This window comes from Thalassospira sp. MCCC 1A01428, assembly GCF_002115825.1.
Lineage (GTDB): Bacteria > Pseudomonadota > Alphaproteobacteria > Rhodospirillales > Thalassospiraceae > Thalassospira.
Genome location: NZ_JFJZ01000001.1, coordinates 173,015 through 230,685, shown reverse-complemented (window position 1 = coordinate 230,685; position 57,671 = coordinate 173,015). Strand labels below are relative to the sequence as shown.

The 57,671-nt window shown below is 54.1% G+C and carries 51 protein-coding genes, 1 tRNA gene and 1 pseudogene (2 of these 53 running past the window's edge); 19 read left to right on the top strand and 34 right to left on the bottom strand.

Features of this window, described 5'->3' with window-relative positions; translation table 11 throughout:
* The 7 genes from THS27_RS01055 to THS27_RS01030 all read right to left on the bottom strand — a co-directional run.
* On the bottom strand, nucleotides 1-916 hold the 5' portion of the coding sequence (locus tag THS27_RS01055) for a hypothetical protein (RefSeq protein ID WP_085587147.1). Its footprint begins 518 nt before the window's first position; only the first 916 of its 1,434 coding nucleotides appear in the window; the start codon lies at nucleotides 914-916; its stop codon lies off the left edge, out of view.
* The gene (locus THS27_RS01050; RefSeq protein ID WP_085587146.1) at nucleotides 913-2,088 is read right to left on the bottom strand and encodes a hypothetical protein; all 1,176 of its coding nucleotides are present in this window, start codon (nucleotides 2,086-2,088) and stop codon (nucleotides 913-915) included. The genes THS27_RS01055 and THS27_RS01050 overlap by 4 nt, the downstream gene beginning before the upstream one ends.
* A 71-nt stretch (nucleotides 2,089-2,159) precedes the next feature.
* On the bottom strand, nucleotides 2,160-2,381 hold the full coding sequence (locus tag THS27_RS26570; protein ID WP_139835432.1) for a hypothetical protein: 222 nt from the start codon (nucleotides 2,379-2,381) through the stop codon (nucleotides 2,160-2,162).
* Between the two features lie 88 nt (nucleotides 2,382-2,469).
* A tRNA-Arg gene (locus THS27_RS01045) sits at nucleotides 2,470-2,546 on the bottom strand.
* 151 nt (nucleotides 2,547-2,697) lie between these two features.
* Nucleotides 2,698-3,222 carry an acyloxyacyl hydrolase gene (locus THS27_RS01040; protein WP_085587145.1) on the bottom strand — a complete coding sequence of 175 codons (525 nt, stop codon included), beginning with the start codon at nucleotides 3,220-3,222 and terminating at the stop codon, nucleotides 2,698-2,700.
* Between the two features lie 80 nt (nucleotides 3,223-3,302).
* A complete protein-coding gene (pip, locus tag THS27_RS01035) occupies nucleotides 3,303-4,262 on the bottom strand; it encodes a prolyl aminopeptidase (protein ID WP_085587144.1) in 960 nt (319 codons plus the stop codon).
* Nucleotides 4,263-4,326: 64 nt separating this feature from the next.
* The gene (locus tag THS27_RS01030) at nucleotides 4,327-5,496 is read right to left on the bottom strand and encodes a hypothetical protein (RefSeq protein ID WP_085587143.1); all 1,170 of its coding nucleotides are present in this window, start codon (nucleotides 5,494-5,496) and stop codon (nucleotides 4,327-4,329) included.
* Between the two features lie 176 nt (nucleotides 5,497-5,672).
* Between THS27_RS01030 and THS27_RS01025 the strand changes: the two genes are divergently transcribed.
* Nucleotides 5,673-7,154 (top strand): M48 family metalloprotease, encoded by a 1,482-nt coding sequence (locus tag THS27_RS01025; protein WP_246832787.1) that lies wholly within the window; start codon nucleotides 5,673-5,675, stop codon nucleotides 7,152-7,154.
* Between the two features lie 120 nt (nucleotides 7,155-7,274).
* On the opposite strand, the gene THS27_RS01020 is transcribed toward THS27_RS01025, so the two are convergent.
* From THS27_RS01020 to fdxA, 3 genes are all read right to left on the bottom strand, one after another.
* On the bottom strand, nucleotides 7,275-8,084 hold the full coding sequence (locus THS27_RS01020) for a hypothetical protein (protein ID WP_085587141.1): 810 nt from the start codon (nucleotides 8,082-8,084) through the stop codon (nucleotides 7,275-7,277).
* A 90-nt stretch (nucleotides 8,085-8,174) separates the two neighbouring features.
* A complete protein-coding gene (locus THS27_RS01015; RefSeq protein WP_085587140.1) occupies nucleotides 8,175-8,675 on the bottom strand; it encodes a CarD family transcriptional regulator in 501 nt (166 codons plus the stop codon).
* Between the two features lie 288 nt (nucleotides 8,676-8,963).
* Entirely contained in the window at nucleotides 8,964-9,299 is a 336-nt protein-coding gene (fdxA, locus tag THS27_RS01010) for a ferredoxin FdxA (RefSeq protein ID WP_085579562.1), read from the bottom strand.
* Between the two features lie 302 nt (nucleotides 9,300-9,601).
* Here fdxA and THS27_RS01005 point away from each other — a divergent pair, with 302 nt between their 5' ends.
* From THS27_RS01005 to THS27_RS00985, 5 genes are all read left to right on the top strand, one after another.
* Nucleotides 9,602-12,115, top strand: a complete 2,514-nt coding sequence (locus THS27_RS01005) for an EAL domain-containing protein (protein WP_246832786.1) — start codon at nucleotides 9,602-9,604, stop codon at nucleotides 12,113-12,115.
* Between the two features lie 95 nt (nucleotides 12,116-12,210).
* Nucleotides 12,211-12,588, top strand: coding sequence for a response regulator (locus THS27_RS01000; RefSeq protein ID WP_085587262.1), 378 nt, complete (start codon nucleotides 12,211-12,213; stop codon nucleotides 12,586-12,588).
* Nucleotides 12,581-13,213 (top strand): chemotaxis protein CheC, encoded by a 633-nt coding sequence (locus THS27_RS00995; protein ID WP_085587139.1) that lies wholly within the window; start codon nucleotides 12,581-12,583, stop codon nucleotides 13,211-13,213. Before THS27_RS01000 ends, THS27_RS00995 begins: the two co-directional genes overlap by 8 nt.
* A 53-nt stretch (nucleotides 13,214-13,266) precedes the next feature.
* A complete protein-coding gene (locus THS27_RS00990; protein WP_085587138.1) occupies nucleotides 13,267-14,868 on the top strand; it encodes a PAS domain-containing sensor histidine kinase in 1,602 nt (533 codons plus the stop codon).
* Between the two features lie 56 nt (nucleotides 14,869-14,924).
* The gene (locus THS27_RS00985) at nucleotides 14,925-15,308 is read left to right on the top strand and encodes a MerR family DNA-binding transcriptional regulator (RefSeq protein WP_085587137.1); all 384 of its coding nucleotides are present in this window, start codon (nucleotides 14,925-14,927) and stop codon (nucleotides 15,306-15,308) included.
* A gap of 41 nt (nucleotides 15,309-15,349) precedes the next feature.
* Here THS27_RS00985 and THS27_RS00980 read toward each other — a convergent pair whose 3' ends face one another.
* On the bottom strand, nucleotides 15,350-16,201 hold the full coding sequence (locus THS27_RS00980; protein ID WP_085587136.1) for a LysR family transcriptional regulator: 852 nt from the start codon (nucleotides 16,199-16,201) through the stop codon (nucleotides 15,350-15,352).
* 157 nt (nucleotides 16,202-16,358) lie between these two features.
* Here THS27_RS00980 and THS27_RS00975 point away from each other — a divergent pair, with 157 nt between their 5' ends.
* Nucleotides 16,359-17,552, top strand: coding sequence for an MFS transporter (locus THS27_RS00975; protein ID WP_246832785.1), 1,194 nt, complete (start codon nucleotides 16,359-16,361; stop codon nucleotides 17,550-17,552).
* A gap of 158 nt (nucleotides 17,553-17,710) precedes the next feature.
* Here the strand turns inward: THS27_RS00975 and THS27_RS00970 are convergent, their stop codons facing one another.
* Nucleotides 17,711-18,097: a YbaN family protein gene (locus tag THS27_RS00970; protein WP_139835431.1), complete on the bottom strand. Its 387-nt coding sequence runs from the start codon at nucleotides 18,095-18,097 to the stop codon at nucleotides 17,711-17,713.
* A gap of 141 nt (nucleotides 18,098-18,238) precedes the next feature.
* Here THS27_RS00970 and arfB point away from each other — a divergent pair, with 141 nt between their 5' ends.
* Both arfB and THS27_RS00960 read left to right on the top strand, forming a co-directional pair.
* Nucleotides 18,239-18,655 (top strand): alternative ribosome rescue aminoacyl-tRNA hydrolase ArfB, encoded by a 417-nt coding sequence (gene arfB, locus THS27_RS00965; protein WP_085587134.1) that lies wholly within the window; start codon nucleotides 18,239-18,241, stop codon nucleotides 18,653-18,655.
* Between the two features lie 283 nt (nucleotides 18,656-18,938).
* Complete coding sequence (locus tag THS27_RS00960) at nucleotides 18,939-19,736, top strand: acyl-[acyl-carrier-protein] thioesterase (protein WP_085587133.1); 798 nt, start codon at nucleotides 18,939-18,941, stop codon at nucleotides 19,734-19,736.
* Nucleotides 19,737-19,844: 108 nt separating this feature from the next.
* Here the strand turns inward: THS27_RS00960 and THS27_RS00955 are convergent, their stop codons facing one another.
* On the bottom strand, nucleotides 19,845-21,272 hold the full coding sequence (locus THS27_RS00955; RefSeq protein ID WP_085587132.1) for an aldehyde dehydrogenase family protein: 1,428 nt from the start codon (nucleotides 21,270-21,272) through the stop codon (nucleotides 19,845-19,847).
* A 112-nt stretch (nucleotides 21,273-21,384) separates the two neighbouring features.
* On the opposite strand from THS27_RS00955, the gene THS27_RS00950 reads away from it, so the two are divergent.
* Nucleotides 21,385-22,323: a LysR family transcriptional regulator gene (locus THS27_RS00950; RefSeq protein WP_085587131.1), complete on the top strand. Its 939-nt coding sequence runs from the start codon at nucleotides 21,385-21,387 to the stop codon at nucleotides 22,321-22,323.
* 50 nt (nucleotides 22,324-22,373) lie between these two features.
* On the opposite strand, the gene THS27_RS00945 is transcribed toward THS27_RS00950, so the two are convergent.
* The 20 genes and pseudogenes from THS27_RS00945 to THS27_RS00840 all read right to left on the bottom strand — a co-directional run bounded on the left by THS27_RS00945 (nucleotide 22,374) and on the right by THS27_RS00840 (nucleotide 45,447).
* Nucleotides 22,374-22,994 (bottom strand): ribonuclease HII, encoded by a 621-nt coding sequence (locus THS27_RS00945; protein ID WP_085587260.1) that lies wholly within the window; start codon nucleotides 22,992-22,994, stop codon nucleotides 22,374-22,376.
* Nucleotides 22,995-23,162: 168 nt separating this feature from the next.
* Nucleotides 23,163-23,573: a VOC family protein gene (locus THS27_RS00940; protein ID WP_210402792.1), complete on the bottom strand. Its 411-nt coding sequence runs from the start codon at nucleotides 23,571-23,573 to the stop codon at nucleotides 23,163-23,165.
* A gap of 187 nt (nucleotides 23,574-23,760) precedes the next feature.
* Nucleotides 23,761-24,180 (bottom strand): Na+/H+ antiporter subunit G, encoded by a 420-nt coding sequence (locus THS27_RS00935; protein WP_085587130.1) that lies wholly within the window; start codon nucleotides 24,178-24,180, stop codon nucleotides 23,761-23,763.
* Between the two features lie 11 nt (nucleotides 24,181-24,191).
* Nucleotides 24,192-24,461, bottom strand: a complete 270-nt coding sequence (locus THS27_RS00930; protein WP_085587129.1) for a K+/H+ antiporter subunit F — start codon at nucleotides 24,459-24,461, stop codon at nucleotides 24,192-24,194.
* Complete coding sequence (locus tag THS27_RS00925; RefSeq protein WP_246832784.1) at nucleotides 24,458-24,952, bottom strand: Na+/H+ antiporter subunit E; 495 nt, start codon at nucleotides 24,950-24,952, stop codon at nucleotides 24,458-24,460. The genes THS27_RS00930 and THS27_RS00925 overlap by 4 nt, the downstream gene beginning before the upstream one ends.
* A gap of 18 nt (nucleotides 24,953-24,970) precedes the next feature.
* A complete protein-coding gene (locus tag THS27_RS00920) occupies nucleotides 24,971-26,527 on the bottom strand; it encodes a monovalent cation/H+ antiporter subunit D (RefSeq protein WP_085587127.1) in 1,557 nt (518 codons plus the stop codon).
* The gene (locus THS27_RS00915; protein WP_085587126.1) at nucleotides 26,527-26,880 is read right to left on the bottom strand and encodes a Na+/H+ antiporter subunit C; all 354 of its coding nucleotides are present in this window, start codon (nucleotides 26,878-26,880) and stop codon (nucleotides 26,527-26,529) included. The genes THS27_RS00920 and THS27_RS00915 overlap by 1 nt, the downstream gene beginning before the upstream one ends.
* A gap of 4 nt (nucleotides 26,881-26,884) precedes the next feature.
* Nucleotides 26,885-29,752 (bottom strand): monovalent cation/H+ antiporter subunit A, encoded by a 2,868-nt coding sequence (locus THS27_RS00910; protein WP_085587125.1) that lies wholly within the window; start codon nucleotides 29,750-29,752, stop codon nucleotides 26,885-26,887.
* A 472-nt stretch (nucleotides 29,753-30,224) separates the two neighbouring features.
* A complete protein-coding gene (locus THS27_RS00905; RefSeq protein ID WP_085587124.1) occupies nucleotides 30,225-31,430 on the bottom strand; it encodes an MFS transporter in 1,206 nt (401 codons plus the stop codon).
* Between the two features lie 125 nt (nucleotides 31,431-31,555).
* Nucleotides 31,556-32,731, bottom strand: coding sequence for a PLP-dependent aspartate aminotransferase family protein (locus THS27_RS00900; RefSeq protein WP_085587123.1), 1,176 nt, complete (start codon nucleotides 32,729-32,731; stop codon nucleotides 31,556-31,558).
* Between the two features lie 277 nt (nucleotides 32,732-33,008).
* Entirely contained in the window at nucleotides 33,009-34,247 is a 1,239-nt protein-coding gene (locus THS27_RS00890; protein WP_085587121.1) for a phenylacetate--CoA ligase family protein, read from the bottom strand.
* Nucleotides 34,248-34,334: 87 nt separating this feature from the next.
* Nucleotides 34,335-35,156: an ABC transporter ATP-binding protein gene (locus tag THS27_RS00885; protein ID WP_085587120.1), complete on the bottom strand. Its 822-nt coding sequence runs from the start codon at nucleotides 35,154-35,156 to the stop codon at nucleotides 34,335-34,337.
* A gap of 168 nt (nucleotides 35,157-35,324) precedes the next feature.
* Nucleotides 35,325-36,566 (bottom strand): ABC transporter substrate-binding protein, encoded by a 1,242-nt coding sequence (locus tag THS27_RS00880; protein ID WP_085587119.1) that lies wholly within the window; start codon nucleotides 36,564-36,566, stop codon nucleotides 35,325-35,327.
* Between the two features lie 110 nt (nucleotides 36,567-36,676).
* The gene (locus THS27_RS00875; protein WP_085587118.1) at nucleotides 36,677-37,750 is read right to left on the bottom strand and encodes a branched-chain amino acid ABC transporter permease; all 1,074 of its coding nucleotides are present in this window, start codon (nucleotides 37,748-37,750) and stop codon (nucleotides 36,677-36,679) included.
* Nucleotides 37,751-37,768: 18 nt separating this feature from the next.
* Nucleotides 37,769-38,662 carry a branched-chain amino acid ABC transporter permease gene (locus THS27_RS00870; RefSeq protein ID WP_085587117.1) on the bottom strand — a complete coding sequence of 298 codons (894 nt, stop codon included), beginning with the start codon at nucleotides 38,660-38,662 and terminating at the stop codon, nucleotides 37,769-37,771.
* A gap of 72 nt (nucleotides 38,663-38,734) precedes the next feature.
* On the bottom strand, nucleotides 38,735-40,687 hold the full coding sequence (locus THS27_RS00865; RefSeq protein ID WP_085587116.1) for a long-chain fatty acid--CoA ligase: 1,953 nt from the start codon (nucleotides 40,685-40,687) through the stop codon (nucleotides 38,735-38,737).
* A gap of 2 nt (nucleotides 40,688-40,689) precedes the next feature.
* Nucleotides 40,690-41,133 (bottom strand): annotated as a pseudogene (locus THS27_RS00860) (ABC transporter ATP-binding protein); the annotation flags it as partial.
* A 654-nt stretch (nucleotides 41,134-41,787) separates the two neighbouring features.
* Complete coding sequence (locus tag THS27_RS00850) at nucleotides 41,788-43,215, bottom strand: triacylglycerol lipase (protein WP_085587114.1); 1,428 nt, start codon at nucleotides 43,213-43,215, stop codon at nucleotides 41,788-41,790.
* Nucleotides 43,216-43,219: 4 nt separating this feature from the next.
* Complete coding sequence (locus THS27_RS00845; RefSeq protein WP_085587113.1) at nucleotides 43,220-44,134, bottom strand: hypothetical protein; 915 nt, start codon at nucleotides 44,132-44,134, stop codon at nucleotides 43,220-43,222.
* The gene (locus tag THS27_RS00840; RefSeq protein ID WP_085587112.1) at nucleotides 44,131-45,447 is read right to left on the bottom strand and encodes a DUF4123 domain-containing protein; all 1,317 of its coding nucleotides are present in this window, start codon (nucleotides 45,445-45,447) and stop codon (nucleotides 44,131-44,133) included. Before THS27_RS00840 ends, THS27_RS00845 begins: the two co-directional genes overlap by 4 nt.
* 390 nt (nucleotides 45,448-45,837) lie before the next feature.
* Here THS27_RS00840 and acnA point away from each other — a divergent pair, with 390 nt between their 5' ends.
* Nucleotides 45,838-48,528 (top strand): aconitate hydratase AcnA, encoded by a 2,691-nt coding sequence (gene acnA / locus THS27_RS00835; RefSeq protein WP_085587111.1) that lies wholly within the window; start codon nucleotides 45,838-45,840, stop codon nucleotides 48,526-48,528.
* Between the two features lie 198 nt (nucleotides 48,529-48,726).
* Nucleotides 48,727-51,357 (top strand): EAL domain-containing protein, encoded by a 2,631-nt coding sequence (locus THS27_RS00830; protein WP_085587258.1) that lies wholly within the window; start codon nucleotides 48,727-48,729, stop codon nucleotides 51,355-51,357.
* 89 nt (nucleotides 51,358-51,446) lie between these two features.
* On the opposite strand, the gene THS27_RS00825 is transcribed toward THS27_RS00830, so the two are convergent.
* The gene (locus THS27_RS00825; protein WP_085587110.1) at nucleotides 51,447-52,781 is read right to left on the bottom strand and encodes a sodium-dependent transporter; all 1,335 of its coding nucleotides are present in this window, start codon (nucleotides 52,779-52,781) and stop codon (nucleotides 51,447-51,449) included.
* 270 nt (nucleotides 52,782-53,051) lie between these two features.
* Here THS27_RS00825 and THS27_RS00820 point away from each other — a divergent pair, with 270 nt between their 5' ends.
* From THS27_RS00820 to THS27_RS00790, 7 genes are all read left to right on the top strand, one after another.
* Nucleotides 53,052-53,822 carry a thioredoxin family protein gene (locus tag THS27_RS00820; protein ID WP_085587109.1) on the top strand — a complete coding sequence of 257 codons (771 nt, stop codon included), beginning with the start codon at nucleotides 53,052-53,054 and terminating at the stop codon, nucleotides 53,820-53,822.
* 240 nt (nucleotides 53,823-54,062) lie between these two features.
* Nucleotides 54,063-54,794 (top strand): heme ABC exporter ATP-binding protein CcmA, encoded by a 732-nt coding sequence (gene ccmA, locus THS27_RS00815; protein WP_246832783.1) that lies wholly within the window; start codon nucleotides 54,063-54,065, stop codon nucleotides 54,792-54,794.
* Nucleotides 54,791-55,456, top strand: coding sequence for a heme exporter protein CcmB (ccmB, locus tag THS27_RS00810; protein WP_085587108.1), 666 nt, complete (start codon nucleotides 54,791-54,793; stop codon nucleotides 55,454-55,456). The genes ccmA and ccmB overlap by 4 nt, the downstream gene beginning before the upstream one ends.
* Before the next feature lie 117 nt (nucleotides 55,457-55,573).
* Complete coding sequence (locus THS27_RS00805; protein WP_085587107.1) at nucleotides 55,574-56,350, top strand: heme ABC transporter permease; 777 nt, start codon at nucleotides 55,574-55,576, stop codon at nucleotides 56,348-56,350.
* Nucleotides 56,347-56,544, top strand: a complete 198-nt coding sequence (ccmD, locus tag THS27_RS00800) for a heme exporter protein CcmD (RefSeq protein ID WP_085587106.1) — start codon at nucleotides 56,347-56,349, stop codon at nucleotides 56,542-56,544. Before THS27_RS00805 ends, ccmD begins: the two co-directional genes overlap by 4 nt.
* A 15-nt stretch (nucleotides 56,545-56,559) precedes the next feature.
* Nucleotides 56,560-57,048 (top strand): cytochrome c maturation protein CcmE, encoded by a 489-nt coding sequence (ccmE, locus tag THS27_RS00795; protein ID WP_085587105.1) that lies wholly within the window; start codon nucleotides 56,560-56,562, stop codon nucleotides 57,046-57,048.
* 147 nt (nucleotides 57,049-57,195) lie between these two features.
* Nucleotides 57,196-57,671 carry the start of a heme lyase CcmF/NrfE family subunit gene (locus tag THS27_RS00790; RefSeq protein WP_085587104.1) on the top strand. The gene runs 1,618 nt beyond the window's last position, so the window shows 476 of its 2,094 coding nt (coding positions 1-476); it begins with the start codon at nucleotides 57,196-57,198; its stop codon lies off the right edge, out of view.

Genomic DNA, 57,671 nt, shown 5'->3' with positions numbered 1-57,671 from the left:
CGGACGCATACCACCGTGCAAGCTGCAAAATCTGGTGTTCGTCCTTGCCGCGTTGTACGCCCTGTTCCACTTCGGTCACGATCTCGGCCAGCATATCAATCACCATGTCCCCGGCACTGGCAAGGTTGGTACTGCCAAGGGATCGATCATCCGCCTTGCTTGACAGCACGCGGATCACCTTGAACAATTCGCTGGGCCGTAATAACCGCATCAGAATTGCCGACATGAACTGGGTTTCGTAGCCGGTTTTTTCCTTCGAAACCTCGATAAATTTTTCCCGCAACCATACCAGATCTGAATTGCTTAGACTTCGGATCGGGGCGGATGGAAAACGGATCCGCATATCGATAATAGGTTCCGCCACGCGCAGCATCCGGGCAATGGCGGCAAACGGCTTTAAATGCACACGTGACCCCAGGCGCGTTGCCAGGGCGCGTTCCTGCTTAACGCCCTGTTCCGAAATTGCAATTTGCTGCTCAATGCAGGTTGCGGCTTCTTTCCACAGCAGCCTTTCGCAATTATGAATACGCGCCTTGTCATTCGCCTCGGCGGCAATTTCCAGGTCCTTACAGGCTTTGTGAAATTCGGCCGATGCACTTTCACATACCACATTCCAGATCGGCATCAGGGATGGCCGCCCAATGCGAAGACTTGTTTCACCGGGAATATCGGATGTTAAAAGATCCTCGAACGGTGTGCAAAACTGCCGCATCGGCGTTGGGTAACGTTCCGGCTTTAACGATGCCAGCCGGGGTCGCAAAATTTGCAGGATCTGATCATGAGGCAACGGCAAACGCGGTGCGTTGCGGTCACTTTCAATCGCCCGGGTAAATTTGGTAATTTCAGCTGTGCTTAGTGAATCGAATAATTGTTCAAGCTGCGAAATGGATGGGCCTGCACCCCCGGCTGCCGTCATTCGGATGCCTCCCGAAAACGTTCCAGTCGATTGACCATATCCGCATCCATATCGCCAGACCCCAGCTTGCGCACCTCGGCGGCCCACATAACCTGATTAACGCGAATATCCGTCCAGAATTTATATTCTTCCGGTTCCAGTTCACCAATCGGAATAACCGGCAAAAAGCTTGCCAGTTCTTCCAGTGCGTCGCGTTGTTCGGTCCGGTTCACCAGGGTTGCCGCCCGCCAACGGGCAATCAGTTCTTCCCAACCGTCAAGCAACCACCACAGCCGGTCAATGCTGCGATCAATTTCGCGTTGTGCTTTGGGCCAATCCACCAGAACGGCCCCGATATCGTTGCTCCAGCGGTCAATCGCCCGCAACCATCGCACCGCATGGTCATAGGTGGCCCCGGCCCCGTTCACCACATGGGTGGCCATAAACCGGATATTCGACATTTCCGATAGTGACCATTCCTCAAGCTCGCTTGACAACCGGCGCAACCCGTTCACCAGATCACGCAGTGGTCCGGCGCATCCTTCGGTTGCCAGGCCAACCGGGCTGGTCAGGATGCTCCATTGTTCCAGACTATCAATCACAGACTGGTTGGCCGCGCCGGCGTTGCGGGCAAACTGGTCCAATGCGGCGCGTGCGCGTTTTTGCCCCTCCAGGGTTGCAAGATCGGTTATTTTCATATCCTGCACATCGTCGCCGCCCAGCTTGCACAACGCCTGATACACCAGGGTCAATTGGCCGGTGTCGCGCTTGATTTTTTCCTGCGCGTCAAGCTGGTCTGCCTCGCGCGCCAGGCGAATGCCCCCAACGCCGGTACGGGCAATATTGCGCGAAATACGGCGCAAAATTTCGGGGGTAGGTTTTGACACCGGGGCCAGGTCTTCAAACAGCATCCGGTCATGTACAGAAAGATCAAAAATCTGCCGCATGGTTTCAAGGGGCATTTCATAGGTACCCAAACCACCCGACAGCCCCGGCAGGTTGATAACCAGCTTGTTATACGGATCGCGAACAACGCGGGCAAATCGCAACGGGCGCGTTGTAAAAGGTGTTCTCACCCCGCGCGCTTCAAATGTTTTGGGCAAAGCCGACAATGGATCCGGTCTGCCAGAAACACTCCCGACCGTCTCCTCCTGGCCCTGATGGCCACGCTGCAGGTTTTGTTGTCTGGTCATTCTGCCTATCGTTCAGCCTTTCGTCGACCGGGGTCCCCCGTCCACAAGTATAACCTGTCCTATAAGTCAGATTACACTGTATCTCCCCAAAACCATATTTCATAAAAGCGCACAGGCCGACAACCCCATTGGCGCATAAAAACCGTATCGCAATGCATCTTTTGCAAAAATGACACTTTTGCCCCCAGCAAACGGCGAAAAATAGCGCCAGCTATCCTCAAACCCGCATATTTTCGCGAACTTTCCCCATCAACATCGCGGTAAAATAGCATGCCTTTACGATCGGCACCCAAGGGGCCGTTCGCGATACCAGTTCAAATATTTGGGAACACACACGGCATAAAAAAAGACCCGAACCTGACATTCGGGCCTTTTAAAAACTGGTGCGCCCGACAGGATTCGAACCTGTGGCCCCCAGATTAGGAATCTGGTGCTCTATCCTGCTGAGCTACGGGCGCGCACTTTGATAAAGGAGGATTTGACTTAGCAGGTTCATCCGCACGGATCAATTATTCGATGCCCCGGATAACCAATTTCAGTCGCCAAACCACTGACCGCAGGTACATTTGCCCCGGCAAAGCTTCTTTCCCGGGGCAAATACATCGTATTCTAGTTAAAAATTGCCGAAACCGGCACCGTATATGTCAGCGACAACACTTCGGCCCCGGGGTTTGTATCGCCAATATCGGCGTTCGATATATGGGCAAAACCCAGCCCGACACGTGATTTATTATCAAACCGGTAGGCAACTTCAACACCGGACCGAAACTCGATCCAATGTCCCAGATCTTCGCCGTCGCCATCGTGATAGGCCCCGACCGAACTGTAAAACGATGTGGCAAAATGGTCACCCCACAGCAAATCGGCCATCAACCCGCCATAGCCGTGAACGGCCTTGTCCGACGTTACCATAACACCGCCAATGGGGCGTAAAACGCCAAACAGCGCATGGTCATCGCGATAATCCAGCCGCATTTCTGCCGCCGTTTCATCTGAACCAATATTAAAAATACCCGTTGAAAATCCGATCTGTGCAACGTCATTGCTGCTATTTGAAAATTCCTGCGCCTGGCATGTACCAACCGCAAAAAATGCTGCCAATCCGGCCAGCATCCCCCCAAAAATCACGCGCATTCGCCAATCCTCGAACATTGCTTTGATATAATCTTAGCAAAGCAATCCATAGAGGCAATCTTCTAAATACAAAAAACGCCTTATGGCTCAGGATGTTTTTCTGCAAACCTGTCCGTTGCCCGAACCAGTTCGCGCACAATTCCCGGCTCACTGGCGGCATGTCCGGCATCATCGACAATCACCATGTCTGCTTCCGGCCATGCCTGCGCCAAATCAAACGCGCTGATTGGCGGGCAGACCAGGTCATAGCGCCCCTGAATGATGGTGGCCGGCAAATGACGGATTTTATCAATGTTTGCCAGTAACTGGTTTTCTGAAAAGAACCCCGAATGAACAAAATAATGATGTTCCAGCCGGGCCAGCGCCAGGGCAATTTCATCCCCTTCAAAACTGTCCACCAGTCCCTCATCGGGTAACAGGGTACAACAGCGCGCTTCATAGCCGCTCCAGGCGCGTGCGGCCTGGTTGGCTGCCTCGGCTCCGAATTTGCCCGCGAAATAATCGCCATATAAATCCAGCAATCGTTGCGCCCCGGGGTTTTTCGTTAATCCGACAGCCCCTAAAAACTGCTGTTGCGCGTCGGGCAAAAAATTGCCCATTCCGGTCATGAACCATTCAATTTCGGATCGACGGCACAAAAATATACCGCGTAACACAAACCCCAATGCCCGTTCCGGGTGGGCCTGCCCATAGGCCAGCGCCAGTGTCGAGCCCCACGACCCGCCAAAAATCAGCCATTTTTCAACCTTGCAGGCCACACGCAGGGCTTCGATATCGCCAATCAAATCGGCTGTTGTGTTATTTTCAAGCGATCCAAACGGGCGCGACTTGCCTGCACCGCGCTGATCAAACAAAATCACCCGGTATTTTGCCGGATCGAAATAACGCCGATGATTGGGCGATATCCCGGCACCGGGTCCCCCGTGCAAAAAAATCACGGCAATACCATCGGGGTTACCAACTTCTTCCCAATAAATTTCATGTCCGTCAGGGCGCGTCATCCAGCCGGAAACACGTGGGTCAATTTCTGGATACAACATGGCTCGCCCCTATAACATTAATACAGTCGTGGTTACTGGTAACACCACACACCCTTTCCCTGCATCAGTTATTATCAGGCCCTACCCCGCCCACACAAACCCACGCCAGATCATTTGGTGCAACATATGGTCCACCCCGGTTTTCAATCATCCCGCGCACAATAATCGTGCGTCCCACCCAGTCGGTCGGGGCCACACCGGCCCTGGCCAAATTACCAATCTGGGTGCGATCAAGCGCAATGGTGAAATCATGCCGCCAGTCGGCACCGAAATTCAGATAGGCGCGATATTTCTGCATCTCAACCGATTTTAGCCTGCCCTGTACAATGGCAAACTGCCCCTTCCCGTCGCTGGCAAAGGGCACCAGGGCGCCTTTTTCCCGCACCGGGTTTGCGCTAAAAAAATATCGCCGGTCTGTCATTGTGTTCTTTTGCAAACCAGGTGCCCACATGCCAATTCCGGCACGACGCGCCTTTTCCTCCCGCGCAACGAGGCGCGAAATTATAGCATGTCTGGATATAACATGGGCAGCACTCGCCGCCGGGCTGCCGCCCATTTCCCCGCCATCTGCCGTCACCGGCAATGATATCGCACCATTGGCATCAAGGCCTGCGATGGGCAAAACCATTGCCAAACCGGCACCAACCAGCTGCTCCTGCCACAAACCGCCATCTTGCATGACAAAATACACGGGGTGTCGCGGGTCCTGCCCCGGCGCGGCTGAACCAATATCAGCCAGATGTTTCTGGCCCAGGGGGACGACCGCAACAACATCACGATAATGTCGTTGCATAAAGGCCAATACCGCCCCCTGCATCGCCGGGATGACGGCGATATCGGCCAGGCGCATAGCCGCTATTTGGGGCTTTCCGGCCAGGCCATCGGCAAAAACAGCGTCGATATCAACCGGCGCCTTTAAACGCAAAGGTACGAACGAGGATAAAGACAAATCTGAAAGCGGGATATCGGGCGCAAGACCACATTGATATGGCGTCGGATCATGGGGATTGGCGATTGGCGATGCTGCAACATTTTTTACCCGCGCCGAACTTTTCACCTGATATTGCGTTAAGGTTTTAACGTCTGGCATCTTTGCTGTTGTTCTGACGATGTAAGGCACTTCTGACGCGGCCTGTAACGGCCCTGCCAATGCCGCACCGGTAAAAAAAGCAACGACACCGCATTGGCTTAACATCAGCAGAAATTTTCCGGCTTTTTTGCCAAACCGGGTCATATAATGCAGGGCCCTTTCATGGATGATTGATCCCGAACGCAACACACGCTACGAAACTAATGGTTGTCGGATCCCCCCGACAGGCACAGACACCGGCAAAGACAGAAACCACAACAGGGTCATCTCCCTGTTAATGCACCGGCCCCCATACCGGACATAAAGCGGAGGCAAAGATAGTGACAGGTTGGCAGCACAAGCGCAAAGCACGAACAGCATCCCTGTGGGTTGCTCTTGGATTTATGGGTGCACTTGCGGGTTGTTCGACCAACCCCGCCACCGGCGAAGACACCTTTACCGCCTTTATGCCCCCGGCACAGGAAGCCGAAGTTGGCGCCGAGGAACACCCGAAAATCCTTAAGGAATTTGGTGGCAGTTATGACGCCAAGGACCTGCCGTCCTATGTTACGGAAATTGGGAACAAACTGGCCGCCGTTACCGAAACCCCGAACCAGAAATTCACCTTTACCGTGCTCGATTCGCCTATCGTCAACGCCTTTGCCTTGCCCGGCGGCTATGTCTATGTCACCCGTGGCCTGTTGGCACTGGCATCAAACGAAGCCGAACTGGCCGGGGTTCTGGCCCACGAAATAGGCCATGTCGTTGCCCGCCATTCAGCCCAGCGTTATAGCCGGGGCGTCTTAACCCAGGTCCTGGCTGGTGGTTTATCCGCCGCCATTGGCAATGGCGCGGGCGATGTGATTGGCATGGGGGCAAATGCCTATATGCAGTCTTTCTCGCGCGAGCATGAATTTGAAGCCGACAAACTGGGTGTGCGCTATCTTTCACGCGCCGGCTATGACCCGGCGGCAATGGCAAGTTTCCTTAAAAAGCTGCGCGCCCATTCGCAATTGCAGGCCGAACTGGCCGGGCGTTCGCCCGAGGATGTTGACCAGTTCGACATCATGGCAACCCACCCGCGCACTGTTGACCGTATTGAACAGGCCCGTGCGGCCGCCAACACCCCGGTATCAGGCACCCCGCGCCTTGAAGCCGTTAAATACATGACTGAAATCGACGGCATCATGTATGGCGATGGCCCCGAAAACGGCTTTGTTCGCGGGCGTAAATTTGTTCATGTGCCGCTGGATTTCTATTTTGAAATTCCCGACGGCTTTTCGATGATCAACCAGCCCGACGCCGTAGTTGCCCAGGATAATCAGGGCGCGACGATCATTTTTGAAGGTGCCCCCGCTGCGGCACAAAGCAACCCCGGTGCCTATCTGCAACGCGGCTTTTCCAAATCGGTGCAGTTGCGTGATATTCAAACCATCGACGTCAACGGCCAAAAAGCCGCGACCGGCTCGGCCGACGTATCGCTTAAATCAGGGACAAAAGCACGCCTGCGCGTCGTTGCCATCGTACATGGTAAATCCGCGTTTCAGTTCCTGTTCCTGACCCCGCTTGACCGGGCTGACAGCTATAATCTTGCCCTGCGCCGCACGACCTATAGCTTCCGCTCCCTTACCGCTGCCGAGAAAAAACAGTATCACGCCCTTTCGATCAAGGTTCGCGCCGTTAACCCGGGCTATACCATTGATACATTTGTAAAATCGATGGCGGTTGATCGTCGGCCCGAAGAAACGTTTGACGTTTTGAACGGCATTGAAAACGGGCAACTCCCGCCCGAAGGGTCGCTGGTCAAGGTGATCAAGGAATAGCTTTTCGCCCAAAACAGACAAAACCCCGTCAGTTCCAGTTGAACTGACGGGGTTTTTTATATCCGGCTGGCGAAATGATATATCGGCCTGGGCATCCATCATTCCATCAACAATACGACCTTAACTTTCAATACGGTCAACAATCTGACCATTCGGCCCGATGGCGGCCGCAACCAGTTTACCGCCGCGCCCGGCCCCCCCATCAAGGGAAAGGGTATATTCGCGTTCGGAAATGCCCGGGGTTGTATTCGACGCCCCGCGAATAATGCGCGTGCAATCATAATACTGTTCAGTAATCGCTTCGAACATCGATCCACCCCACCAGAAGGTATCGGTTTGGGCCGTCAGGGCACGCGATGAATCCAGGCCCGCATGCACAAAAATAAGCGACCCGTCGCTGACATAGGCCGCATGTTTTAAATCTGCCATCAACGCCCCATGCCCGCCATGGCGGCGCAAGGCATCGCTAAGCTGGCTGGTCCATTGCGAAATAAGATGTGCCCCCTGGCGCATGGTGGCCTGCACCGTTGCCGGGTTAAAACCATAAGCCCGGACAATGCCTGCCGCCCCGCGCGACAACATCCATTCAAAGACTTCACCGGGGTTGGGCGCAAATTGCAATTGCTGCAATTTGGTCAGCATTTCTTCGGCAGCACCGCGTAAAAACACGATATCGCCCAGATCAACACCATCCTGGGCAATGAAAAACCGGCGAAACAGCAATACTTCGTTAATCGCGGCAAGCACGTTTTCGCCGGGGCCATCGCCCCAGTAATTGCCGGTATATACCAGCCGGTCACCCGCACGGATTTTGCGCGCCAGCTTGGCGTGCACCGCCTGCAATGCAGCAAAATCGCCATTAACAGCCCCGACAACCCAGATACGGTCGGCAGGTTTTAACGACGCCAGAACGACAGCTGCTTGCGCCATGACATGCTCCTGATGAAAAAACCGGCCCAAGAATAAACCCCGGACCGGTTTTAAGAAAGTATATGCTGATGGTACGCCCGCAAACGCGGATCAGGCAGCTTTTTGCAAAAGTTTTTCCAGCTTGCCCGATGCCTTGTCCTTGTCGATCTTTTCGATCGCGGCCAGTTCGTCTACCAGGCGCTCAAACGCAGCTTCGTAAATCTGACGTTCGGAAAAGGACTGCTCAGGCTGGGTCGCCGAACGGTGCAAATCGCGCACAACTTCGGCAATTGAAACCGGGTCACCCGAATTGATTTTGGCTTCATATTCCTGGGCGCGACGTGACCACATGGTCCGTTTAACGCGCGCACGGCCTTTAAGGGTGATCAGGGCAGAATCCATCTGCTTTTTCGAAGACAGCTTGCGCAGACCCGAGTTGCCCACCTTGTTCACCGGCACCCGAAGCGTCATACGGCTGGAGTCAAAAGTGATCACATAAAGGCGCAGTTCCTGACCTGCAATTGCCTGGGTTTCAAGGCCATCAACACAGCCAACACCATGCGCAGGGTAGACAACAAAATCGCCAACAGCAAAGGGCAACTTATCCGACATCAAAGCTTCCTTCCGGCCTGAAAAGGCCTGGTCATTTAAAACACCTTGGTCCCAACGACGCGAAGGCACAACACGACCATGCTTTTGGCTTAGTCGCGGTAACAGACAGGTAATAAAACGGAAATCCGACAGTGCGGAATGGAGCCTGCCGAGCCCTCAACGCGAAGAAGGACCATAACACAACTGACCGGCCGATCACAGAACTTTTCTGTGCGGCCGGGTCAATGCTGCCATGCGCAGAAATTCATCCTGCGCTGTTTTACAGGTCTTTCAGGCCAGTATGACCAATCAGTCACCCGTGCCCGGGGCCTCGGACAAAAGCTCGGCCTTGCCGGGTTTGCCATCCCATTCCGCCGCATCGGCCGGTGCATCGCCCTTGCGGGTAATATTCGGCCAGATTTCGGCAAATTTGCGGTTCACTTCCAGCCAGTTATCCAAATTCGGTTCCGTATCTGGAATAATGGCTTCGGCCGGACATTCGGGTTCGCAGACACCGCAATCAATGCATTCATCAGGATGAATAACCAGAAAGTTTTCACCTTCATAAAAGCAATCGACGGGGCAAACCTCGACGCAGTCCTGATACTTACACTTGATGCAGTTTTCTGTCACCACATAGGTCATGGTGTAACTCCGTACAGGTTGCGGGGCCTGTGGCGGCTGCGCCCACCGTCGGCCTTATTTCTCTCTCTCGGCCATTGGTTATCACGCAGGGATGCTGTGTGCAACTCTCATAAAACACTACTTTTTGCAGTAGTATTTGCCACATCCATTCACCGCCCGATAATGATCGAATCACGACATCATTTTGTAATTATTGTCAAAATCCAAATCCGGTTCATAAAATATATTTCCAAAACCCCTCCCGAACGAGCCTTGCAACAATTGCAATTCTGCTGCCCTTAACATACTGTTTGCATCCTCGAGTGGTCGCAGAACCATATTTTGGGGTGTGGATAGCGGAGGCTGGCCTGACGAATGCGAGGCTCCAGTGGCAGAATCGCCTGTCTTTCAAGCAGGCGCGGGCCGCTGTCATCATAACATTGTTGATTGGCGTTGGCTTCAGTGCGCTCCAGATTTTCTGGGACCTGCATGGAGAACGCAACCAGATTGACCGAACCGTTAACCAGGTTCTCTCGACAGTTCGGGAATCGGCAACCCAGGCGGCCTATGGTCTGGATGAAACCCTGGCTGAACGGGTGGTTTCGGGTCTTTTTGAATATGAACCCATTTACATTGCCCGCTTGCGCGATGATTTCGGCAATGTTCTGGCCAAACAGCAACGCCAGCAGACCTCGTCAAACCTGAACTGGCTCACCTCGTTAATGTTTGGTGATAACCAGCATTATGAAATCCCGCTAACCATTGGCGACTCCGCCGATCTGGTCGGCTATCTTGAAATTGATGTCGATACCGGCCTGATTGGTGCGGGCTTTATTAACCGTTCCGTCATGATCCTGGCATCCGGGCTGGTGCGCAATTTCCTGCTGGGCATAGCCTTGACGGTGTTTTTCTACATTGCCCTGACCAAACCGCTTTTGCGGCTGGTGCATTCCCTGCGCCAGGTCGACCCGGCAAGCCCCGCCACCACCAAAGTCGATATTCCCGCCAACCATATGACCGACGAACTGGGCCTGCTGGCACAGTCAACCAACGGCCTGTTGATGGAAATTGACGACAATTTATGGCGCCTGCGCGAAGCAGAACAAAGCCTGCGCGAACGCGAAAGCCGCCTGCGCGGCATTATGCAAAACGTCGCCGACGGCATTTTAAGTGTCGATTCGGATTGCCTTATCCTGCAATGCAATCCGGCCTGCCTGCAATTGTTGCACCTGCCCGAAAACACCGAACTGATCGGGCGCAGCCTGTATGACTTTATTGTGGATGCGTCCCAGCTCAACCTGTCGCAGGCGCTGGAACAAACCGAACGCAAGGACGCATCCTTTCGACCGGTTCTCGATCAATCGATTGAACTGGTGTTGCGGTGTGCTGATGGTGGCAAAATTCGTGTTGCCGCTGTTTTCCGGCCCATGCAATTTGAAGACAACCTTCTTTACACAGTTGTCTTTCACGATGTGACAGCACAGCGGCGCTATGAGGAACGTCTGGTCTATATGGCCAATCACGACCCGCTCACCGACCTTCCCAACCGCTCGATGCTGGAACTTAGCCTGCACAAGGCCCTGGGCGATTACCGCGAGCCCAACACCCTGCCCCCCGACGAAACCGCACAGCCCCTGACGGCCACGGCCTTGCTGTTCATCGATCTGGACCGCTTTAAACTGGTCAATGACAGTTTGGGTCACGATTTTGGCGACCTGCTACTCAAGGAGGTCGCCCATCGCCTGCGCAGTGTTATCCGCCGCAGCGACACGCTGGGGCGTTTGGGCGGCGATGAATTCCTTATCATCATTCCCCATCTGACCGAAACACAGGAAGCCGCAACGCTTGGGCAAACCGTGCTGGATGCATTTTCGCCCGCCTTTGAAATTCGCGGTCGCCAGTTATTTGTTTCGCCGTCAATTGGCATTGCGCTAAGCCCGGCCGATGGCGACGACTTTGCCACCCTGATGCGCAATGCCGATGCTGCAATGTACAGCGCCAAGGCCCGCGGTGGCGGCACCTATCATTTCTTTACCAAGATGATGAATGAAAGTGCCATGGCCCGCCTGGCGATGGAAAACGACCTGCGCGACGCCATCAAGCGCGAACAGTTCGAAGTTTATTATCAGCCCAAAATTCATCTTTCCACCGGCCGCCTTTCCGGGCTGGAGGCCCTGCTGCGCTGGAACCGGCCCGGGCGCGGGTTTGTTTCGCCCATGCAGTTCATTCCCATCGCCGAGGAAACCGGCCTGATCGCCAAAATTGGCGAATGGGTCCTGCGGCGCGTTTGTCAGCAAATCATCGAATGGGATGCCGACGGCGTGGCCCCGGTGGTGATTGCAGTAAACCTTTCCACCCGCCAGTTGATCGAAGGGCGCATCACCGAAACAATTTCGAATATTTTACAGGAAACCGGCGTGCCCGCATCGCGCCTTGTGCTGGAAATTACCGAAACCGTGATGATGCAGGGCATGAACCGCGCCGTTGCGATTTTAACCGAAATCCGCCGTTTGGGTGTTCAGATCGCAATTGACGATTTTGGCACCGGCTATTCATCGCTCACCTATTTAAAACGCCTGCCCATCAATTCAATTAAGATCGACAGGTCGTTCATTCGCGATATCACAACCGACCCCGACGATGCCGCCATCACCAACACCATTATTCTTATGGGCCGAAATCTGGGCCTGCGCGTCATTGCCGAAGGGGTTGAAACCACCGAACAGCTGGAATTTTTGCGCGCCCATGATTGCGACGAAATTCAGGGTTTCCTGATTTCCGAACCAAGGCCGCCCGCCGAAATCGTGGTATTGATGGAACAACTGGAACAGGCATAACAATCTGCCCTATACTGGCGAAATCGTTTAAACTGGCAATGCCCCGGCAGGGCTTCCAGGCAAACAGCTTTATGCTGCACCATTTTGAGGATTTCATGTCGCATCCCCGTTCCGTCCTTCTGGTTGATGACAGCAAATTTGCCCGGCTTCTGGTCAAGGCATTTATCGAAAGCAGCTTTCCCGGCTGGTCGGTTGACGAAGCCGCCGATGCCAGCGAAGCCCAGATAAAGGCCGACAGCCAGTCCTATGACTATTTCATCATCGATTTCAACATGCCCGGTAAAAACGGTCTTGAACTTGGTGCCGACATTCGCCAGCAACATCCTCATGCCGTGGTCGCCCTGCTCACGGCCAATATCCAGCAGGACATCCAGAAAAAGGCCGACCTGCTGGGCATGGACTTTATCGCCAAACCGCCGACCCAGGAAAAAATCACGGCCTATTTCACAGGCAAAGAATCAGCCCATGATTGATTTATCCGATCTTGAACGCGATACCATCACCGAGCTGATCAATATCGGTGTCGGCCGGGCTGCGGCATCACTTTCGGAAATGGTCGATCAATCCGTTGAACTGACTGTCCCTTCCATCAGCTTTGTCCAGCGGTTTTCAGATGCCAATCTGATCGCCGCCCCCAGCGAGGTGGTCTCTGCCGTCACGCAAAGTTTCAATGGCCCGTTTAATGGCGATGCCCTGCTGGTTTTTCCTGAAAGGCGCAGTCTGGAGCTGGTGCGCCGGCTGCTTCAGGTTGATGTCCCGCTTGACAGTCTGAGCGACCTTGAGCAGGAAGCCCTGATGGAGGTTGGCAATATCATTCTCAATGCCTGCCTGGGCAGTATTTCAAACGTTCTGGGCCATCCGATCAATTGTTCAATGCCGGTTTTCCGCAAATGCGAAACCCGCGATCTGATGCCAGACATCAGCCCGGTTCACGGCCTGGATGAAGAAACGACGGCCCCGTTTTTGCTTATTTTGCATGTTCAGTTCATGCTGCGGGAAAACGATATCGACGGCTATGTTCTGTTTGTCATGGATCTGGACTCGATCCAGACCTTGAAACAAATGGTCCAGCGTTATCTGGCGCACGCGCTCAGCTGACATAACAAGCCCTCGTGCTACCGGCACCTCCGGCTGCAAGGAGCAACCAGGCCATGCCTCATGGCGACAAAAACCGACCCGACAACGACGCACAGCTGCCAGACAGCCCCGCCACCTGGAGCGGCGATCTTTACCTAACCCTGCTTGAAACCGCAGATGTCGGGATTATCACCATTGACCAGGACAGAAAAATTCTTTTCTGGAACAACTGGATGGAAAAGGCATCGGGGCAAAAGACCGCATCGGTAACGGGAAAAACCCTGGCAGACGTGTTTGGCGATGCCATCCCCACCCGACTGAATAATGCCATTCGCGATTGCCTGAGCCTTGGCATGCCCGCCATGATTTCCCCATCCCTGAACAAATCGGTTCTGCCGCTGCGCCCCTTGCCGCAATTTGCCGAGAAATTTCCGCAAATGCAGCAATCGATCCGTATTCAGCCTGTCCGCATTTCACCAAACGTCCTGCTATGTTCAATCACGGTGCGCGATGTGACGCTGGCCGTACAGCGCGACCAGCTGTTGCGCCGCCAGGCGGCTGAACTGGCCGAACTGGTGACCAAAACCCGCCGCAGCGAAGACCGCACAAGGGCAATTTTACAAAACACCATCGATGCCATTCTGGTCGCGTCCGAAGATGGCACACTCGAACCGCTTAATGCACGCGCCCAGGAACTGTGCGGCCCGCAGGGCGACCCGGAAATTAAAAACATCATCCGGTTTTTATTGCCCGATAGCGGCAACAACCCGCCGCCCAAGCCCCCCAGCGACCGCTTACTAACCGATCTTGGCACCGGTGTTATCGAAATTCTGGCGTGCCCGGCCAACGGCCACAATATTCCGCTTGAAGTGGCCATCAGCCATTTTACCGCCTATGGCCGCTATCACTATATCATCACGCTTCGCGACATTTCCCAGCGCAAACGCCACGAAATGGAAATCCAGAACACAATGCAGGAGCTTGAAAACTCCAACGCGGAACTGGAACAATTTGCCTATGCCGCCTCGCACGATTTGCAGGAACCGCTGCGCATGGTGTCAAGTTATACCCAGCTTTTGGCGCGGCGCTATCGCGACAAGCTTGATGATACCGCCGACGAATTTATTCATTATGCCGTTGATGGCACCCGGCGCATGCAACGCATGATCGACGACCTGTTAACCCTGTCTCGGGTCGGGCGGCATGGCAAACCATTTCAGTCTGTCGCGCTGGCAGGGCTGTTTGATGCCATCGAAGCCAACCTGAAACGCGCCGATGCCGCCCCGGCGGGTAATATCATGCGCGCACCGGACCTACCTGTTGTCGTCGGGGACCCCAGCCAGCTGTTGCAGCTGTTTCAAAATCTGGTGTCAAACGGGTTGAAATACAGTAACCCCGAGCAAGCCGAGGTCCGCATTTCTGCCCGCGAATTTGACAGTTTCTGGCGCATTTCGGTGTCCGACAACGGCATTGGCATCGACCCGCAATATCACGCCAGCATTTTTGAAATTTTCAAACGCCTGCATGGCTATGGCGAATATGCCGGTACCGGCATTGGTCTTGCCCTTTGCAAAAAAATTGTCGAACGTCACGGCGGCAATATCCATGTCGAAAGCGCGCCCGACGAAGGCAGTACCTTCCATGTCGATTTGCCAAAGGACCACAGTGTATTGTGATTATGGGCAAAACCATGTAGCTTTCGTTTACGTAAGCGTAAACTTAAAAGAAATACATGACTGACAGTTTTTCCATTACCGATCTTGCCCGCGAATTTGATGTCACAACCCGCACCATTCGTTTTTACGAAGATCAGGGGTTGATTGCACCACAGCGCCAGGGACAAACCCGCATTTATGGCCAGCGCGACCGTGTACGATTACGCCTGATCATGCGTGGGAAACGGCTGGGCTTTGCACTTAAGGAAATTCGCGATCTTCTCGATCTTTATGAAACAGATCGCAGCGAAATTACCCAGCTTACCATCCTGATCAACAAAATTGACGAACGCCGCGATGCCTTGCGCAAACAACGCGACGACATCAACGCCACAATTGATGAACTCGACCTGCTTGAAGAAAACTGCCAGCAGGAACTTAGCCGTAAATCTGCTGGATAATGTTTCCCCCGCCAATATCGGGCTCTTCAGCCTGGGCCGGGTTAGGTCGCAATATGCTTAACCACCAGGTCAACAAATGCCCGCAAACGGCCAAGGTCGCGTAAATCGCGGTGGTATCCCATCCAGATAGACCGCGTCGGTGGCTCGTCCATCCCGCCAAGCTGGCGCAAATTGGGCACCTGATCGCCAAGGGGCCGGGGCAACACGGCAATCCCAAGGCCACTTGCGCACATACGCGCCTGAATATGGCGGTTATTGCTACGCAAGCCAATCCCCGCCCGGGGAAACCGGTCCTGTAACCACATGGTATCGGGATAGCTGCCGGTAGAGGCATCCATTGTCAGTAATCGTTGTCCTTCGCCGTCGCCCACCGTTGGATCAGGCAAATTTCGGGCGATATAAACCCCATAGGGCATATCAAGCAACCGGCGTTGAACGATATCGCGGTTGTTGAACGGTACAATGCGAAAGGCCAAATCGGCTTCGCGCCGGGCCAGATTATACAGCCGGGCGCTAATCAGCATTTCAACCTCGACCGCCGGATATTTTTCGCTAAATTCCTTCAGGACCGGGGGTAAAACATATCCCCCAAACCAGTCAGCACAGGATAACCGCACAATCCCTTCCGGTTCCTGTCGTCCGCCAGCCAACCGGCGCTCCAGCGCAAGGGCATTTTCTTCCATCTGCTCGGCCAGGGCAAAAACCGATCGCCCCTCGTCCGTCAGGATATAGCCTTCGGCTGTTCGCTGAAAAAGCACCTGTCCGGTGGCTTCTTCCAGCGCGCGCAACCGCCGCCCTGCGGTGGGATGACTGATTTTCAACGTGCGTGCCGCCGCACCAAGCGTTCCCGCCCGCGCCACCGCCAGAAAAACCCGCACATCGCTCCAGTCCATATAGGCGTCCCTCCGGTTTGCCTGACAATGCTGTAAACAACGTCCATCACCAGGCCCGTACAAATTTGAACGAACAAAGTGCATCATTGTTCATTGATAAACAATGATCATCGGCGCACAACAGCACAAATCCAATTTCCCGATCACAGGAAAAACAATGTCCATATCGAACACTGCCGATGCGCCGTTCAGGCTGCGTCGCCCCCTCGTTTTTGCCATGTCTGCGGCCACCGGCATTGCCGTTGCCAACATCTATTACAACCAGCCGATGTTAAATATCATCTCGCAGGATCTGCCTCATGCAGCATCCCTGATATCGCCTGTCACCCAGCTTGGTTATGCGCTGGGTCTGTTTTTGCTTGTGCCTTTGGGGGATATGTTTAACCGCCGCAAACTTGTCATCGGGCAATTTATCATTCTGGCGGCCGCGCTGTTATTGCTTGCTACCGCTGCGTCAACCGCCATGATTGTCGTTGCTTCAATCCTTGTTGGCATGAGCGCAACAGTCGCCCAGCAAATTATCCCGTTTGCCGCCCATCTCAGCGCCCCTGAACGGCGCGGTGCCACCGTTGGCACCATCATGTCGGGGCTTTTGGCCGGAATATTGCTAAGCCGGACCATCGCCGGATATGTCGCAACCGGCATGGGCTGGCGGGCAATGTTCTTTATTGCCGTACCCGTGGCACTGGCTGCGGCGGTGGCCATGTTTGCCGCCCTGCCGAACGACCATAAAACAGCCCCGGCCAGCTATCCCAAACTTATTGGATCGATGCGTCATTTATGGCGCGACTACCCCGAATTACGCCGTGCAGCCCTTACCCAGGCCCTGCTTTTCGCGGGGTTCTCGGCATTCTGGACGGTGCTGCCCTTTTTGCTGGCGCAGCCACAATTTGGTTTCGGGGCTGAAATTGCCGGCTTGTTTGGTATCGTCGGCATGATCGGTGTGCTGGCAGCCCCGATTGCCGGGCGACTGGCCGATCACCGTGGCCCGCGAATTGTAGTACGCTTTGGTGTATCTGTCGTTCTTGCATCATGGGTGCTGTTTGCGACCTCAACCAGTATTTCCGCCCTGATCATTGGCGTTATCCTGCTTGATTTCGGCATTCAGTCCGCCATGGTTTCAAACCAGCATATTATCTATTCGCTCGAACCTGCCGCCCGCGCACGTATCAACACCATTTTTATGGCGACCATGTTTATTGGCGGGTCGGTGGGCTCTGCTTTGGGGATATGGGTATGGAATCATGGTGGCTGGGCCGATGTTACAGCCATAATCATTGCAGCCAGCATTCTGGCTATCTTGCTACAACTCCGTCCCCTGCGCCCGCAGCAAAATCCCGGCGCGAATTAACCCGTCCCCGTCCTGGCCGTTGGCAAAAGCGCCCTAAAAACAGATACAACACAGGGACGATCAAATTTTCCGATCGTCCCTTGCGTATTGGCAAACCACACGGGGTTGCAGGTTATTTTTTGCTAACAGTGCCGTTGCGCGCGGTGCCGGACAGCAGGCTAATCCGTTTCAGAAACCGAAACGCGCGGGCTGGACGGGCGCGAAAAAATGAAAATACACACTGGTACGGCAACCATTACCTGGACCATAATCACCCACGGCGTTTTAACAAAAATAACCGATGCGCCAATCATAAGGACAAAGGCACTTGCTGCCATGATTTTGGCCCGACGGCTGATTACACCATGTTCATTCCAGTGCCGCAGCGACGGCCCCAAATGCGGATGATTATAAAGCCAAGCATGCGCACGCGGAGACCCTTTGCCAAACAGCCATGCTGCCAGCAAAATAAACGGGGTCGTTGGCAATAATGGTAAAAAGATGCCCAACACACCAAGACCAACTGCCAACCAACCAAAAACAAGATAAATATGACCAGGATGCACGTTTTTATTCCCACAGGGCCCGCCACAGCATTGACGAAGCAATTTCATACAATGTAGTCAGCCCATTGGGAAACTTCAATTGCACTTATGCAAACAATAATGATTTTCATTATAAATTGCTGCCGTGCGGGAACAGGAACCATGATTGATATTGGCAGCGGCCTGTATTTTGACGAACGCCATCTGGAATTTCAGTTCATCCGATCCTCAGGGCCGGGTGGGCAGAATGTCAACAAAGTTGCCAGTGCGGTTCAAATGCGCGTGCGAATTGATGATTTGCACGAACTGCCCCTGCGCGTGCGCGACCGGCTAAAGGAAATTGGCGGTAACCGCGTCACCACACAAAACGAACTGATCATAGAAGCCCAGCGTTTTCGCACCCAGGAACGCAACAAACAGGATGCAATCGAACGTCTTGTCGCCATGCTGCGCAAGGCAACGGAACGTAAAAAATATCGCGTAAAAACCCGCCCGACCCTGGCCTCGAAACGCCGCCGCATTGACACCAAAAAGAAACGTGGCGACACCAAAAAAATGCGCAAAAGCCCGACGGACTAACGAAAGCCGCACGCAATAATCCCGGTTTAACCGGCCCTGTTATGCCCTGTTTACGATAATCCGCTTGGCCCGCCTGCCATGTTAATGCTCAGTCGCACCCCTGTCGTTTTTCAGCGATGCACCGCGCTAGTTTATTGTCCATCACCACACGCGGCGCCGGCCCCTTTGTTGCCCTGCCCTTGGCCTTTTGGTCAGATTGCCCGGTCGGTTTAACCGGCCTATCGTTGGCATAATGTTATGCGCCCGCCCCGCCCCAAAATGAAGCAAAATACAGGAACGCCCCATGCCCGATCCTGACTGGAGCCACATTGTCAGCGCCGCCCTGCCCGATAATTGCGGCTGGCGCGGGCAATATCGTGTGCGCTATTCCGAAATCGGCCAAAACGGTTTGGCAACCCTGCCTGCCCTGGCCGATTATATGCAGGATGCGGCTGGTTGGGGGGCCAAACGGTTGGCACTGGCCTATGATGATACCGTGGGTCGCGGTGTGGCGTGGGTTTTGGCGCGCATGGCTATCATCGTGCGGCACTATCCGGCCAACGGCGAAACCATCACCATTGAAACATGGCCCTCGGGGTTTGCCCATCGCATGGCCAGCCGCGATTTCCGCCTGATCGACGAAAGCGGGTCTGTCTGTGCTGTTGCGCAAAGTTTCTGGGCCCTGTTTGATTTACAGGCCCGGCGGGCCGCGCGCTGGCCAGACTGGCTCATCGCGCGCCTGCCCGATCCCCCCGGCCCGAAACTGATCGAGGTTTCCCAGCGCCCGGCACATCCCCCCGCCAATATGACAATGACAGACCATATTACCGCCCGGGCATCTGACCTTGATATTTATGGTCACGTCAATAACGTACGACTGATGCAATGGGTGCTAGCAACAGCCAAAGATGGCAAGCCGGATTTTCAACCTGCCGGTCTCGATATCCAGTTTCGGGCTGAATGCCGGTTTCAGGACAATGTTATCATCCGTGCGCAGGATGATTACGCCACCATCAGCCAGCGGGATGCCGGCACCTCAAAAGACGATGATAACAGCAACGTCGCATTCACCGATCTTGTGCGCGCGCAAATCCTGCGCTAATGGCAGTATAAATTTGCGGCCTCGCCGCAACTCCAAAAGGCAGCATGTAAACGCCATGCTACCTTTTGTGTTTTATATTCTAAACCTGTTCGATCCGGCAATCACACCTTACGCCGGAAATTCCCGCGCATGAATGGCCTTGGGTTCCAAATGTGTTTCCAACCCGAAGACGCCAAATTCCCGCCCCAGTCCGGATTGCTTGAAGCCCCCAAACGGCGCCTGTGGCTCATGGAAAAGCCCATTGACCAGCACACGCCCGGCATTGATCTGCCGGGCAACGCGATATGCCCGTTCGTCATCGCTGGAAAACACATAAGCCTGCAGTCCGTAATCCGTGTCATTGGCAATCGTGATCGCGTCTTCTTCGCTGTCATAGGCAATCAGGCACAGAACGGGGCCAAAAATTTCCTCGCGGGCGATGGTCATATCGTTGGTCACATCCCCAAACAAAGTCGGGCGGACAAAATAGCCCCCCAACCCCTCCGGGTGGCCCGGCCCGCCAATCAGCACTCTGGCACCTTCCGCGATGCCTTTATGAATATAGCCCTGCACACGGTCATATTGTGCCTGGCTGACCATCGGGCCGATCTGGCTTTGCGGGTTATCGGGCATATCCACGACCATCGCCTTTACCACCGCAATGGCGGCGTCTTCGGCCTGTTTCATCATAGGGCGGGGGATCAAAATACGCGTTCCGGCAACGCAAGCCTGGCCGCTATTCAGAAAACCCGCCGCAATCGCCAGCGGAATGATGTCGTTTAAATCGGCATCATCCAAAATCACGGTTGGTGATTTCCCGCCCAGTTCCAGTGTCACGCGTTTCATGGTTTCCGCACCATTGCGCCAAATGCGTTTGCCAACACGGGTTGAACCGGTAAACGAAATTTTGGCAATGTCCTGATGCAGGCTAATATGTTCGCCCACCACATCGCCCCGGCCATTGACCACATTCAAAATCCCGTCGGGCAGGCCAGCCTTGTGCAGGGCGCGTATCAGGATATCGGTTTGCAGGGCACTCATTTCACTGGGCTTGATGACTGTGGTGCAACCTGCAGCCACGGCCGTTGCCAGCTTGTTGGTGATAAAGCCGGCATTGCTGTTCCAGGGGGTAATCACGCCAACCACACCAACCGGCGTCATTTCCACCCGGGTTGCCTTGATGGGACGGACGAACTCGTAATTCTTCAGGGCCTCGGCCATCGCCAGAAAATTATGGCCCATCATGTCCATCCAGTTGTGCATGATGCCAACCGGCCCGCCATATTCCTCAACTACAGCGGCCAGAAGCTCTTCCTTGCAGGGGATAACCGCATCATGCAGGGCATGAAGCATTTCAAGGCGCTGCTGGCCGGTGGTGGCGGCAATGGCCGGAAAGGCAGCCTTGGCGGCGGCAATGGCACGGTCGGCATCGGCTTCATTTCCCAGCCTTACCTTGCCAATCACCGCCCCGGTTGCCGGGTTATGCAAATCGGAAAAGTCAGTGCCAATAGGCGTTTCAAACCGGCCATTTATATAAATTTCATCAATTAAATGCATCACGCCATCCTTTGTTCAAACAGGGTCATTTCCCGCTGGGACAAAGATAGGCAGATAGCTATATTTAGATAAGCAGGACAAACCTGCATGTAATGTTTGGAAAATCACAACAATGCATAAATCAGGCCTGGTTGAACTTGAAGCCGTTCTTGCCGTGGCCCGGCGGGGAAATTTTCGCGCTGCTGCCCATGATCTTGATATGTCGCCATCCGCGCTTAGCAACGCCATTGCCGGGCTGGAACAGCGACTTGATGTGCGCCTGTTTAACCGCACCACACGCAGTGTTTCCCTGACCGAGGCCGGGGCACAATTTGTCGAACAAATCGCCCCGGCCCTTTCGCGCATTCATCAGGCAGTGGAAAACATCAACACCCATCGCGATACACCCAATGGCACCCTGCGCATCAATGCCTATGCCGGGGCGGCGCGGCAGGTTTTCACCCCCGTCGTGGTCGAATTCATGAAACGCTTTCCCGACATGCAGGTCGAAATTGTTACCCAAACCCAGTTTATCGATATCGTCGAAGACGGCTTTGATGGTGGCCTGCGCCATTTGGACGATGTCCCGCGCGATATGATCGCCATTCCTGCCGGCCCGGCGATGGAATTTGCCGTGGTGGCTGCCCCGGTCTATTTCACAAACCGGCCCAAACCCCACGCCCCTGATGACCTGCTGCATCATGACTGCATCAAATCACGACTGGGAAGCGGCGCAATCTATCGCTGGGAATTTGAACATAACGGCCTTGCCAGCAGCCTTGAGGTTCCCGGCAAGCTGGTTCTCGATGAAATCAACCTGCTGCTTGATGCTGCGCGGGCGGGCATCGGCATTGCCAACCTGCCCTTATCTGCCGTGCAGCACGACATTGCCGCCGGAACTCTGGTGCGGGTACTGGCAGACTGGGCACCGGTATTTTCCCGGCTGGCGTTTTATTATCCCAGCCGCAAACATGTTTCGGCTGGGTTGCGGGCCTTCATTACGCTTCTGCGCGAATTTGAAACCCGCCGCCAGCACGAAGATATTCCCTATGGTCCGATGATCCCGTCTTGATGCAAGGTAGGGCTGATCACCGGGTCAGTACGACATCACGCCCTTGCCCATCAAGCCTGTTCAAGTGCTTCAAATAACAGGGCAACGGGCTTGAAACTGCGGCGATGGTGTACCGTTGGCCCGGCATAATTTAAACCATCCATATGCTTTTTCACGCCATAACCGGCATTACCTTCCCAGCCAAAATGCGGATAACGCACTGCAAGCCTTGCCATGGCGCGATCACGCACCACCTTGGCAACAATGGATGCCGCCGCAATCGACAGCGATTTGCTATCGCCCTTGACCACGGTTTGCACCGCGCAAGGCAACCCCGGATCCCGGTTGCCATCGACCAATGCCTGGTCAGGTAATTCCGGCAGGCGGGCAACAGCGCGACGCATGGCAACATAGGTCGCCTGCAAAATATTGATCCGGTCAATCTCGCGCACCGATGCCGCACCAATGCCAACAATCGCGCAGTCAAATATCATGGCCGCCAGCATCTCGCGTTTTTTAGCCGACAATTTTTTCGAATCATTTAGCTGGTCATAAAGCACGTCCAGCGCCACATCAGAGCGCGGTAAAACCACCGCGGCCGCAACCACCGGCCCGGCCAGCGGCCCGCGCCCTACCTCGTCTATTCCGGTGACAATGCCGGTATACTGGTCTTCTATTGTAAAATCGGGCATGCCCGCAAATACCTGTCTTACCTGCCCCGCACCGATATGATCACGGCCAGCATTGCACATCTGGATTTCTGCGGTGTCGTATCATTTTGGTTATTGCATCAAAACGGTTTCTTTACGTCCCGCCTAAATTGCACAGGGTTAAATTGCACAGGGTCGCACTAAAAGCGCTTAGTTCCCTGCTGCCCCCTCAGCAGCAGCATAGCAAACCGCCTGCAATTTGTTACCATCGGGATCGCGGACATAGGCCGCATAATAATTCGGACCATAATGGGGCCGTAAACCCGGCTCGCCTTCCGTCGTGCCGCCAAACTTTAGCGCCTGTTGATGAAACAGACGAACCTGGGCGCGCGTATCTGCAATGAAGGCAACATGTGTGCCATTTCCCCAAGTCGCCGGGCGACCATCTTCCGGAGTATAAATGTAAATTGTCGGCATCTGGCCATCGCGTTCGTAGGCCAACGGTTTTTCGGCAGGTTTGGGCAACCTCGAAAAGCCAATTGCACCCAAAACAGCATCATAAAATTTTGCCGAACGACCCTTATCATTCGTTCCCAAAGTGATGTGGCTGATAATGGACACTGAAAGCCTCCGTTATTTTTGTAGATGTTGCATTTTAGCATTCTCTGGGTCGGGAACGGGTCAAATTCCGGCAAACCCGGCATCACAGATTACCCCGTGCGCCCGTATAATCAACAAAAACACCGGTCCCGCTGCCGGAACCGGTGTTGATCATATGCATCCTTGCGCGCAAATAGAAGCCGATTGCTCAGTCCGTTTTGCGGGCTTCTTCCTGCGGTAATTTACCCGGATCTTTGGGGTATTCTTCGGGATGGCGGGGGTCAAACGTGGCCCAGCCTTCCTTTTCGCCGGTATGGGGCAATTCTTCATGAGGATCGACATGGCGCAGCAGATACGCCTTGCCAATCAAATTGGCGGTAATCGGTGCTGTCAGAAACAAAAAGATCGTAATCAGCAATTCATGAATGGTGAATGTGCCCTGTTCGATCCAGAAAAACAGCATCGAGGCGATCAAAATCGAACCAACGCCCACGGTCGTTGCCTTGGTCGGGGCATGCAGGCGCATCAACAAATGGGGCAGTTTCACCAGCCCGAACGAACCGATCAGGGTGAACAACCCGCCGATCACAATCAGAACAGAAATGACAAGTTCAGCAAAAAATTCCATCACATCCATTCCTATTCGATGATGTCGCCGCGCAGCACGAACTTGCAATAGGCCACGGTGGACACAAAACCAACCATCGCAAACAGCAGGGCGGCTTCAAAATACATCGATGTCGCCCGGCCAATGCCATACAGCACCAAAAGCGCGATGCCATTAATCGCCATCGTATCAACCGCCAAAACCCGGTCCGCAATGGTTGGCCCGAATGACAAACGCCACAAATTGATCAGCAACGACAGACCCGCGCACACAAACGCAAAATTCAGGGCATATTCTATCATTCGAAAATCTCCTTCAAACGGCGTTCGTAGCGCGATTTGATATCGTCAATCACCCCTTGCGGGTCAGGGGCATGCAGGCAATGCACCAGAAGCGACCGTGCATCGCGCGACAGATCGACCGTAACGGTACCAGGCGTCATGGTAATGGTACCGGCAAGGGCGGTAATGGCTTCTGGCGATGTCAGATCCAGCGGCACGGTAACGCTGGCGGGTTCCAGGCTGTCTGCCTTGCGAAACAGAACCAGCCCTGCCACCACGACATTGGCAACCAGAATATCCCACAGAACAATCAGGCCATATTCGCAAATCGCCCAGATATTGCCGACCTTGGGCCGCCCCGGCCAGAAGCTCTGGCTGATCAACGGAATAATTACAGCCAGAATAACGGCAAACACCACCGTACCAACCGAAATCTCGTTGGCCAGCATCACCCAGATTACAATCAGGGCCACGCTGAGCAGCGGGTGGGGAAGATAACGTTTCAACATCATCACTGTCCTTTCTGCTGCTTATTGCGCAAACGGCGCAACGGTGGTGATCTCGGCAACGGGGGTATCGGCCCCCATTACCGCGCGGATATAGTCGGTGGTATCAAACAGTTCGGCACTGGTATCGTGCAAATAACCGGTGATCGGCCCGGCAAACACGGTTAACGCCACCAGCATCGCCAGCATCATGCCCGCCGCAATAACGGTTTGTTTGGGAAATGCCTGGTCCGATGCGGTTTGAATTTCGCCTTCTACCGCCGAACTTTTCCAGAAAAGAACACTGCCCGCGCGGCCAAAACCAACGATATTCAGGAACGATGTTCCCAGGATAACCACCCAGATCCACACCGCATATTGCGATTCACGCGCCGCAGACAGGATTTGCAATTTCCCCAAAAACCCGGACAAAGGCGGCAGGCTTGCCATGGCAATGGCGGCCATAAAAAACATCACCGCAATCAAGCCGCTTTGACGAATATCGGGGGCTGAATTAAGGCTGCCGCCATACTGGCCGCGCCGTGAAATAATCAGATCGGCGACCAGAAACATTGCCGCACCGGCAAAGGTGGAATGCAGCATGTAATACAAACCGGCAGCCACAGAATCCGGGGTGAACAGGGAAACCGAAATCATCATGGTCCCCATCGACCCTACCACGGCAAAGGCCACCATGCGGTTAAGCTGCCTTGCCGCCAGCACACCGACCATACCCACAACCAGCGTCACAATCGCCGCGGGCAGCAAATAAGGCGCAACCAGCCACGACAAATCGCCCGCCGACCCGCCAAATGCCAGCGAATACAACCGCAAAATCGAATAGGCACCCACCTTGGTCATAATGGCAAACAGGGCCGCAACCGGGGCCGGAGCATTGGCATAGGTGCCCGGCAACCAAAAGTGCATTGGCACCATGGCGGCTTTGATGCAAAAAACCAGAAACAAAATCAGCGCGCCTGCCTTTAACAAGGCCAGGTCGCTATCGGGAACCAGCGGCACTTTCAGGGCCAGGTCCGCCATATTCAGCGTGCCTGTTACGGCATAAATCAGGCCAACGCCAATCAGAAACAGGCTGGAACCGGTCAGATTCACAACAATATACTGCATCCCGGCTTTAAGGCGGTTTTCACCCGCACCATGCAGCATCAGGCCATAGGACGCGATCAGCAGGACTTCAAAAAACACAAACAGGTTAAAGAAGTCACCGGTCAGAAACGCGCCATTCACCCCCATCAGCTGGAACTGAAACAGGGCATGGAAATGTTTGCCACGTTTGTCCCATTCGCGGGCCGAATAAAACCACACGATGGCGGCCAGAATCGATGTCAGCAACACCATCATCGCCGACAGGCGGTCCAGAACCAGCACAATGCCAAACGGGGTCGGCCAGTTGCCCAGTGCATACATTTCCGGGCCGGTATGGGCGGCATGAAAGACCAGTGCCACCGATACCGCCAGCAACGCCAGCACGGTTGCGGCGGAAAAAACCCGCTGCAACACCAGGTCATGGCGCACCGCCAGAACAGTCAATGCTGCCATAACAGCCGGCAGCACGACGGGAACAATCATCCAGTTACCCATTATTTCTGTTCTCCGGTATCAGTGGGGCCACCGGAAAGTCCATCAACATGGTCATTGCCGATCTCGAGATAGGTTCGCAGGGCCAGCACCACGATCAGCGCTGTCATGCCAAACGAAATAACAATCGCCGTTAACACCAGCGCCTGGGGGATCGGGTCGGTATAGCCCGTTGCGGTATCGCGAATGATCGGCGGCAGGTCTACCTGCAACCGGCCCATGGCAAACAAAAACACGTTCACCGCATAGGACAATAACGACAACCCGATCACGACAGGAAACGTTCTGCCACGCAACAGCATGTAAACGCCACATGCTGTCAGAAGGCCGATACTGCTTGCTACCAGAAACTCCATAATATCAGGCCTCGTTCTGCTGTGGCGACGACAGGGGCCGCCCCGATGACGGATCGTGATCCATCGGTTCGGTGTTGATATCGATATGTTCGGCCATGCGTTCAACCTGCGACAGTTTGGCCAGGGCCAGCATCACCGCCCCCACCACTGTCAGGAACACGCCAAGGTCAAAGCCCATGGCACTGGCAAGTTCAATATCGCCAATAAACGGAATATGGAAATGACCAAAGGTACTGGTCAGGAACGGATAGCCCGCAACCCATGCCCCCATGCCCGTTAACGCCGCCGCAATTACGCCCAGCGCGATCATGGCATGGTAATTGGCCCGCATGCGGTTCTGGGTCCAGCCAAAGCCGGATGCCATATATTGCATGATCAGGGCGATGGAAACGACCAGACCGGCAATAAAGCCGCCACCCGGTTCGTTATGCCCGCGCAGGAAGATGTAAACCCCCACCATTAGCGACAATGGCAACATCACACGCGTTGCAATCACCATCATCAACGGGTGACGTTCGGCTGATTCACGGTGGTCTTTCACCCAGTTCGCCAGGCGTGCCGCAGCCTTGCCGCTGGCAACACTTTCGATCAGGGCAAAAATCGTCAGGGCTGCAATGCCCAGCACCGTAATTTCGCCAAACGTATCGTAACCACGGAAGTCGACCAGAATAACGTTCACAACGTTATGCCCGCCGCCCTGCGACAACGAATTTTGCAGGTAATAATCGGCAATGGTGACACCATCACGGGTCATTACTGCCCACACGGCACCGCCCATGCCAAGGCCCGCGACCACCGCAATCAGTATATCGCGGAAACGCCGCCCGGTCGTGCTTTCACGCGGGGTTTCCTTGGGCAGAATGTTCAGGGCCAGCATCATCAGAATAACGGTCACAACCTCGACCGAAATCTGTGTCAGGGCCAAATCAGGTGCCGACAGGTAAATAAAGCCCAGCGACACAATCAGGCCGATCACACCGACGAACAGCAAAACCAGCAAACGGTTATAGTGCAAAATCAGGGTTGCCGCACAGGTCAGCATCAAAAGCGCCCAGCCGATCACCACCGGCACACTCACCGGCAACAATTCACGTGTTCCGGCAACATATCCGTCATGGGTATAAAAACCGGCCAAACCAATGGCAATGGCCGCCACCACCATAATCGACAGATAAAGCTGCAACGAGCCGCTGTGGAACAGGTCCGTTATGCCACGCGCCAGCCCGACCAGCTTTTGAATAAAGCAATCAAACATCGCCTTGGCTTCGGGCCGCGACAGGTTTTTGGTTGCAGTCATCAGCCCCGGATGGCGCCACAACAGCAACAAACCACCAATAATCGCAATCGCACTTAACATCAGCGGCGTATTAAAACCATGCCACAATGCCAGATGAAATTCCGGCAAAGCCCCGCCAATAACCGCACGCGATGTAACCTCGACCAGCGGCCCCGCCGTTGCCGCCGGGAACAGGCCGATTAACACCACCAGCACGGTCAATAATGCAGGCGGGCCCCACAGACCAATGCCCGGGTCATGGGGGTGATGCGGGTATTCCGGCTGTTTGGGGCCAAAAAACACATGCACAATAAAGCGGAACGAATAAGCCACTGAAAACAGCGCCCCGACCGTAACAAGAACCGGGAAAACCCAATCCTGCCCCTGCCACGCCATATGCAGCGATTCATCAAGCATCATTTCCTTGGACAGGAACCCGTTAAACGGCGGCGTGCCCCCCATCGAGGCCGCGGCAATAACACCAATGGTTGCCGCAATCGGCATCAAGGATGCAAGACCGCCAAGGCGGCGAATGCTGCGCGTGCCGGCTTCGTGGTCAATAATGCCCGCTGTCATAAACAGGGCGGCCTTGAAAGTGGCATGGTTGATGATGTGAAACACACCCGCCACAGCCGCAAGCGGCGTTCCGAAACCAAACAGCATGGTCACAAGGCCAAGGTGACTGACGGTTGAATAGGCCAGAAGCCCTTTCAGATCATCCTTGAACATGGCAATCCAGGCCCCCATCACCATCGTGATCAGGCCCGATGTCGCAACGATGTAAAACCATTCATCCGTGCCCGACAGAACCGGCCACAGCCGCGCCATCAAAAACAACCCGGCTTTCACCATGGTTGCCGAATGCAGATAGGCCGAAACAGGGGTCGGTGCCGCCATGGCGTGGGGCAACCAGAAATGAAACGGAAACTGTGCCGATTTGGTCAGACAGCCCAGCAAAATCAGCACCGTTGCCAGCGCATAAAGCGGCGATGATTTGATCATGTCGCCATGCTGCAAAATCACGCTGATGTCATAGGACCCAACGATATTGCCCAAAATCAGCATCCCGGCAATCATCGAAAGGCCACCGGCCCCGGTCACGGTCAGCGCCATTCGCGCGCCCTGACGACCTTCGGGCAGATGTTTCCAATACCCGATCAGCAGGAACGAGCTTAACGACGTCAGTTCCCAGAAAATCAGCAGCAGCAGGATATTATCGGATGTGACGATGCCGACCATCGCGCCCTGAAACAGCAACAGGAACACATAGAACCGACCCATCGGATCGCTTTTCGACAGATAAAACCGGGCATAAATAATGATTAACAGCCCGATCCCCAAAATCAGGGTGGCAAACAGCAACCCCAACCCGTCGAGGAAGAAATTCACATTAAGGCCCAGGGCGGGCAGCCATTCATATCGGACATGAATCACTTCACCCGCCATAACCGCCGGGGCCAGTGATGCCAGCAATATCAATGCTGTTGATGTCACCAATCCGGCGGCAGTGGCACAGGTGTTACGTCCGGCCCTGATCAATATCGCTGGCAGCAGCGCGCCAAGGAAGGGAAGCAAAACAATGAGGGTAAGACTCATGAAAGACCCTTGTTTTTTGGAAGATGACGCAACGCCCCCGCGCGCGCAGCAAGAAAATTCTGGCAGAACCTAATATTTGTCCTGAATATGGTCAAGAAAACCCCACCCGTGCATTTTTATTACCAAGGGTGCAAACCCACGAACCTGATCGTCGCGGCAACCAATATAAGAACAAATTCCTGCCCGCCCCGGTAAGGCACCCCTGAAACCAGGGACTGGCCGTAGAAATTTGCTTTTATATTGGCTCCCCATTCACCCCCGCACCTACTAAAATGCCTGGGCGCAAAACCTTGAAAGATTGTTATCTTTTCACAATTTCACGCCAAACATCCGCATAAATCCGGGCGATCACGACAATCCTATTAATGGGATCGCACCCTAATGGGTCAAGTGATCCTGATCACCCATGAAAAAGCGCCGTTTTTGCTTTTCTGGCAATATTTTTTTGCATTTTTCCTATGCAAAAGAACGACTAACGCCGTCCTTGCGCCAGTTTAACAGCTTCGGGCATGGCCCGTAATCGCGTCATGGCTATAACCCCCATCACAGGACCAATCGCCAGCATCGCAAAAGATGCCCACCAGCCAAAGGCATCGGCCACCAAAGGCACCAGATGTATCGATATCAACGCAATCAAAAAACCCACCGCATTTTGCAATGTCAGGGCGGTGCCGATATGGGCGGGCTCGGCAAGTTCGATCACACAGGACGAAAACTGGGCAGAATCGGCCACGACCGAAATTCCCCAGATCAGACACACAATCACCAGCACCGGCAACGGCGCCCCGGCCAGTGCCCCTGTTACAAGGGCACAAAACCCGCTCATCGTCATTGCCGCAATCGTAATGGTGGTTCTGCCCCAGCGATCAGCAAATATCCCGCCCAGCAAGCTGCCCAGCGCCCCGATGCCCACAATGGCAAAGGTGGTTAAGGCGGCCCATGCGGCAGCATTATCCATGCCGCGTTCCTGATAGGCGCGAAACAGGAACAACCCCGTCCAGCCCCACATGGCATACAGTTCCCACATATGGCCGAAATAACCATAACCGGCATAGCGTAACGGTTTATCGGCAATAATATGCCCTACCACACGCGGGTCGAACCGGGGCGATCGTGCTGGCGTGCCCCCCAGTTTGACAAACATCACGCCAAAGGCCGCCAGCCAAGCCGAACCGCTTGCCGCCACGATCACCCAGCGCCAGTCAAGTGGCAAGGCAACCGAAAACAAATGCGGCAAGGCCGACCCCAATGTTAGCGCCCCAACCAAAAGCCCAACCAGAAACCCGGTATCACCGCGTGCCCAGGTCGCCACCATTTTCATGCCAATCGGATAGATGCCCGCCATGCACATGCCGGTTAACAGGCGCAGCAAAATAACCACCACACCATCAACCGGCACGGTTAAAATCAGGATATTAGCCGTGCCTGCCACCAACGCACACAGGGCAAAAAAGCGGCGCGGGTCCAACCGGTCGGCCAGGCCCAGAAATGCGCTGATCAGGGTACCAGCAATAAACCCCATCACCACCGAACTGGTAAACAGCGACGATTGCAGCGCGCCCAAATGAAATTCAGCCCGCAATTGCGGCAAAACCGCCGTTGCCGAAAACCACAATGACAGCGCCAAAAGCTGACAAACCGTGATCAGGCTGACTTCAATGGTTTTTGTACCCCGCACCCCGATCCCCCTTTTTTAAAATGATTTTATAATCATACACATATCACCCGCCCTGCCTATGGCGAACCATTGGCAGGGCGGGGGTGGTTGTTATTGCGGGGATGGCGGTTCTGGTTTCGGCCGGTTCAGGCTGGTTGATGCCGGGCGATGGGCGCAAGGATCGGGGCCAGGTCGGCCCACAAGTCGTCCGGGTCTTCCATACCAATCGACAGGCGCAAAACAAGGCCACTGGGGGCATTGCCAACAAACTGGCGCATGGTGCCAATTGCCATGGGCACCATCAGGCTGTGGGTGCCGCCCCACGATGCGCCAATGGAAAATGTCTGCGCCTGGTCAATCAGGCCATCCAGTTCGTCCGCCATATCCGCCGGAATCATAAGGCTGAACAAGGCACTGGCGCCGGCAAAATCGCGGCGCCACATGCCATGTTGCGGGTGGGTTGGCAAAGCCGGATGCAAGATCAGCGCCGGGTCAATAATTTCCGCCATGCGTTTGGCAAAATCCAGGGCAACGTCGCTGCCATGTTTCAATCGAACAGCCATGGTTTCCATGCCGCGCAGCACCAGCGAACAGTCATCAGGCGACACGCCGATGCCCAGCATGGTCATGGTGGATTTCAATTTGTCGTATAACACATCGCCATTAACCGACACCGACCCCATCAGCAAATCGGAATGGCCGCCAAAATATTTGGTCAGGGCTTCCACCACAATGTCGGCACCATAGGCCAGCGGTTTAAAATGCAGCGGGCTGGCCCAGGTGTTATCAATCCCCACCGGCACGCCCCGGTCGTGGGCGGCCTTTGCAATGGCGGGTAAATCCTGCACTTCCATTGTGGCCGATCCGGGGCTTTCAACCCATACCAGCTTCACGCTATCGTCAATCAACCCGGCAATATCGCCACCAATCAACGGGTCATAAACCCGGTGCGCAATGCCGCGTTCCGCCAAATAGCCATTGCACAGCGAACTCACCGGTGGATAGGCACAATCGGGGATCAAAACAGTATCGCCCGGCTTTAACAATGCCAGAAACACCACCGAAATAGATGCCTGCCCCGAGGGTTGCAACATGGTGTGCGCCGCCCCCTCCAGGGCAGAAATGGCGGCTTCCAGTGTGCGGCTGGTCGGGGTGCCATGCAGGCCATAAACATATCCGTTTGGTCCACGATCCGCCCTGTTGGCAAAGGCCGCTGCATTGGGAAAAGCAATGGTCGATGCCCGATATACCGGTGTTGCCAGGCTGGCAAAACCTTCATGCGATACTTCGGGCGGGCAAACACAAACAGTTTTGTCTTTCATGCGGGGCGCTCCTTGGGTGGGGACAATGCGGGTGTGTGAAACACGGTGCAAATAGTGGTGGTGGCGATAACAACATCAGGCGACGGTGTGTAAACAATTTGAATTCTTAACAAATCGCATTTCATCACACCGCGCAAGGCTGTTCTGGCGGTTTCAAAACGCCGAAAAAAAAGGCTGCACGATAAAAATCGCACAGCCAGTTTATTCCCGAGCGGGAATGAAAGCCCGGCAGAGACAAAAGCCACCACCGGACTTGTTCAAATAACCCGGTTAAATTTCAACTATAATCGCGCTGATCATCAATCACCTTGCCGTCATTGGGCAGGCTGCCCAATGTTGCGGGTTCAACCACACCTCGCAGTTTGCACACGTCATGAACGGTGCTGCCCACCGCGTCAGCATTAAAATCGGCGGCATCGGTTTCACAGGCCAGTGTCATCACATCGTTATCATTCACGCGTGAAACAACCAGCCGTGCCTTGGCAATTTCCGGGTGACGCCGCACCACTTCGGCCACTTGTTGCGGGTGAACAAACATACCTTTAACCTTGGTGGTCTGGTCGGCCCGGCCCATCCAGCCCTTGATGCGCTGGTTCGTGCGCCCACAGGGGCTTTGGCCCGGCAAAATCGCCGATAAATCGCCGGTAGCAAACCGCACCAGCGGATAATCCATATTAAGGGATGTTACCAGAACCTCGCCGACTTCACCGTCGGCCACCGGGGTACCGGTGCCGGGGCGGACAATTTCAACAATAATATCCTCGGCAACGATCATGCCGTCGCGGGCATCACTTTCATAAGCAATCAGGCCCAGATCGGCACTGGCATAACATTGCAGCATCGTTACGCCGCGTTCGGCAAACCAGCCGCGCAGTTTCTCGGGCAGGGCCTCGCCCGACACCAGCGCACGGCTGATCGATGATACATCCGCGCCCATTTCGTCGGCTTTTTCCAACAGGATTTTCAAAAACGATGGCGTTCCGGCATAGCCGGTCGGGCGAATATCGGCAATGGCCTTAACCTGCACTTCGGTTTGGCCCACCCCGGCAGGCACCACCGCACAACCGCACGCCCGCGCGCCGCTATCAAAAATAAAGCCACCCGGCGTTAAATGATACGACATACAATTATGAATAACGTCACCGGGGCGAAAACCGGCCGCAAAATAGGCCCGCCCCATGCGCCACCAGTCATCCCCCTTGCCTTCAGGGTCATAAATTGGCCCCGGGCTTTGAAAAATGCGGGCAAGCGCGCCAATGGGCGTTGCGTTTAATCCGGCAAAAGGCGGCTTTTCTGCCTGCATCGCAATCAAATCGGATTTACGCGTTACCGGCAGCTTTGCCAGTTCCTGCCGGTTGGTAACCGCAACACTGGCAATATTTTGCAATATTGCGCCAAAGCCGCTGGATTTATCGCGCGCACGGGCAATCAACCCCGGCAGGGATGCCAGCAAACGGCCTTCGCGGGCATCGGGGGCCTGGGTTTCCTTGTCGTCGAAATAGGTTTGCAATGTCATGGCCCGTCCCGTTTGATAGAGTTTCACCTGAAAGGTGGCCTGTTTCCCGCCCGTGCATCGACTTGAAAACAAAGCCGGAAACGCCGTTTACAGCCAGCGTTTACGCCGTTTATAGGATTTGATGTTTTTGAAACTTTTGCGGTCTTCCGACCCGCCGCCAAGGTAAAATTCCTTAACGTCCTCGTTGTTCAAAAGTTCATCGCGCGTGCCGTCCAGCACCACCTTGCCACTTTCCATAATGTACCCGTAATCGGCCACTTTTAAGGCAAAATTGGCGTTCTGCTCGACGATCAGCATGGTAATCCCCTGATCGCGATTGATTTTCTCGATAATGCCAAACACTTCTTTCACCAGCAAGGGTGACAGGCCCATCGAGGGTTCATCAAGCAAAATCATTTTCGGGCGCGCCATCAGGGACCGGCCAATCGCCAGCATCTGCTGTTCCCCGCCCGACAAATACCCGGCCAGCCCGTTACGTTCGCGCAAACGCGGGAAATACTCGTAAACCATTTCAATATCGTCTTTAACGCCCTTGTCCTTGCGGGTATAGGCGCCCAGACGCAGGTTTTCCAGGCAGGTCATATCCTCGATAATGCGCCGCCCTTCCATCACCTGAAAAATGCCGGACCGCACGATATCTTCGGGATATTTGTTGGAAATCGGCTTGCCATCAAAGGTAATTTCGCCGCGGGTAACTTCGCCGTCCTCGGTTTTCAACAATCCCGATATGGCCTTAAGCGTGGTGGATTTCCCCGCTCCGTTGGGGCCAAGCAGGGTTACGATACTGCCCTGTGGCACATCAAGCGACACGCCGCGCAACACAAGGATCACCTCGTCATAAACGACTTCGATGTTATTTACCGACAAAAGCGGCGGTGCGGTTTCGGTCTTGCGGGCGGGTTCGGACATAAATCACCTTCGCAATGGCAGCGATAAAAACAAAACAAATCAAAAAACAATGCGTCACACCGGGGAAACGCCCCCGTCCCTGCCACCATGGTGCCGAAACCGTTCGGGAAAACAGCAGGTTCCGGCACCAGGCGGGAGACATCCTTTCAAACCGAAAGGAGGCTGATCTTAATAGCCAAGCCAGTCGTCGCGGCGCGGCAGGGTCACGGTTTCAAGTTTGGTGACCTTGATGTCGCCGTCATGGGCTTCACCGCTATAGATATTGACAGTGTTAATGCCGCGATGGTCTTCGGCTGTCCAGGTGGCGGGCATGCAAACGCCTTCAAGACCTTTAGGCACCCAGTCAGAACGGGCATACATGCCCTTTTTGATATTCGGCCCGGTAATGCCGCCATTTTCCTTGGCCCATTCCATGGCTTCTTTCATGTAATAGACCGAGCAAATGCCGCGAATGTAATGATGGGTGCGAAATTCCTTGCCCGATTTGTCTGATTCCATCGAAATCTTGCGTACAAGGTCCATGCCCGGCACACCTTCGTCCGTCCAGAAACTGGTCATCACCGGGAAGATGTAATTATCAACATCGCCAATGGTTTTCAGGGTTTCGTAATCCCCTGCCCAGATATTGGCAAGCCAGGTCGGATCCACACCAACCGTCCCGCAGGACTTCACCAGCGACACAACCGACGGGCCAAGATTGCCCAAATAACCATAATCGGTTCCGGCTTCTTTCAGCGTCAGGCATTGCGCCTTGAAATCCCCCGGCTTCATCGACACAACAACCGGGTTGGTGACGTCAAAACCCAGTTCATTGGCATATTCGGCGCAGGCTTCCTTGGGCGCGTTCGGGTAAGGGTGGTTATCGCCGATATGGCTGAAAACCGGTTTGCCCTCACCGCCCTTCTTTTTCCAATCCTCAGCCGCCCACTGCACCATCGCCCGGCAGGCATCGGAATAGGATGCGCCATAAAAGAAGTTATAGGGGGCCGGTTTGGCAGTTTTGGGGTTTTTGCCCGTCGGGTCGGTCAGATGGCCGGAATAGGATGCCGAATAGACCGGCACTTCATCCTTGGCAACAAACGAAATCAGCGCTTCGGTGTCACCCGTTCCCCAGCCCTGCATCGCGATCATGTTGTTGCGCGAACGCCATTTTTTATAATTGGCAATCGCCTGGGGAACCTTATAGGCATAATCAACCGATTCAAATTCCAGCGGGGTGTCGGAAATACCGCCATTTTCGTTAATATAGGAAAGGGCATCCCGTACCCCGTCGGCATAAAACTTGCCGATAAAGCCGGTCGCGCCGGTAATATCCATCAAATGGCCGACAAACACGCTGTCTTCAGCCTTTGCCGCGCCAACCGACAGGGCGGTTGTGATCATCGCGGTTGCCGCAATCAGTTTCTTCATCTCGACGTCTCCCTTGGACGTTTCATTGAACAAAAAAGCCTCCCGGTCTCCCCCATGTTTTTATTATCCTGCCGATAGATATTTTTATGATGTGGCAGGCGGGGGTTTGGTCAGTACGAGAAGGGATAAAGCTTCCAGTACGCCCTGATCTGTTGCCAACGGTGTGCTAACCCGTCGGGTTCAAAAATCAGGAACAGGATGATGGCCAGACCGATCGCCATCTCCTTGATATAGGCCAGGCCATCGGTCACCGCGGTGCTGTTGGCCCAGTCAAAAACGCTTAAGGCACTGACACCGGTTTCCATGACTTCGGGCAACAACACCATAAAAACAGTGCCCATCAAGGCCCCTTTGACCGATCCCAGGCCACCAATAATGATCATGCCCAAAAACTGGATCGACAGCAAAATGGTGAAACCCTCGGCCGAGACATAGCCCAGATAATGCCCGTAAATCGCCCCGCCGATCCCGGCGTAAAACGATGAAACCGCAAAGCTGAGCAACCGGTATTTGGTCAGGCTGATGCCCATGATTTCAGCCGACAGATAATGATCGCGCACCGCAACAAACGCCCGCCCGTCGCGCGACCGCATCAGATTACTGCCCAGCACATACATGATCACCAGGAAAAACAGGCACACATAAAAGAAGCTGAAATCATCAACCACTTCATAGCCAAACACATTAATCGGATTGGCCGCAGCCCCGTAAGACCCGCCGGTAAACCAGTCAGCCCGGGCAAAGAAATCTTCTAAAATGAACTGTGCAGCAAGGGTGGCAATCGCCAGATAAAGCCCCTTGATCCGGGCGGCAGGCAGGCCAAACAGCAAACCCACCGCCGCGGTTAGCAACCCGGCCAGCGGAATGGATAACAAAACCGGAATGCCGGTGTGATTGTTGATCCAGGCCGACGCAAAGGCCCCGAAACCGAAAAAAGCAGCATGCCCGAGCGAGATTTGCCCGGTAAAACCGACCAGAATATTCAAGCCCAGGGCCGCAATGGCAAAATAGGAAATCTGAATAAACAGATTAACGTAATAGCCATCGAGCACAAAGGGCATCAATGCCGTTGCCACCACGCCAAACACGGCGGCATAACGCACAAAAGTAGTATCGAAAATGCGGGTATCCTGGCGATAGGTGGTGCGAAAATCGCCGCAGGGACGCATTGAAAAGCCGGCCATAATGGTTCGTCCCCCTGATCAGATACGTTCGATGTCTTTGGTGCCAAACAGGCCATAAGGCTTGATGCACAAAATAACGATCAGCACATAAAACGGTGCGATGGAAAAAAGGTTGCCCCAGTGCAGATACTGCCCGTCGACAAATTCGGCCCCGTTTTCAAGCAGGCCAATAATCACCCCGCCGGCAATGGCGCCGATAATGGAATCAAGCCCGCCCAGAATAACCGCCGGAAACACCTTGATGCCGATCACCGACAAGCCGGACGACACGCCGTTAACCATGCCAATCACAATACCCGCAACCCCCGAAACCATTGCCGATATGGCCCAGGACATGGCAAACACGGTTTTCACCGAAATGCCCAGGCTTTGCGCCACCTGCTGGTCAAAGGCGGTTGCCCGCATTGCCAAACCCAGTTTGGAATATTTGAAAAACCAGTAAAACGCCGCCATGATCACCAGCGATATGGCAAAGCTCATGATATAGGCGGTTTCAATTTGCATGCCGCCAATCGAAATCGCACGGGTTTCAAAGACTTGCGGGTAGGTCGCCGTGGTGGCCCCGAAAATCCATTTGGTGGCGGCCTGAAAGAAAATAGACAGGCCAATCGTCACCATGATCACGGAAATAATCGGTTCGCCAATCATCGGGCGCAGCACAACCAGTTGCAAAATCACGCCAAATGCCAGCATGAACAATAGGGTAAAAACAAAGCCCAGCCAGAACGGCATTTGAAATTCGACCAGAAACGCATAACAAACCCACGCGCCAATCAGCAGAAATTCGCCCTGGGCAAAGTTGACCACCTGTGTTGATTTATAAATCAGCACGAAACACATGGCGACCACGCCATAAAGCGTGCCGACGATCAGCCCGTTTAGCAGCAACTGGAACAAAAGTTCAAAATTCATGGTGCCATCCCTGTCATGGCGAGGATCAAATCATCCCCGGTTTTGTTTTTTGGCCGCGTCGCTCTGATCGGCTTATTCCGCAGCTTTCGAGGTGCTGTTTTCATGTCCCCGCCCTTCCAGATCGACGACCTGCACGCTGGTTTGAATCCGCGTTTTTGAGCCATCCTGAAAGGTAATCATGGTGTCGATATCAACCTTGGGCGTGCCCGAATAAACCGCATCGATAATGTCGGCATATTTTTCGGCAACAACACCGCGCCGCACCTTGCGTGTACGGGTCAGTTCGCCGTCATCGGCGTCCAGTTCCTTGTAAAGCAACAGGAAACGGCGAATGCGCTGGGCTTCGGGCAGGGTTTTGTTTACCTGGCGCACTTCATCGGCGATCATGTCGTAAACTTCGGTTTGTGCCGACAGGTTGGTATAGTTGGTAAAGGAAATGCCACGCTGTTCGGCCCATTTCGCCATGATGGAAAAACGAATGCAAATCATGGCGGATAAAAACGGCAGGCCTTTGCCCAAAATCACCGCCTCGGCAATGAAGGGCGAAAATTTCAGCTTGTTTTCAATAAACTGCGGCGAATAGCGTACGCCATTCGATGTTTCCGCCAAATCTTTCATCCGGTCGATCACGACCAGATGTTTGTTGTTATCCTTGAAATAACCGGCATCCCCGGTATGCATCCAGCCATCAATAACGTCTTCGTCATAGGCCGACGGGTTTTTGTAATAGCTGGTAAACATGCCCGATGTGCGGGCCACAATTTCACCAACCCCGTTTTCATCGCTATTGATAACCTTGATTTCCGAATTATCAAACGCCACCCCGACGGTATCAAAATCGATATCGTCGGGCTGATGAATGGTATAGGCACCGCAAAGCTCGGTCTGACCATAAAGCTGACGCAACGGCACGCCCATGGCATGGAAAAATTTAAAGGTTTCCGGCCCCATTGCCGCACCGCCCGTGGCGGCAGAACGCAAATTGCTAAATCCCAGCCGGTCTTTAAGGGCGCTCATCAGCAAAATGTCAGCCGCCTTTGAATGCCCGCCTGCATCCATGGCACCCCGCGCCAGTTTCATGCCCCAGTCATACATTTTCTGTTTGAACGGGGTTGAATCCATCATGCGCGCACGCACATCGGCGGCGATAGATTCCCACACCCGCGGGGCCAGCAGCACAAAATTCGGTCCGATCTCGCGCAGATCGGCCATCATGGTTTCCTGTTCTTCAACAAAGTTTACAATCTGGCGGCTGACCAACGATTGCCCGACCACATAAACCTGTTCCATGATCCACGGTAACGGCAACACCGACACATAATTATCGCCCGGCAATTTGGGGTCGGCCCGCAAATAGGCCGCACAGTGATGAAGAAAATCACCGGCATTCATCATCGCGATTTTCGGCTTGGATGTGGTGCCCGACGTGGTGCAAAAAATGGCACATTCATCGCCGCGCGTTTCCCCCACCATGCGGTCATAGGCCAACCGGTCGGCGGTTGCGGCCTTGCGGCCCAGTTCATAAAGTTCTTCCACCGCCATCAGGCGCGGATCATCATATTTACGCATCCCGCGCGGATCGCAAAAAATAATCCGGTCTACGGTTGGAATCTGATCGCTCAGTTCCAGCAGCTTGTCACATTGTTCTTCGTCTTCGGCGATAATCACACGGGCTTCGCCAAAGGTAATTAAAAACGCCACCTCGTCATGCAGGCTGTCCTGATACAACCCCAATGACCGGGCACGCAACGCATGGGCGGAAATTTCGGCCCACACCCATTCCGGGCGGTTTTCACCAATAATACCAACGACGTCCCCGGCCCCAATGCCCAGTTCACGTAGGCCCAGGCTCATCCATTTGACACGGTCGTTATAATCTTTCCAGCTAAATTCCTGCCAAACGCCAAATTCCTTTTCGCGCATGGCAACGTCATCCGGCCAATTTTTGGCGTTATAGGCCAGCACCTTGGGAAAAGTATCAAGCATGGCAATGTCGGCGTAATCAGGCGTGGTGTATTTCTTCATCGTTATGCGACCTTCCCGGAAACGCCATCGTCTTCATCGTCTTCTTCGCCGAGATAGGCCTTTTTGACATGGGCATTTGCCATGACTTCGGCAGGCAGGCCCGCCGCAATTTTTCGTCCAAAATCCAGCACCATGACACGGTTGGAAATGTCCATCACCACGCCCATGTCATGTTCGATCATGACAACCGTCATGCCCCATTCTTCATTCAAATCAATGATGAAGCGGGCCATATCTTCCTTTTCTTCCAAATTCATCCCGGCCATCGGCTCGTCAAGCAAAATCAGGTCCGGGCGCAGCGCCACCGCACGCGCCAGCTCTACCCGTTTGCGCAACCCATAGGACAGGGTGCCCGCCGTTGCCTTGCGAATATGGGAAATTTCCAGAAAATCGATAACGTCTTCGCAAAATTTCCGGTGTTCCAGTTCTTCTTTCTGCGCGCCGGAAAACTGACGTCACTCAACGCGCGCACACCGCCAAAAACCAGCGACACATCGTTGATACTTAAAATAGGGTCCGGTGACGTCATCGTCCTGGTATCCTCCCTGACCTGGGCCGCGTTCATTCGTTTTTCACCCACTAAGGGTGTTGCGAAAATGAACCGTCCAAATTTCAGCGTTTCCCTGATTTGCGTCTGTTATTTTTACCCTGCCGGTCGATACCGAAAAGGCCGCAACGCAATTAATACGTATTTGAGTACCAAATTCACACTATAGCGTCAACGCGTTGCAAGCCCTTCGCTTTGCAACAAAACCACTTATCGCACCGCACAACCAGTCCGGTTAAGCAGAACGCTCCCATTCACGCCAACATTCCGTAACGGTAATATTTCAACCGCACCAAAATGGACATCGCGAAATTATCGCAATGCGGCATTGAGAAAAACATCACTCAACTTAACATTTCATCATTTAAGAGGGGTTTTTTGAAATATCGTTTCGCGCAAATGGTATCGATTCGGCCTGACCGGCCCATCCGCGATAGAGGTGAACCTTCCCATAATCCGCAACAAGCGTTTATCGCGCATTTTCAAAAGATCTATTGCCTCTCATCGGTATGAGATCAGGCTTACGATCTTTGAGACAGGATGAATATGGTCCCTATAATTGTTCTTCAACCATATCGAAAAGCCACCGGGCCGTCAGGCGCCGCGCTTCGGTTGAATCAAAGGCGGCCTGATGTTCAAAACCATTTGTTAGCGGTTCCGACATGGGACCTGAAACATATTTTCCCGAACCAGCATGTACAGTTCCATCCCCCGGAGCATCTGCGGGCTGAATTTCATAGCGGGTTTCTGCCAGAAAAGTGGTCTGGGCACCATAAGGCGTTGCATAGGTATGCCACTGCCCCCATTCCAGTGTTCCGCGTCCATCATTGTTCCGTTCTGCATCCGTCGGAATCACGTCTTCCTGCGCTGTTTGCTTCCATTCAATGTGATCAAAGGCAGGATGCCCCGAACCATTGGCATAAAACATGCGCGTATTGGGATGGAACGCACTTGGTCCGAGTTGGGCGTGGAATTTTGCGGCATCTTTCAAACTCGTGAGGAACTGCTTGAAAGCGGCACCAGAATCTCCCTCCGGATTAAGATATTCCTTAACGATCAAGCGCCACCAATCCTGCTCGTTGCGGTAAATTTCCCCGTAAGGATTTGCTTCGGGTTTTGCCCACAGGCGAGAACCATCATGTCCGGTGGCAAACAGCCACTTCGTGCTCCCATCCACACTTTTATGGGTTTGGTTCGGCAAAAGCTCTAAAACGCCTGGCATATTGCCTGCAGTGGCCGTCGCCTCTTGCTGATTGGCCCCTAACACATGCCTTTCAATCGTTCCCCTTATTCCACCGCCTTCAAACCCGGCGACAATACGTTTATAGGCCGCAGGTGCGCCATCACTTGGCAAGGCACCATGTATCACGCCATGCACGTCCGACGCACCACCATGGATTTGCGTATAAGCCCGTGCCACCAGCCCGCCCATTGAATGGGTAACAATCACCGGCTTTAAAACCTGAACATCCGTATCACGATATTTCTGGGTGGTTTCCGCCACGGCTTTGGCAACGGTTTCGCCCAGCGCTTTTCCTGAATTCAGATTGTCATCTGTCCAGTTATAGGGATGCGCCCAAACCTCATAATGAAGATTAAAACATCCCCGGGGCACTTGTCCGGCAGCAGGGGTTTCCGCCATATTCTCCAGCCACGCCATAAAGCTCGCATAGGACCCTTGCATTAAGCCACCCCAACCCCGGTCAATCCGCTCCTGGGATAGAAAATCGTCAACCTGCCCCGGATCAACTTCAAGATAATCGGGCGAATAACCCGAATCAGGCGCGCCAATCATCAGTCTGCGTTTTTTCTTCGCGCCCGCCCACGCAAGCCCATAAGCATTTCCAAAGAAACTATCTTGGGGCTCCCAGACGATTTCACCGTGCTGCTTCTCTCGCAGACGACTGCCCATGATCCCCGGAACAAAAATAATAGGCAAGGCAACCGGCTTAACACATGTTTGAACAGAGGAATTGACCATCAGATCACTCCTTTATCCGAATACTCTGAATCAGATTTTCCCAAGATTGTTCGGCAAAGCTTTGGCTATAAGGTTCCGATCCAAAATTTTTCCGACGGTCGAAATAGCTCAGATCAACGGCATAACCGTTATGACTTGCGGAAACCTGGCTCCCCACGGCCGCGTGGAAAAAGAACTCTTTGCCATAGTCCTTAGCCTCGCGGCCTTTTAGCCCCGCGATTAGAACACTATTGCCAAATTTACTTTCCGGAGCGGTCAAATCGATGTGACGTTCACCCGCTTTTCTTGTCAGGAAATCAACTTCCATTCCGACAAATTGCTCTGGGTCGCGAAACAGGGCATGAGCATTTTCGTTATTTTGAGGAACCGCGACAAACGCATCTTTCAAACAAAAACCGGGTTCTGATGGTATCTCGTTCAATTCGCGAGGATGGATCGCGTTCGCGACGGAAAGCATGTTCTCACGATAAAAATCCAGTTTGTCCTTCGTGCCTGTTCCGATCAGGTGAAAGAGCACACCGTCCGACAACACATAGGCTTCTTCCGTCCAGGGTTCTGTGATTTGCCCCATGATCGACGTATCGAGAATATGCTTGATGATTGTAAAACCGCCAACTTCGTCCGTTCCCAGGAAAATCACGGGATCACCGCCCTCGATGACTTTTTTGTCTTCCAGTGCCTGAATACGGTCTGCAATCCTGTTCTGAAGGTCTTTTTCGTTACCGGCCCCCACTCTTTCAATTTTCAGCCCATTGATAGATCCGCCAAAATCCATCACCTCAAATTCTGTCGGCACATCAATCAGAAGACGCCCGACACAGTAGGTTTTCGTTTCCATCGTTTTCGCCATCACTGTGTGCCCCGTTGTCATTAGGATCAGCAGCCCTGTCACAAGCGCTGCGAGAGCTTTGAAATTCATTCGGCGTTTCCTTCGATCATATTTCTCAGGTGCCACAGGCGAATTGCCGGACCTTGGGCTGTGTTTTGCAAAATCTGCGATGCGTCGTCCGTCTTGCCCAACCATGACGCCCGGATAAAAAAGCACAGGGCTTCCTGCCGTTTTTCAGATGCCTTAAAGCCTTGGTCCCACAGCATATTAAGAGATGATTGCAACTGCACCGTGTCGGGGATTTCCTGTTCCGCAGTACTTTCGGGCAAAAGATCCAACGCCCCGGAAATATCCTGCGCATCACGAAGCGCATTAATTCCGTCATCCAAAGACAAAATAACTGGCGCGGTCAGTCGTGGAGGAACCGTTGGGGCGGCATATCGGCCAGGGGCGCGTTGTATGATACTGACGTCTCGCAGGGTTTTCGCCGGAACAAGCCAGGTCTGACCGCGATAAGTGCCATCATTCAGCAGGGCTTCGGCCAGTTCGACAGCTTCTTCATTCGTAAAAACCGATAAAATCGATGACTCCCAAAAACGGAAATAGTGCCATTGGTCATCGTCATCGCGAAGACGGGTGAATTTGCGCAGATGGCGGCGCACATCCTCAAATCCTGCGCGGGAGCGAATATAAATTCCCAGCCCTTTTTCCCATAATCCCTGGATGCCGTCAGAACAGGTAAAAAGGTTTCGGGTAAAGGAACTATCTGGCGCAAGTTCAATCAGATAGGGCGCATATTCACCCAGTTCCTGCTGCGTTTTACGTTGAAACAAAGACTGAAATCGCAAGCCGGATGTTTCAAGCAGTCCAGTTAAAACATAGGGCATTTTTGACGCATCAAGGACGGCATAAGTCTGCATTGGTGGCACGGCATCTGCCCCACCGTAAAAATCTGCCTCCTCGTCTATGGCATCAACCGCGCCAAACAGGGGCCTTTGCAAAACTTCGGGGACGGATCGCGGCGGATAAACACCCAATTGCATATCCAGTGGTTCAACATCCTCGACAGGCGTTACAATCACACAATTGCAATCTTCTGCCTGTTGGTCTTCACCTTCAACAGTGACCAGATCGGTCAAAACAACAGGGTGATTTTGACAGACGACACGCGCCACCGGCCCAATCTCACGCTGCCGGGCGGGATGTTTTGCCAAATATTGTGGTACCGGATAACAATCTTCGGCCCATATCAGGGTAAGCCCCTGCCTTTGCACATGTTCCGACAATTGGGCACGAAAAGAATCAGGGCCATCCGCCCAGACAGCGGCACGCGACTGGCAATTGGCATGCGCATCGGTTTGTTGAAACTGACAATCTGCAATCCAGGGCTCGAATTTCGCCATCCAGCGTGCCTCTCTCGGGATTCAACCCGCTTAAAAACAACCATAGCGAGAAAAAACACAAGAATAAGACCACATTTTGGCAAAACCCTGGACCCCACATCGGGACTCGTACCGATTAACATCCCCAGAAAGACAATGCCGGCCGTTTTTTTGCCTATAAGGTTGTATCAGCACAATTATCAGAACTAACAAAGCCCTGTTATCAGGGTGATTTCGCGAAAGACCCTTTTCGGGGTCTGGACTTTCACCCGGATTTGTGGTGTAACGCCCTCGCACTTCTTATGTGTATCGTGACCCGCGTCACGGTCAACAGATAGCCCACCGCTCGGCGCTCCGACGGTCGGGGTGTCTTGTCACGACAAGCCCTTTAACCACCTTGAGGAGGGTCTGATGTCCATTTGTGGCAAAGACAACCTGCAAACGCGCCGCACTTTGAAGGTCGGGGATGAATCCTTCGATTATTTCAGCCTTAAAGCTGCATCCGAAAAAATCGGCGACGTTTCAAAACTGCCGTTTACGCTAAAGGTCGTTCTTGAAAACCTTTTGCGTTACGAAGACGATTTCACCGTTAAGGCTGACGACGTTAAAGCCGTCGTCGAATGGCTGAAATCGCGTAAAAGCACCCACGAAATCAACTATCGCCCGGCCCGCGTGCTGATGCAGGACTTCACCGGCGTTCCCGCCGTCGTCGACCTTGCCGCCATGCGCGATGCCGTGGTCAATATGGGTGGCGACGCCCAGAAGGTGAACCCGCTTTCACCGGTTGATCTCGTCATTGACCACTCGGTCATGATCGACTTTTTTGGCACCGACGACGCACTCGACAAAAACATGGAAGTCGAGTTTGAACGTAACGGCGAACGTTACGAATTTCTGCGTTGGGGCCAGAATGCGTTCAACAATTTCCGCATTGTCCCGCCGGGAGCCGGCATTTGCCACCAGGTAAACGTTGAACATCTTGCCAAGGTCGTCTGGACCGGCAAGGATGCCGACGGTAAAACCGTGGCTTATCCTGATACCCTGGTTGGCACCGATTCCCACACCACCATGGTGAACGGCCTTGCTGTTCTGGGTTGGGGTGTTGGTGGTCTCGAAGCCGAAGCCGCCATGCTGGGCCAGCCGATTTCCATGCTGATCCCGGAAGTTGTTGGCTTCAAGCTGACCGGTGCCATGAAAGAAGGCATCACCGCAACCGACCTGGTTCTGCGTGTGGTTCAGATGCTGCGTGAAAAAGGTGTTGTTGGCAAATTCGTCGAATTTTACGGCGATGCGCTGGCACACATGTCCCTGCCGGACCGCGCAACCATCGGCAACATGGCGCCGGAATATGGTGCGACCTGTGGCTTCTTCCCGATTGACGATGAAACCCTGAACTATATGCGTTCGACCGGTCGTTCCGAAGAACAGATCGCCCTGGTTGAAGCCTATGCCAAGGAACAGGGCATGTGGGGCGACCCCGCACATGAAGCGGTTTATACCGACACCCTGGAACTCGACATTTCCACCGTTGAACCTGCCCTGTCCGGCCCGAAACGCCCGCAGGACCGCGTTCTTCTGAAGGATGCCGTATCGAGCTTCACCAAAACCTTTGCCGACATGGCACCGGGTGTTGATGCCGACCGTAGCGTCGATGTCAAAGGTGAAGATTTCGCCATGAAAGACGGTAACGTTGTTATCGCTGCGATCACGTCCTGCACCAACACCTCGAACCCGAGTGTGCTGATTGCGGCCGGTTTGCTGGCGAAAAAAGCCGTTGCCCTGGGCCTGCACAGCAAGCCGTGGGTTAAAACCTCGCTCGCACCGGGTTCGCTGGTTGTTGCCGACTATCTTGAAAAGGCCGGTCTGCAGGATTACCTGGATCAGCTTGGCTTTAACGTGGCCGGTTTTGGTTGCACCACCTGTATTGGTAACTCCGGCCCGCTGGCCGCACCGATCGCAGGTGCCATCGAAGACCAGGACATGCTGGTAACCGCCGTTCTGTCGGGTAACCGTAACTTTGAAGGCCGCATCAGCCCGCATGTGAAGGCAAACTATCTTGCCTCGCCGCCGCTGGTTGTTGCCTATGCCCTTGCCGGTAACCTGAAGGTTGATCTGAACAATGACCCGCTGGGTCAGGACAAGGACGGCAATGATGTCTATCTGAAAGACATCTGGCCGACCAACAAGGAAATCGCTGACACCATCGCGGCCTCGATCTCGGCCAAGATGTACAAGGACCGTTACGACAATATCTTTGCCGGTCCGAAACCGTGGCAGGAAATCCAGATCACCGAAGGCGAAACCTACGAGTGGGACAACAAATCCACCTACGTTCAGAACCCGCCCTATTTTGTCGATATGGCTGCTGAACCGGGTGATTTCTCCGACGTCAAGGGCGCTCGTCCGCTTCTGATCCTGGGTGATTCTGTCACCACCGACCACATTTCTCCGGCCGGTTCGATCAAGGAAGAAAGCCCGGCAGGCGAATACCTGAAGGAAAACGGCGTTGCCGTTCGTGACTTCAACTCCTACGGCGCACGCCGTGGTAACCATGAAGTCATGATGCGCGGCACCTTTGCCAACATCCGTATCCGTAACGAAATGGCCCCGGGCACCGAAGGCGGTGTTTCGGTTCATTACCCGTCCGCCGATCAGGGCTGGGTTTATGATGTTGCCATGCGCTACCAGGAAGAAGGCACGCCGCTGGTGGTTATCGCCGGTCAGGAATACGGCACGGGTTCTTCGCGCGACTGGGCAGCCAAAGGCACCAATCTTCTGGGTGTGAAGGCCGTTATCGCCGAAAGCTTTGAGCGTATTCACCGCACCAACCTGGTCTGCATGGGCGTTTTGCCGTTGCAGTTCAAAAATGGTGAAGGTCGCAAGTCCCTGAAACTGGATGGCACGGAAACCTTTGATGTTATTGGCATCGCCGATGGCATCACCCCGCAGCAGGACGTTACGGTTCGTATCACCCGCAAGGATGGCTCGACCGAGGAAACAACTGCTGTGTGCCGTATTGATACCGAAAACGAAGTTCTGTATTTCCAGAACGGCGGTATCTTGCAGTTCGTTCTGCGCAACATGATCAAGGATGCTGCCTGATTTTAAACCCTCAGGGGTTTAATCAGCACATACCGAATTCACCCCGTCAGTTCTGCTGACGGGGTGTTTTTTTAGTTTTGAATTGATCTATCTCCTAACGCCTGTCGCCACAATTGCGTAGGTGTTAGGGATTACAATGCCCCCGTTGTCCCACGCAGGAGCAAATTCGATGTTTTTACATAATTATTGCGCCGATTAATGACGAGTTACGCCAAAATCCCCGCGCCATTGCTGTCGGTGCGTGTTGGAACCTTAACCCACGGCCAGGTTTTGACCTGCAATCCCGATTTGCCCCTTGGCGATGCCATTGCCCTTATGCACCGTCAACGGCGAAGCTCGATCGTTGTAACTGTGGAAAACAAGCCTGTTGGCGTCTGGACAGAACATGACTGCCTGACCATCAGCGCCGAAGATCCGACCGCTTTTCTCCGCCCGATTTCCGACTGGATGTCATCGCCGGTCCGCACCATGTCGGCCCATGCCTCGGTCGAGGCCGCGACATTTCGAATGCGGCGCGATAAACTGCGCCACCTGATCATTATCGATGATCAGGAATGCCTGGTCGGGATTGTCAGCCAAAGCGACCTGATCCGCGTTCCCAGCGCCATTCACCCCTTGCGCGAGCGCGATGTTGCATCAATTGTTCGCCGCAACACGGTAAGTGTCCCCGGCGACACGCCCGTCGGCCTGCTTCAGGCAGCAATGAAAGAAGGCGAATGCGACAGCGCCATTGTCTTTCAACCGGTTACCGGCAACTTGCCCGAAAACTCCGAATCCCCGACCGGTCGCGCACCCGCCACGCTGGCAGGTTTTCAGGATGAAGCCGGGTCTGTCACCACCACAATCGGCATTGTTACCGAACGCGATATTGTCGGGTATCTGGTACATCGCAGTGCTTCCGGGTCAGCATGGGAAATTGCCAGTCGCCCGGTGCGCCGTGTAAACGACCATACCAGCTTGCAAGATGCCCGCCAGATCATGATCGACCATCAAATTCGCCATCTGGTGGTGACGAATAACACGCAGGACGTGTTGGGAATTTTATCGTTTAATGATCTTCTGGCCTCGATCGAGCAGGATTATCTGCAACATATGCACGATGCGATGGAAGACCGTGACACCGCCCTGGCGCGGGCACAAAAATCGCTGCATCTAAGCCGCAAGATCATTGAAAGTTCGCCCGATGGCATCATCATTGTCGATGATCAGGGCAAGATCGAGGATGTAAATCCGTCCTTTACCCGCGTTACCGGGTACAGCCGTGCCGAAGCCATTGGCCAAAGCCCCAACCTGCTGCAATCTGGCCGCCACGATCACCCGTTTTATGAAGACATGTGGCAAAGCATCACCCGCGCCGGACGCTGGCAGGGCGAAATATGGAATCGGCGCAAATCGGGCGAAATATACCCCGAATGGCTTTCCATCATCGCCATTCGCGATGAAGAAGGAAAAGTTTTGCAATATGCCGGAATATTTTCCGACATTACCGACCGCAAACAAACCAGCGAAGATATCCGCCGCCTGTCACATTTTGATGAGCTGACCGGCTTTCCCAACCGGCGCCGTTTCATCGACGTGTTGGGCCGCACGCTAAACGAATGTCGCGGCAACAAGGATAGCGTCGCGGTATTGCTGCTTGATATTGATAATTTTCAGCGCATCAACAATACGCTGGGCCACGCCATCGGCGATGATGTGCTGGTGGATTTTGCCGGGCGCCTGAACCGGGCCTTGCCCGCCGATGCCATGCTCGCCCGCATGGGGGCCGATGATTTCGCCATTCTGCTACCGCAAAAAAACGACCGCGACACGCTCGAAACCATGGCCCAGGATTTGATGGAGGTTTTTAACCACCCTCATTTTTCGGCATCCGGCGGGGAACTGTTTATCACCGCCAGCATGGGCATTACCCTGTATCCGCGCGATGGTAACGACACCACCATGCTGTTGCGCAATGCCGAAATTGCCATGTTGCGGGCCAAAAATCATGGTCGCAACCGGTTCAACCACTATAACCGGTCGATGAACACGGCAAGCAGCGCCACACTGGCCCTTGAAACCGACCTGCGCCACGCCCTTGAACGGCACGAACTGTATTTGGCCTATCAGCCCCAGTTTATTGCCAATAGCGGAATGTTATCGGGGTTTGAAGCCCTGATCCGCTGGCGTCATCCCAAGCATGGCGAACTGGCCCCGGATAAATTTATTCCGCTGGCCGAAGAAATTGGCATGATTGACGAAATCGGCCTGTGGGTATTGCGCACGGCGTGTAGCCAGACTGTCAAATGGCGGCAACGCGGCCTGCATAACATCACAATGGCGGTTAACGCATCCTTGCAACAATTTAACAGCCCGATCGAATTTGGCGATCTGGTGTCATCGGCGTTAAATGAAACCGGGCTGGCCGGTGACCGGCTGGAAATTGAAATCACCGAAAGCCTGTTTATGCAGGATATCGAGGATACCTGCCGTAAACTGCAACGCATCAGTGACCTTGGCGTCAAGGTTGCCCTTGATGATTTTGGCACCGGCTTTTCCAGCCTGAGTTATCTGCGCCATGTGCCCTTTGATGTGCTGAAAATTGACCGCAGTTTTGTCAATGATATCGGCAAGGGCATTGGCGGCAGTGAACTGGTGCGGACCATTATCAATATGGCGCACAACCTGGGCAAAACCTGCATTGCCGAAGGGGTCGAAACCTTGCAACAGGAACAGTTCCTGCGCGAAAATCACTGCGATTTCCTACAAGGCTTCTTGCGCGGACGTCCCGTTCGGGCCGAGGAAATTGAAAAAACCTTTGCCCACCTGTTTGCCGACTATCCCGGCTAAACATTTACAAACTGGTATTCCCGAAAAACAAAGGGGCGGAAACAAACCATCGTTTCCGCCCCAAATCCATCTGATGGATCAGCCTGGTCTTAACCAGCCAAACCCTGGATCAGGATAAAGGCAATGGCCAGCGGTGCGATAAATTTCACAACGATGCCCCAGGCATTGATCCAGACCGGAACAGTGCCGTTATGCGCGGCAATATCGGCCTTCGCTGCCCCCCAGACGACCCAGCCCACAAACAACGAAATAAACAGGCCGCCAATCGGCAGCAGCAATTTCGAGGAAATAAAGTCCATCAGGTCAAAAAAGGTCATGCCGAAAAATTTGGTATCGGCCATAAGCCCCATCGACAGGGATGACGGGATGCCAAGGAAGAAAATGATCACCCCCATAATGATCGATGCCACCTTGCGGTTCATCGCCCGGTCATCGACAAAATAGGCAACGACAACTTCAAGAATCGACACCGAAGATGTCAGCGCCGCAATCGCCAGCAACAGGAAGAACAGGAAAGCGAACACTTCGCCAAACGGCATTTGGGCAAACACCGCGGGCAGCGTAATAAATGTCAGGCCCGGGCCTGCTGCCGGGTCAAAGCCAAAGGCAAACACGGCAGGTAACACCAGCAAACCGGCCAAAACGGCAACTGCGGTATCAAGCAGGGTTACCCAGCCAGCCGCACCGGCAATGTTTTCCTTTTTCGACAGATAGGACCCATAGGTAATCATGGCCCCCATACCCAGCGACAGCGAGAAAAACGCCTGCGACAGCGCATCGGAAACCGTATTCCATGTAACCTTGGAAAAATCCGGCTGAAGCAAAAAGGCCAGTCCTTCGCCCGCACCGGGCAAGGTCACTGCACGCACGATCAAAACCAGAAGCAACACGAACAAGGCTGGCATCAAAATTTTCGAGGCCCGTTCAATCCCGCTGCCAATGCCCGACAACACAACAAATACCGTCAGCGCCATAAAAATAGCGTGATAAACCAGCGGCGAAATGCTGCCACCAATGAAACCGCCAAAGGCCGCGCCCAGAACCGCCGGATCACTGCTGGAAATGTCGCCCGTGATCGCCTTGACCATATAGGCAATCGTCCAGCCAGCAACGACGCTGTAAAATGACAGGATCATAAAGGCAGCGGCAACACCGCACAAACCCACCAGTGGCCAGGCACCGCCTTTCAGCTTTTTAAATGCGCCAATGGCATTTTTTTCGGCCATGCGGCCAATCACCATTTCGGCCAGCATCACCGACAGGCCAATCGTAAAGACCAGCGCCAGATAAATCAGCAGGAACGCACCGCCCCCGTTGACGCCTGCCATATAGGGAAACTTCCAGATATTTCCCAGACCAACAGCTGACCCCGCAGCCGCCAGAATAAAGCCGAGGCGTGACCCCCAATGCTCACGTTTTATCATTTCCTGCAAACCCTCTTGTCTTGCCGGTCTCGTTTCGCACCCGTTTTCGAGTTGATGGACCGGCTTTTATTTTGAATCGGAATAAAAAAGCAGAGGCATCCGGCCCCCGCCCTTTGCCCACCGGGCAAACCGGCTTTAACATCTCCCTTTAGCAGAAAACTTTGGTTAAGGGTGCATCCATTTACGCAAAAAACACGTGTTTTTATGACCTGTGGTTGCTTCAACCGCTTGTGATTGGCAGGTGATGGGGCAATCGGCAATGATAGGGGCATGAAAACACATTCACCCAAACTGATGTGGGGCCCCGCACTGGCAGCTTTGCTCGCGCTTGCTGTTCCCGGTTCGGCCCACGCCGCCGCAGGGCAGGCCACCAGCACAACCCCGCAAGCGGTTGTTGAACTTTTTACCTCCGAAGGGTGCAGCTCCTGTCCCCCGGCCGATGCCGTTTTGCGCGATATTTCCAGCGAAACCGACGATCTTCTATTGCTGTCCTTCCATGTCGATTACTGGAATTATCTGGGATGGAAAGACCGCTTTTCCGCCCCGGTCTATACCGACCGTCAGCGAAAATATGCCGCCTTTCAGCATGAAAGCTATGTTTATACCCCGCAAATCATGATCAACGGGGCCGGGGCGGTCCGCGCAACGCACAAGGATGCCATCCTGAAGGCGGCATTAAAAAAGCCGTCTCCGCTGGCGTCATGGGTAACCATCAAAACAGACAAGACTGCCGGGCAAAAACCGGGCGGCATTGTGCAACTGGCCGCAACAACAGGTGTGACCCCCGACAAACCCCTTAAAATATGGCTGGTTGGCTTTGACCGCCACGCCAGCACCGATGTTGAAGCCGGCGAAAATGCGGGACGCAACCTCAAGCATGTTAATATCGTGCGCGAGCTGGATGATCTTGGCACATGGGATGGCAAACCACGCGAAATACCGGTGCGCCTGGAATATGAATGCAATGGCGGCATTGCCGTATTGTTGCAGGAAGAAAATGGCGGACCGATCCGCAGTGCGGGAATGGCGCGTTTTTATTGATGCCAAACCGCCACGGTTTTTCAAAACACCGGGATCACACGTTTTTATTAAAATAATGTGCAAAACATCCGCTCTCTCGCCCGGAGATTGACCTGAAACAAAGTCACCTGCACAAATGTCGGATAAAGCATGATTCCCATGACACTTCACGTTATAGAAGTGCATGACATGTGAATGGTTTGTGTGGACTGGATGATTGTTTTTAGCGGTTCTGATCTTACCTGCCGCCGCGGCGAAAGATTGGTTTTTGCCGACCTGGCGTTCGAGGCACATCCGGGCGACGCCCTGATGCTGCGTGGGCGCAATGGTGCAGGAAAGTCCAGCCTGTTGCGCCTGATGGCAGGCCTGTCCGAACCGCTGACCGGCACCATTTTCTGGCAAGGCGAAAATATTCGCACCGATTTACCCGCCCATCGCGCCCGTTTACAATATCTTGGCCATCAGGATGCCGTTAAGCCGGTCCTGACCGTACGCGATAATTTGCGCCTGTGGGCCAGCTTGCGTGATGTCGATAACAGCGACGCGGCCATTGATCATGCGTTAAAGGCGCTGGGCATTTTGCATTTGGCAAAAACCAGCGGCCGGTTTTTATCCAGTGGTCAAAAACGCCGAACCGCCCTTGCCCGTATTCTGATTGGCGAAAGCGACCTTTGGCTGCTTGATGAACCAACCGTTGGGCTGGACCGCGAATCCTGTGCCGACCTGGCCCGGATCATTGATGAATTTCGCGCAGGCGGCGGCATTGTGGTTTATTCGACCCATATTGATCTGGATGTTGCCAAACCGCGCAGTGTTGATCTTGATGAATTTGCCATGCCAATGTTTGACTGGCTAACCACCGATGATGAAAACCACGGCATAACCGCGGACACAGGCGACACTCGCCAAAGTGGCGCCAATCAGGGTAACGCCGCTGGTAAAACACACAAAAGCAGATCTACCCCGTCACCTGATTTTACGGGGATCGCATGAAAATATTAATTGCCATTCTGGCGCGCGACCTGCGCCTTGCGCTTCGTCAAGGCGCAGACTCGATCATGGTGGTAGCTTTCTTCATCGTTACCACCACGCTATTTCCCTTTGGTGTGGGACCGGAAGCCAACATTCTGGCGCGCATTGCTTCGGGGGTTATCTGGGTTTCGGCCCTGCTTGCAGCTATGCTGTCACTGGAACGGGTTTTCCAGACCGATTTTGAAGACGGCACGCTGGAGCTTTTGTCGCTGTCGCCTGTCCCGCTGGAACTGGTTGTTCTGGGCAAGGTTTTGGCACACTGGCTGACAACGGGTCTGCCGCTGATCATTGCCGCGCCGTTAATGGCGGTAATGCTGAATATGAACAGTGCCGGTTTTGGGACCCTGATGCTGGCCATGCTGGTCGGCACCCCGGCGCTAAGCCTGATCGGGGCCATTGGCGCCGCCCTTATTCTGGGTGCGCGACGCGGCGGGGTTCTGGTATCGCTGCTGGTCTTGCCGCTTTATATTCCGGTGCTTATTTTTGGTGCCGGCGCTGTGGAAGCCGCCCTTTTAGGCTTACCCGCCGGCGAACATATACAAATTATGGGGGCCATTTTGCTTTTGACCTTGGCCCTTGCCCCGCTGGCAGCCGCCCGTGCGCTGCGGTTGGCAGTCGAATAAACGCCAACAATTGTGGCCCGTTTTCCGTATCGGAACAGGGGCTGCCAAACGACCGAGAGATAGACCAAACCGGTAGCGGAAGCGTTTTCCGCCCGTGATGCGAATGGACAAGGAAAAATGCATCGTTTCGCCAAACCAAGTGTGTTTCTAAGACTGGCCAGCGCCGTCATGCCCTGGGCCGTCGGCATTACGGTGTTGACCCTGGCTGTCGGGCTGTATCTGGCGCTGGTGGCATCCCCTGCCGATTACCAGCAGGGCGATACCGTACGCATCATGTATATCCATGTGCCTGCCGCATGGATGGGCCTGTTTTGTTATGTCGGCATGGCCATTTGTGGCGCCATGAGCCTGATCTGGAAACATCCGCTGGCCGATATTGCGGCACGCGCAACCGCCCCGATTGGCGCCACCTTTACCGCCCTGTGCCTGATCACCGGGTCATTGTGGGGCGAACCGATGTGGGGCACCTGGTGGGTATGGGATGCGCGCCTGACCTCGATGCTGATTTTGCTGTTTCTGTATCTGGGCTATATGGCGCTGGTAAATGCCTTTGATGACCCCGAACGCGGGTCAAAGGCCGGGTCCGCACTGGCACTTGTCGGTGTGATCAATGTGCCGATCGTCAAATTTTCGGTCGACTGGTGGAACACCCTGCATCAACCGGCATCGGTGGCCCGCATGGGCGGCCCCAGCATCGACCCCAGCATGTTATGGCCGCTGTTTCTGATCGCCATCGGCTTTACCGGCTATTACGTGATCGTGCTGATTTTGCGCATTCGCCTTGAACTTAACGAACGCCGCATCCGTGCCCTGCAACTAAGCGGCATTGGCGAAGATGCCCCGGGCAGCGTCCAACCGGTCTATAACCCCGAACAGGCAGGAGCAGGCGAATGACCGATTTTTTTGAAATGGGCGGTTATGCCGGTTATGTCTGGTCAAGTTACGGCCTGACCACCATTGCCTTGCTGGTTTTATTAATGGTCAGCCTGCGCGGGCTGAAAAAAAGCCGCCGCGACCTGGCCCATCTTGAAACCCTGTTAAAATCCCGGCGGCCCCGACGCAAAAAAGCGCCCGTCCGCCAGCCTTAAGCCGAGGTCATTAAAATGTCCCTGTCCCGTGCCAAATCACGCAAACGCCAACGCCTGTATCTGATCGGCGCGGCCTTGCTGGCTGCTGGCGGTGCTGCCGCCCTTGGCCTGACGGCGTTTCGCGATTCTGTCGTGTTTTTCTTCAGCCCGACCGAGCTTGCCGAGCAATCGCCAATGGACCCGGACCGTCGCCTGCGCATTGGCGGCCTGGTCGAGGAAGGGTCGCTGCAAAAACTTGAAAATGGCAGCACGGTGACCTTTACCGTCACCGACATGCAACATGACGTGCAGGTTTCCTATACCGGTATCCTGCCTGACCTGTTTCGCGAAGGGCAAGGTGTTGTTGCCGAAGGCCACATGAACCCAAAGGGGCAGTTCGTTGCCCAGGAAGTGCTGGCCAAACATGACGAAAATTACATGCCCCGCGAAGTGGCCGATGCCTTGAAAAAAAGTGGTCACTGGGAAGAAATCGAAAAACAAAATGCCAAAAATATGCGTAATTAAGCCATATTTTTGAACCATCAGAAATATCAGGGATATTTCTTGTTGGGACGATTTCAGTTTGACGCACTTTCGTTTAGCATCACCGACCATCGCAAGATGGCAGGGGGAACCCTGTTTTTCGTATGACAGGATAAAGCACCGCACGGCATGATCGCAGAAACCGGACATTTCGCCCTTATTCTTTTGTTGATGCTGGGCTGCTGCCAGGCTGTTATCTTTTCGCCGCTTGGTGCGCTTATGCGCCGCCCGTCGCTGCATGTGACGGGGGCTGGCAGTGCAATCGCCGCAAAAACCGGCCCGTGGCAAACAATTTCGGCGTTTCTGTTTAGTCCGTTGCCCACCGGCCCTGCCCCGGCCACGTCACCGGCATCCTCCCTGTCGGGGATACCGATCTGGCCTTTGCCGATATTGATTTGCCTGTTGGCAATCGGCGCACAGGGAAGCCTGATATACAGCTTTATCATTAGCGATTTTACCCTGCCGCTGGTCACCCATTACAGCCATTCCTCCACCCCGGTTTTGTATCGTATAGCTGCCTCTATCAGCCCGGATCGCGGGGCGACCTTGCTGTGGATTACGCTCACATCGCTTGCGACCATTTTGTTTTTGCTGCAAAACGCCGT

What these genes read in the sequence shown, in the direction of transcription:
- THS27_RS01050 (WP_085587146.1), bottom strand. Translation starts at nt 2,088, where the DNA reads ATGACCAGACAACAAAACCTGCAGCGTGGCCATCAGGGCCAGGAGGAG.
- THS27_RS01040 (WP_085587145.1), bottom strand. Translation starts at nt 3,222, where the DNA reads ATGCGCGTGATTTTTGGGGGGATGCTGGCCGGATTGGCAGCATTTTTT.
- pip (WP_085587144.1), bottom strand. Translation starts at nt 4,262, where the DNA reads ATGTTGTATCCAGAAATTGACCCACGTGTTTCCGGCTGGATGACGCGC.
- THS27_RS01030 (WP_085587143.1), bottom strand. Translation starts at nt 5,496, where the DNA reads ATGACCCGGTTTGGCAAAAAAGCCGGAAAATTTCTGCTGATGTTAAGC.
- THS27_RS01020 (WP_085587141.1), bottom strand. Translation starts at nt 8,084, where the DNA reads ATGGCGCAAGCAGCTGTCGTTCTGGCGTCGTTAAAACCTGCCGACCGT.
- THS27_RS01015 (WP_085587140.1), bottom strand. Translation starts at nt 8,675, where the DNA reads ATGTCGGATAAGTTGCCCTTTGCTGTTGGCGATTTTGTTGTCTACCCT.
- fdxA (WP_085579562.1), bottom strand. Translation starts at nt 9,299, where the DNA reads ATGACCTATGTGGTGACAGAAAACTGCATCAAGTGTAAGTATCAGGAC.
- THS27_RS01000 (WP_085587262.1), top strand. Translation starts at nt 12,211, where the DNA reads ATGTCGCATCCCCGTTCCGTCCTTCTGGTTGATGACAGCAAATTTGCC.
- THS27_RS00995 (WP_085587139.1), top strand. Translation starts at nt 12,581, where the DNA reads ATGATTGATTTATCCGATCTTGAACGCGATACCATCACCGAGCTGATC.
- THS27_RS00990 (WP_085587138.1), top strand. Translation starts at nt 13,267, where the DNA reads ATGCCTCATGGCGACAAAAACCGACCCGACAACGACGCACAGCTGCCA.
- THS27_RS00985 (WP_085587137.1), top strand. Translation starts at nt 14,925, where the DNA reads ATGACTGACAGTTTTTCCATTACCGATCTTGCCCGCGAATTTGATGTC.
- THS27_RS00980 (WP_085587136.1), bottom strand. Translation starts at nt 16,201, where the DNA reads ATGGACTGGAGCGATGTGCGGGTTTTTCTGGCGGTGGCGCGGGCGGGA.
- THS27_RS00975 (WP_246832785.1), top strand. Translation starts at nt 16,359, where the DNA reads ATGTCCATATCGAACACTGCCGATGCGCCGTTCAGGCTGCGTCGCCCC.
- arfB (WP_085587134.1), top strand. Translation starts at nt 18,239, where the DNA reads ATGATTGATATTGGCAGCGGCCTGTATTTTGACGAACGCCATCTGGAA.
- THS27_RS00960 (WP_085587133.1), top strand. Translation starts at nt 18,939, where the DNA reads ATGCCCGATCCTGACTGGAGCCACATTGTCAGCGCCGCCCTGCCCGAT.
- THS27_RS00955 (WP_085587132.1), bottom strand. Translation starts at nt 21,272, where the DNA reads ATGCATTTAATTGATGAAATTTATATAAATGGCCGGTTTGAAACGCCT.
- THS27_RS00950 (WP_085587131.1), top strand. Translation starts at nt 21,385, where the DNA reads ATGCATAAATCAGGCCTGGTTGAACTTGAAGCCGTTCTTGCCGTGGCC.
- THS27_RS00945 (WP_085587260.1), bottom strand. Translation starts at nt 22,994, where the DNA reads ATGCCCGATTTTACAATAGAAGACCAGTATACCGGCATTGTCACCGGA.
- THS27_RS00935 (WP_085587130.1), bottom strand. Translation starts at nt 24,180, where the DNA reads ATGGAATTTTTTGCTGAACTTGTCATTTCTGTTCTGATTGTGATCGGC.
- THS27_RS00930 (WP_085587129.1), bottom strand. Translation starts at nt 24,461, where the DNA reads ATGATAGAATATGCCCTGAATTTTGCGTTTGTGTGCGCGGGTCTGTCG.
- THS27_RS00925 (WP_246832784.1), bottom strand. Translation starts at nt 24,952, where the DNA reads ATGATGTTGAAACGTTATCTTCCCCACCCGCTGCTCAGCGTGGCCCTG.
- THS27_RS00920 (WP_085587127.1), bottom strand. Translation starts at nt 26,527, where the DNA reads ATGGGTAACTGGATGATTGTTCCCGTCGTGCTGCCGGCTGTTATGGCA.
- THS27_RS00915 (WP_085587126.1), bottom strand. Translation starts at nt 26,880, where the DNA reads ATGGAGTTTCTGGTAGCAAGCAGTATCGGCCTTCTGACAGCATGTGGC.
- THS27_RS00910 (WP_085587125.1), bottom strand. Translation starts at nt 29,752, where the DNA reads ATGAGTCTTACCCTCATTGTTTTGCTTCCCTTCCTTGGCGCGCTGCTG.
- THS27_RS00900 (WP_085587123.1), bottom strand. Translation starts at nt 32,731, where the DNA reads ATGAAAGACAAAACTGTTTGTGTTTGCCCGCCCGAAGTATCGCATGAA.
- THS27_RS00890 (WP_085587121.1), bottom strand. Translation starts at nt 34,247, where the DNA reads ATGACATTGCAAACCTATTTCGACGACAAGGAAACCCAGGCCCCCGAT.
- THS27_RS00885 (WP_085587120.1), bottom strand. Translation starts at nt 35,156, where the DNA reads ATGTCCGAACCCGCCCGCAAGACCGAAACCGCACCGCCGCTTTTGTCG.
- THS27_RS00880 (WP_085587119.1), bottom strand. Translation starts at nt 36,566, where the DNA reads ATGAAGAAACTGATTGCGGCAACCGCGATGATCACAACCGCCCTGTCG.
- THS27_RS00875 (WP_085587118.1), bottom strand. Translation starts at nt 37,750, where the DNA reads ATGGCCGGCTTTTCAATGCGTCCCTGCGGCGATTTTCGCACCACCTAT.
- THS27_RS00870 (WP_085587117.1), bottom strand. Translation starts at nt 38,662, where the DNA reads ATGAATTTTGAACTTTTGTTCCAGTTGCTGCTAAACGGGCTGATCGTC.
- THS27_RS00865 (WP_085587116.1), bottom strand. Translation starts at nt 40,687, where the DNA reads ATGAAGAAATACACCACGCCTGATTACGCCGACATTGCCATGCTTGAT.
- THS27_RS00850 (WP_085587114.1), bottom strand. Translation starts at nt 43,215, where the DNA reads ATGGTCAATTCCTCTGTTCAAACATGTGTTAAGCCGGTTGCCTTGCCT.
- THS27_RS00845 (WP_085587113.1), bottom strand. Translation starts at nt 44,134, where the DNA reads ATGAATTTCAAAGCTCTCGCAGCGCTTGTGACAGGGCTGCTGATCCTA.
- THS27_RS00840 (WP_085587112.1), bottom strand. Translation starts at nt 45,447, where the DNA reads ATGGCGAAATTCGAGCCCTGGATTGCAGATTGTCAGTTTCAACAAACC.
- acnA (WP_085587111.1), top strand. Translation starts at nt 45,838, where the DNA reads ATGTCCATTTGTGGCAAAGACAACCTGCAAACGCGCCGCACTTTGAAG.
- THS27_RS00830 (WP_085587258.1), top strand. Translation starts at nt 48,727, where the DNA reads ATGACGAGTTACGCCAAAATCCCCGCGCCATTGCTGTCGGTGCGTGTT.
- THS27_RS00825 (WP_085587110.1), bottom strand. Translation starts at nt 52,781, where the DNA reads ATGATAAAACGTGAGCATTGGGGGTCACGCCTCGGCTTTATTCTGGCG.
- THS27_RS00820 (WP_085587109.1), top strand. Translation starts at nt 53,052, where the DNA reads ATGAAAACACATTCACCCAAACTGATGTGGGGCCCCGCACTGGCAGCT.
- ccmB (WP_085587108.1), top strand. Translation starts at nt 54,791, where the DNA reads ATGAAAATATTAATTGCCATTCTGGCGCGCGACCTGCGCCTTGCGCTT.
- THS27_RS00805 (WP_085587107.1), top strand. Translation starts at nt 55,574, where the DNA reads ATGCATCGTTTCGCCAAACCAAGTGTGTTTCTAAGACTGGCCAGCGCC.
- ccmD (WP_085587106.1), top strand. Translation starts at nt 56,347, where the DNA reads ATGACCGATTTTTTTGAAATGGGCGGTTATGCCGGTTATGTCTGGTCA.
- ccmE (WP_085587105.1), top strand. Translation starts at nt 56,560, where the DNA reads ATGTCCCTGTCCCGTGCCAAATCACGCAAACGCCAACGCCTGTATCTG.